Here is a 57,180-nt window from a genome sequence, read left to right on the forward strand (position 1 = left end):
GACCCACCCAGCCCAGCCACATCAAGCCCCGCCGGCGATTGAGGCGCGGGGTCCGGGGCGGAGCCCCGGCAACCCGCCTGTGACGAAGGCCGCTTCACCTTCCCCTTGCCGTCATGTACGTTGTGCGGGCAACGCACCAACGCACCACCGCCCCGTGCCCGGCCTCCCCAGGCCCCCCGCACGGCCCGCCCCGCCCGCGCAAGACCGGCTGGTTCCCCGTCAAGCGCCGCGATGGCCCCCGCTCCGGGACGTACGTATCACCGGATGCCCGCGGGTCCCGTCACTCCGTACGCCTCACCCCGCCCCCGTCCCGTACCCCGGGCCGGAGGCCAAGGGCCACGGACCCGGCGCCGCTCCCACGCCCACCCCGGCGAAAGGAAGACGGGCCTTGACCGTCCACGCCATATCCGACCCCGCCGCGCAGCCCTCCGCGCAGCCCGCCGTACCCCCGCCGGGCTGCCCGATGCACGCGGCCGCCACCGGCGACACCGCCACCCTCGACCTCGTCGACCCCGGCCTGTACAGCGACGGCGACCCGCACCCCGTCTGGCGCCGCATGCGGTCCCTGGACACCCTCACCCGCCACCACGTGGACGACGACCGCTGGTTCTGGAACGTCGTCCGCTTCGACGACTCCGACCAGGTCCTGCGCGACACCGCCACCTTCACCTCCGAGCGCGGGACCATGCTCGACCTGCTCGGCCTGGACGACCCCGCCAGCGGCAAGCAGCTCGCGGCCACCGACCCGCCCCGCCACACCGCCATGCAGGGCCGCCTGAAGAAGGCCCTGGCCATCAAGTCGGTCGACCAGCAGCGCGAGATGATCCGCGACCTCGTGGTCCCGCTCATCGAACCGCTCGGCGACGGCGGCACCTTCGACTTCGCCCAGGCCATGCTGGCGATGCCGATGTCCGTCACCGGCACCATGATGGGCCTGCCCACCGCGGACTGGGCCTGGCTCAACCGGCTCACGACCGTGTGCATCGCGGCCGACGACCCCGAGTACCAGGACCCGGGCGGCCGCGAGGCCACCCTGGAGAACGCCCACCGCGAGCTGTTCGCCTACTTCCAGGACCTGGTCCGCTTCCGCCGGGGCAACCTCGGCGACGACCTGCTGAGCGTGCTGATCTCCACCGAGTTCGAGGGCCGCCACATGGCGGCCGACGAGATCGTCGCGAACTGCTACAGCCTTCTGCTCGGCGCCAACGTCACCACCCCGCACGCCCCCAACTTCGTGATGGCCGAGTTCATCGACAGCGGCGTGCTCCAGGACTGGGCCGCCCACCCGGAGCTCGACGCCACCGGCCTGGAGGAGGCCCTGCGCTGGGCCTCCCCCGTCAACCACTTCCTGCGCTACGCGACCCGCGACATCGAGATCCGCAACACTCTGATCAAGGCGGGCGACGCGGTCGTGGTCTGGCTGGGCTCCGCCAACCGCGACGACCGCGTCTTCGCGCGCGGCTCCGAGTTCGACATCCGCCGCAAGCCCAACAAGCACCTCGCCTTCGGCATCGGCCCGCACTACTGCATCGGGCACAGCGTCGCCCGCGTCAGCCTGAAGACCCTCTTCCACGAACTGTTCACCCGCTTCGAGGACTTCCGGCCCGCCGGCCGCCCCGAGCGGCTGCGCTCCAACTTCGTCTCCGGCTACAAGCACATCCCGATCACCGCCCGCCCCGCGCGCGGCGGCAACGGGCGCGTCCGGCGGGCCGGATGAGCCGCGGGAACCAGGCGAACGCGGTGGCGCCCACCGGCACCCCGTGGCTGCGCCGCTTCCACACCGCCCCGCCCGACGCCCCGCGCGTGCTGGTCTTCCCGCACGCCGGCGGCAACGCCTCGTACTTCTTCCCGTTCTCGGCGGCCCTCGCGGCCCACGCCGAGGTCCTGGTGGTCCAGTACCCGGGCCGTCAGGAGCGCTTCGGCGAGCCGTGCGTCGAGTCCCTGCACGAGCTCGCCGACCTCGTCACCGCCGAGCTCCTCCAAGGCGCCTTCCTCGACCGCCCGTTCACGGTCTTCGGGCACAGCATGGGCTCCTCGCTGGCCTTCGAGGTGGCCTGCCGGCTGCGCGACGCGGGCCACCCGCCCGCCGCGCTCGCCGTCTCCGGCCGCCGCGCCCCCTCGGTGCCCGCGCCCGGCTCCGTACACCTCGCCGACGACGAGACGCTCATCGCCGACATGAAGCTGCTGGGCGGCACCGACACCCGGATGCTCGACCACCCGGAGCTGCTGGCCGCGATCCTGCCCGCCGTGCGCAGCGACTACGTGGCCACCGAGACCTACCGGTTCACCGGCGCCGAGCCCCTCGACTGCCCCGTCACGGCCCTGATCGGCGACATCGACCCCCGCGTGGACACCCCCCAGGCCCGGGCCTGGCGCAACCACACCACGGGCGCCTTCCGGCTGCGCTCGTTCACGGGCGGCCACTTCTACCTCGTACCCCACCTGGACGCCGTGGTAGCGGAGCTGCTGGCAGACCTCCCGCAGCCCACCCAGCGGCACGACCTCGTTTCCCACCCCTGAATCGAAAGGCACCACAGTGAAATTCCGCGTCATCGGCACCGCCCCCGAAACGCGCCGCGAGGTAAGCGTGCTGAGCCTCGGCACGATGACCTTCGGCACCACCGTCGACGAGGCCACCTCGTACGCCATCCTCGACCGCTTCGTGGAGGCGGGCGGCAACTTCATCGACACCTCCAACAACTACGCCTTCTGGGTGAACGGCACCCAGGGCGGCGAGAGCGAGGAACTCGTCGGCCGCTGGCTGCGCAGCCGCGGCATCGGCGACGAGGTCACCGTCGCCACCAAGCTCGGCGCCCGCCCCAACCAGCCCACCAGCGGCTTCAGCCTCGACGTGGAGGGCCTCTCCCCCAAGGTCATCCGCGAGTCGGCGGAGCGCAGCCGCGAGCGCCTCGGCATCGAGCGCATCCACCTGCTGTACGCGCACATCATGGACGAGCACACCCCGCTGGAGGAGACCGTACGGGGCTTCGCCGAGGTCGTCGCCGACGGCACCGCCGGCCTGCTCGGCGCCAGCAACCACTGGGCGTGGCGCGTGGAGAAGGCCCGCACCCTGGCCGCCGCGGCCGGCGTTCCGGGCTACGAGGTGCTCCAGCACCACCACAGCTACCTTCGCCAGCGCACCGACATCCCCAGCCTCCGCTCGCCCGACGGCAACCAGGGCCTGGTCAGCGGCGACCTGCTGAGCTACCTCCGCGCCAACCCGGAGCTCACCCAGGTCTCGTACTCCCCCCTGATCTCCGGCGCCTACGTCCGCGACGACAAGCCGCTCGGCCCGGGCTTCGAGCACGCGGGCACCGAGCCGCGCCTGAAGGCGGTCCGCGAGGTCGCGGCCGAGACGGGCGCCACCGTCAACCAGGTGGTGCTGTCCTGGCTGATGGGCGGCGACATCCCGGTCCTCCCCCTGGTCGGCGCCTCCTCGGTGGCCCAGCTGGAGGAGAACCTCGGCGCGGTGGAACTCGACCTGACCCCGGAGCAGCGCGCGAAGCTCGACTCGGTGCACTGACCTGAGCCGGAGGATCCCGCCCGCTCGGCGGACCGGGCGGGATCCGCGGCCCCGAAAACGGCTTCCGGCCAGGGAACTTGCCGCCCTAGGCTTCGCCGCATGTCACACGCCATACAACTCGTCATCCTGATCAGCACTCTTCCGGGCCGCGGCCGGGAGCAGGTCGAGGCCTACGAGCGCCTCGCCCCGCTCGTCCGCGCCGAAGAGGGCTGCCTGCAGTACGACCTCCACCGGGTCACCGGCGACCCCGACCGCTTCGTCCTCATCGAACGCTGGTCGTCCCGCGAGGCCCTCGCCGCCCACGACGTCACCCCGCACATGATCGAGTCCGACGCCGCCTGCAAGGCGTTCCGGGCCGGCCCCGCGGAGGTCGTCGAACTCTCCCCCGCGCCCCTGGCCTGACAAGTCCCGGGCGGGGGACCGCAAAACGCTGAGATCCCGCCCGGTCTTGCGACCGGACGGGATCTCATGACGTTTCCGAGAGCTACTCGGAAACTGTCGTTTGTGGACCTGTGGGGATTTGAACCCCAGACCCCCTCGATGCGAACGAGGTGCGCTACCAGACTGCGCCACAGGCCCTTGCGACGTGTGAAACATTAGCATCCCCGCGCGGGTGCTCCAAAACGGGTTCCCGGGAGCGTCCGCGCAGGTCACCGATCACTCGTTCGCGGCGCGCGGGCGGTCGTCGCTCTCGTACTGGTCGAAGAGCGGCGTGCGGCCGAGGTCGCGGCCCCGCGGGCGGGGGGTGGCCGGGGTCTTCGGGTCCGGCTTGGGGGGTGCGGGCTGGGCGCGCAGGCGCGGTTCCGTCGGCTCGGCCGTACTCGACCGGGTGGCGCTCCAGGCGTCCGGGGCCGCCGGGCCGGTGGCGCGCGGGGCGACCGGGGCCGTCACGTACGTCGGCAGCGGGACCGGGACCGGCTCCCAGCTGTCACCGCGGGCCGGGCCGCGGTCGCGCTCGCGCTGCTGGTCCACCCACTCGGCGTGGTCGGTCTGCTCCACGAGCGCGCGCCGGCCGGCCTCCTGCGGGGAGACCGGTGGCGCGGGGTCCGGTTCGGCGCCCGCGGCGGCCTCGGACTCGCGGCGGCGCGGGCGGTTCTCCCGCAGCTGCCGCGCCGCGGCCTCGGCGCGCCGCCGGTCCATCGTGAACTCGTAGCGGCGCCGCTCCTGGACCCGCAGGTGCACGATGTAGGCGCTCAGCAGGAGGGCGGGCACCGCGGGGGCCCACAGGAAACGCAGCCCGCCGACGGCGGCGACGACCGCGCCCAGGGTGAAGAGGAGGAAGAGGATGGCGGTGGTGCGCCGGCGGCGTGCGAGCACCTGGAGGCGCTGCTCCCGCCGGACCCGTTCGGCCGCGACCGATCTGTGCTCCGCCCTGGTCGGGGGCACGGCGACGGCCCGGGCGTCGGCGTCCACGGAATTGACCGTTTCCGTCGCGGCGTCCGGGTCCGCGTGGGGCTGGGGCTCCGCCTCTTCACCACCGCGCTCACGGAGTCCCTTGGCGTAACGGCGCTCCATTCCCGCCCGGCCGGAAAGCAGCCGAATGGCAGTGGAGAAGCGTTCCGTCGGACGGGCTTCGTTCAGCTCGTCCTGCCTCCGGAGCCACATGGGCACCAAGTAGGCGGCCCAGGCCCCGACGATGACTGCGTAGATGAGGCCGCTGCTGCTCACACCTCACACCGTAGAGGGGCGCGGCCGAGGGGATCGGCCAATTGGGCCGGTGTGTCGCGCGATCTCGCTGATATCACGGACTTTTTTTGTGATTCTTCGGATCAGGTTATGGACGAATCGGTTGCCCGCGGGCATCAATTCGAACGAATATTCGCTTTATTGTTTCGGGTGGGACTGCGAGTGCCGCGCCCGGTGCCAGCGCCGCAGCAGCCCCTCCGGCACCTCTTCCACCGTGACCGCGTAGACGAGGTGGTCGCGCCAGGCCCCGTCGATGTGCAGGTAGCGCGGCCGCAGCCCCTCCTCGCGCAGGCCCAGCTTCTCCACGACCCGCCGGCTCGGCCCGTTCTCCGGGCGGATGCACACCTCGATGCGGTGCAGCCCGACCTTCCCGAAGCAGTGGTCCACCGCGAGCGCGACCGCCGTCGGCATCACGCCGCGGCCCGCCACCTCCCGGTCCACCCAGTAGCCGATGTGGCCCGCGCACATGGATCCCCAGGTGATCCCGGCGACGGTCAGCTGGCCCACCAGCCTGCCCTGGTACTCGATGACGAAGGGCAGCATCCGGCCCGCGTTCGCCTCCGCCCGCAGATGGCGCACCATCTGGCGGTACGTCGGCCGCTGGATCACCGGCCCCCACGGCGCGGGCGGCGGAATCGTCGCCTCCCACGGCCGGAGCCATTCGCGGTTGCGCCGGTTGACCTCGCGCCAGGCCTTCTGGTCCCGCAGTTTTATCGGCCGGAGCGTGACGTCGCCGTCCGTCAGGACCGCCGGCCAGGAGGGGCCGTTCAGGTCGCGCTCCCGGGTGCCTGCGCCGGTCTGGGGTGGTCTCCGCCCCGGATCTGGTCCACGGCGTGCAGCAGGAGGCGGGACAGGACGGCGAGGCCGTCGCTCACCCCGCCCGTGGAACCCGGCAGGTTGACGATCAGGGTGTGCCCGGCCACGCCCGCCAGGCCCCGGGACAGGGCCGCGGTCGGCACCTTCGCCAGGCCCTCGGCGCGGATGGCCTGCGGGATGCCCGGGATCTCGTAGTCGAGCACCTTCGCGGTGGCGTCCGGGGTGCGGTCGGTCGGCGAGATGCCGGTGCCGCCGGTGGTCAGGATGACGTCGTACCCGGCGGCCACGCCCTCGCGCAGCGCCTGCTCGACGGGATCCCCGTCCGGGACGACCCGCGGGCCGTCCACCGCGAAGCCGAGCTTCTCCAGGCCGTCCGCCAGCAGCGGGCCGCCCTTGTCGGCGTACACGCCCTGCGAGGCCCGGTTCGAGGCCGTGACGACCAGTCCGCGCAGCGAGGGCGCCGCGGGGGCCGCGGCCGGCGCCGCCTGCGGTGCGTGGCTGTGGCTGTGGACCTCGCCGCCGCGCGGGGCGTTCACGAGCGCGCCCAGTCGCCGGACTTGCCGCCGGTCTTCTCCTCCACCCGCACGTCCGTGATGACCGCGCCCTTGTCGACGGCCTTGACCATGTCGATCACGGTCAGCCCGGCGACCGCGACGGCGGTCAGCGCCTCCATCTCGACGCCCGTGCGGTCGGTCGTCTTCACGGTGGCGAGGATCTCCACGGCGTCGTCGGCGACCGACAGGTCCACCTTCACGCCGGAGACGGCCAGCGGGTGGCACAGCGGGATCAGATCGGGCGTCTTCTTCGCGCCCATGATCCCGGCGATCCGCGCGGTGGCGAGGGCGTCGCCCTTGGGAACGCCCTCGCCGCGCAGCAGCTCGATCACCCGGGGGGAGACGAGGACCCGCCCGCTGGCCCGCGCCGTGCGGGTGGTGACGTCCTTCTCGGAGACGTCGACCATCCGGGCCGCGCCGGCCTCGTCGATGTGCGTCAGCCTGCTCTGGGTACTCATTGCTGTGCCGCTCCGCTCTGGGCCCGCGGGGGGCCTGTGTGGTGCGACACACGCTACCCGCACCGGCCGGGTGTCAGCCGAGCAGGACCACTTCCAGCTCGGTCCCGGGCTCCACCGAGGTGACGTCCTCCGGTACGACCATCAGCGAGTCGGCGTGCGCCAGTGCGGCGATCAGGTGGGAGCCCGATCCGCCGACCGGGCTGACCGTGCCGGTCGCGGCGTCGTACTTGCCGCGCAGGAACTGGCGGCGGCCGGCCGGGGAACCCAGCGCCTTGTCGGCCTCCAGCACCGCCCGTACGGTCGGCCGGCCCACCTCGGACTCCGGCAGGCCCATGAGAGCGCGGATCGCGGGGCGCACGAACAGCTCGAAGGAGACGTACGAGGACACCGGGTTGCCGGGCAGCGCCAGCAGCGGGGTGTGGTCCGGGCCGATCGTGCCGAAGCCCTGCGGCTTGCCGGGCTGCATGGCGAGCTTGCGGAAGTCGATCCCGCTGCCCTCCACGTCGTCCTCGCCCGCGGCCACGGAGGTCAGCGCCTCCTTGACCACGTCGTACGCGCCGACGCTGACCCCGCCCGTGGTGACCAGCAGGTCGGCCCGGATCAGCTGGTCCTCGATGGTGGCGCGCAGGGTGTCGGCGTCGTCCGCGACGGCGCCGACCCGGTAGGCGAGGGCCCCGGCGTCCCGCGCGGCCGCGGCCAGCGCGAAGCTGTTGGAGTCGTAGATCGTCCCGGAGGTCAGCGCCTCGCCCGGCTGGACCAGCTCGCTGCCGGTGGACAGCACGACCACGCGCGGCCGCGGCCGCACCCGGACGGTGCCGCGCCCGATGGCGGCCAGCAGGGCGATCTGCGGCGGACCCAGGACGGTGCCGGCCGCCAGGGCCAGGTCGCCGGCCTGGACGTCGCTGCCGCGCGCGCGGACGTGCGCCCGCGCCTCGGCGGCCCGGTGCACGCGCACCTCGCCGGCCGCACCCTCGGGGGCGGCACTGGCCGGGGTCATCCCGGAGGCCGCGCCCCCGCCCGTACCGCCGTCGGTCCACTCCACCGGGACGACGGCTTCCGCGCCGGGCGGCAGCGGGGCGCCGGTCATGATCCGGGCGGCCTGCCCGGGGCCGACGGTGGGCAGCTCACCGCTGCCCGCCGCGACGTCCCCGATGACCGTCAGCACCGCGGGGAACTCCTCGCTCGCGCCCTGGACGTCCGCCGTACGGACGGCGTACCCGTCCATCGAGCTGTTGTCGAAGGGCGGGAGGGCGACGGGCACGGTGACGTCCTCGACCAGGACACAGCCCTGGGCGTCCAGCAGCTGGAGCTCGATGGGCTCCAGCGGCCGGACGGTGGCGAGGACGTCCGCGAGGTGCTCGTCCACCGACCACAGACGGTGGTGGCCCGTGTCCTGCGGCGCGGAACTGCTCAAGGTCCTACATCTCCTCCGTGACGTAACGGTGAAGCCAGGTGCGGAACTCCGGGCCCAGGTCCTCACGCTCGCACGCGAGGCGGACGATGGCCCGCAGGTAGTCGCCGCGGTCCCCGGTGTCGTAGCGGCGACCCCGGAAGACCACGCCGTGCACCGGACCGCCGACGGTCTCGTCGGCGGCCAGCTTCTGCAGGGCGTCGGTGAGCTGGATCTCCCCACCGCGGCCCGGCTCGGTCTCCCGCAGTATGTCGAAGATCGCGGGGTTGAGGACGTAGCGTCCGATAACCGCGAAGTTGCTGGGGGCATCGGCCGGGTCCGGCTTCTCGACGAGTCCGGTGATCCGGACCACGTCCTCCTCGTCCGTGGCCTCGACGGCGGCGCAGCCGTAGAGGTGCACGTTGGCCGGATCCACCTCCATGAGCGCGATCACGGTGCCGCCGGTGCGCGCGTGGATCTCGGACATCTGGCGCAGCAGCGGGTCGCGGGGGTCGATGAGGTCGTCGCCGAGGAGGACGGCGAAGGGCTCGCGGCCGACGTGCGGCTCGGCGCACAGCACGGCGTGGCCCAGGCCCCGCGGGTCGCCCTGGCGGACGTAGTGCATGGTGGCGAGGTCGCTGGATTCCTGGACCTTCTTCAGCCGGTCGTCGTCGCCCTTGGCGGCGAGCGCCGACTCCAGCTCGTAGTTCCGGTCGAAGTGGTCTTCCAGGGCACGCTTGTTACGCCCAGTGATCATGAGCACGTCGTCGAGCCCGGCCGCCACGGCCTCCTCGACCACGTATTGGATGGCCGGCTTGTCCACAACCGGGAGCATTTCCTTCGGCGTCGCCTTGGTCGCGGGAAGGAACCGAGTGCCGAGGCCCGCGGCCGGAATCACGGCCTTCTTGATCACGGGGTGCAACATAGTCATGCCCCGAACGATAGTGGGTCCCGCCGAATGCCAGGCCAGATCGCGGTAGGTAGATCCATTTATGTAACCAATTCGCAAGGAGATTCTCACCTCCCGTGTCCGAGACCCAGCACCCCTCCTCCGCCGCCAAGGCCGCCCTGCGCCGGGAACTCCTCGCCGCCCGCCGCGCCTTGTCCCCCGACACCTGCCGTACGGCGGCCGACGCCCTCGCGGTCAGGGCCCTCGAACTGCCCGAACTGGCCGGTGCGCGGACGGTCGCGGCCTACGTCTCCGTCGGCACCGAACCCGGCACCCGCGCCCTGCTCGACGCCCTGCGCGCGGCCGGCAAGCGGGTGCTGCTGCCCCTGCTGCTGCCGGACAACGACCTCGACTGGGCGGCGTACGAAGGCCCGGGCAGCCTCGCCGAGGCCGCGCACCCGGGGAAGATGCGGCTGCTGGAGCCGACCGGCCCGGCGCTCGGCCCGGAGGCGGTGACGGGGGCGGAGGCCGTGCTGCTGCCGGGGCTGGCGGTGGACGCCCGCGGGATGCGGCTCGGCCGGGGCGGGGGCTCCTACGACCGGGTCCTGGAGCGGCTGGAGCGCGCCGGGGCCCATCCGGCGCTGGTCGTGCTCCTCTACGACGACGAGGTGGTCGCGCGGGTCCCGGAGGAGCCGCACGACCACCCCGTCCAGGCGGTGGCCACCCCGTCCGGGGTGGTGCGCTTCTGAGGCTTCGGCCGGCTAGGGCTTCAGCGTCAGGGTGTCGACCGCGGCCTTGTCCACGGCCTCCTTGCCGAAGGGCCAGTCGAGCAGCTCGCCCTTGGCCCACATCGTGGTCTGGTCCGTGTAGTGCGAGTTGTACGCGTGCCCCGAGGCGCCGGTGAGGTTGATCCAGCGGGACTTGTCGAGGTCGTTGAGGTTGACGACCATCCGCATCGACGGCACCCAGGTGACCCCGTAGCCGCTGGAGGCGTTCCAGCCCGTCGCGTTGACGGTGGCCTCGCCGCCGCCCAGGTTCCACGGGCCGCGGTTCAGGACCCACTGCATGAAGCCGGGGCCCTCGGTGCCGATCGTCTGGTTCTTCAGCGTGAGCTGGTGCAGGCGGCCCCAGCTCCAGGTGGACTGGTCCTTGCCGAGCTTGGCGGTCAGCTCCCAGCGGGCGTCCTTCATGGCCCGCGCGAACAGCTCGTCGCGGGTGGCGGTCTCCGGCTGGTTGCGGGCGGCGGCCGACTTCCACCAGGGCGACTTCTCGTCCTTGACCAGGCGGCGGACCACCTCGAACCAGCGGTCGCCGCCGTCGGGCTGCGCCGAGTCGGAGCCGCGGGTACCGCACTCGCGGACCACCTCGGCGAGGTCGTCGGCGGGGCCGTTGCCGGTGCCGCGCACGTTCATGCAGCTGCCCTCGATCCGCAGCTCCTTCGGCATCTTGTCGCCGAAGGCCAGCTTGAGGATGTTGCGCCAGACCGCGTTGAAGTAGGCGGCGGCCGCGGAGTCGGGCTCCTGGGTGTAGTTCCAGCCGTCGAGGAGCTTCTGCGCGGAGCGGACGTCCGGGTCCGAGACCTCGATCTTGGCCAGCATCGGGGTCAGCAGCGCGGCGATCTCGCTGCTGTTGTCCATCTGCATGGTGCGCATGTCGTCGGTCGAGATCCTGCCGCTGTCCTTGATCTTCGCCTCGATGAGGTCGTTGATCCGCTGGCTGCGGGCGCCGTAGCCCCAGTCAGTGGTCAGCAGGTTCGGGTACTTGCCCGCGCCGGTGCCGCCCTCGGCGACCGCCTGGTTGGCGGTGACGATGTAGCCGCGGGAGGGGTTGTAGTCCCAGGGCAGCTCGTTCTGCTGGAGGTAGCCGGCGTTGCCGTCCCTGCCGCCCTTCCAGGCGTACTTGGAGTCCCAGCCGGGGGCGGGCATGCGGCCGTCGCCCTGGTTGCGGACGGGGATGCGGCCCGGGGCCTGGTAGCCGATGTTGCCGTTGGGGCCCTTGTTGTCGGCGTAGATCAGGTTCTGCGAGGGGACCTCGAAGTCGGCGGCCGCCTTGCGGAAGTCGTCGAAGGTCTTGGCCTTGTCGAGCTTGAAGACCGCGTCCATGGACTTGCCCGGGTCCAGGGCGGTCCAGCGCAGGGCGATCGCGTAGCCGTCGCCGCGGTCGGGGGCCGAGCTGGCGACGGGGGCGCGGTCGCCGACGGTGCCGAGTTCGTCGCTGCGGTCGGAGATCAGCGGGCCGTTGTTGGTGGTGCGGACGGTGATCTTCTTGCTCTTGGCGCCCGCGATCTTGATCTCCTCCTCACGGATGGTGAAGGGGAGCACCTTGTTGTCGTAGACGTAGCCCTCGGGCTTGACCTGCTCCAGGTAGAGGTCGGTGACGTCGGCGCCGAGGTTGGTCATGCCCCAGGCGATGTCGGCGTTGTGGCCGATGACCACGCCGGGCATGCCGGAGAAGGTGAAGCCGGCCACGTCGTACTGGCACTGGGCCGAGGCGGTGCGGCAGTGCAGGCCCATCTGGTACCAGACCGAGGGCAGCTGCGGGGAGAGGTGCGGGTCGTTCGCGAGGAGCGGCTTGCCGGTCGTCGTGTACTTGCCCGAGACGACCCAGCTGTTCGAGCCGATGCCGCTGCCGTTGGGGCCGAGGATCGCGGGGATCTCGTCCAGGCTCTTGGCGAGGGAGGTCAGCTGGGTGCGCAGGCCCACGGTCGCGCCCTGGGCGCCGGCGTTGTCGGCGAGGCCGGTGACGGTGGGGGTGCCGGGTCCGGTGTTCACGGAGGCCTGGGACCCCACGGCGCTGCCGCTGCCGGAGCCGCTGCCCGTGGAGGGGGAGCCCGCGCCCTGGGGCGCGTACTTGCCGCCCTCGGTCTTGCCGCCCTCGACGATCGGCTTGTTCCGGTCGAATGGGTACGGCGGGTAGAGCTCGTCGATCTGCGCCTGCGAGAGCTTGCTCGACATCAGCGCGCGGTCGATCTCGTCCTGCATGTTGCCGCGCAGGTCCCACGCCATCGCCTTGAGCCAGGCCACCGAGTCCACCGGCGACCACTGCTCGGGCTTGTAGTCGGCGCTGAGCGCCAGCGCGGCGTGCTCGACGGAGAGGTCCTTGCCGGCCTTCCCCTTCAGGTACGCGTTGACCCCGTCGGCGTAGGCCTGGAGGTTCTTCTTCGTCTCCGGCGAGAGCTTCTTGTCGAACTCCTCCTGCGCGACCTGGCGCCAGCCGAGGGTGCGCAGGAAGGCGTCGGTCTCGACCTGGCCGGCGCCGAACATCTCCGAGAGCCGCCCGGAGGTCATGTGGCGGCGTACGTCCATCTCCCAGAACCGGTCCTGCGCGTGGACGAAGCCCTGCGCGCGGAAGAGGTCCTCGTCGTTGTCGGCGTAGAGCTGGGGGATGCCGTGGGCATCGCGTTTGACGTCGACGGTCCCGGTCAGGCCGGGCACCTTGAGGGAGCCGGTCGTCTGGGGGAAGGAGGCGCGCACGCTGTCCACGCCCCAGTACGCCCCGTAGCCGAGGCCCGCGAAGAGCGCCAGGACCAGAACGAGCACGATCAGACGGGCGCGTCGTCCCTTCTTCTTGACGGGAGGAGCGGTTTCGTTGGCGGGCATCGCTGTCCTTAGAGGGGCAGGGTGGTCCTGGGAGTGCTGGGAGCAACCATAGGCGCAGGACCGCCTTCGTTGATCCGCCAGGGGTCGAGGTCCGAAGGACAGGGGCGAACAGCCGTTTCACAATGTGGTTATCACGTAAAGGGAGCGTCAAATATTAGGTAAGGTAACGAAGTACTTGCCGAACTTGTCGCCGGGAGGAACGATCCGCCAGGCGCGTTGAGGAGGGCCGCCCGCTGACCGTCCACACGCTCAATGAGCTCCTGCTGGTCTGCTCGCTCGTGCTGCTCGTCGCCGTCGCGGCGGTACGCATCTCTTCACGCAGCGGCCTCCCCAGCCTGCTCATCTACCTCGGCATAGGCATCGCGATAGGCCAGGACGGCATCGGCAACGTCGTATTCGACAACGCCGAGCTGACGCAGGTCATCGGTTATGCCGCGCTCGTCGTGATCCTCGCCGAGGGTGGTCTGGGCACCAAGTGGAAAGAGATCAAGCCGGCCCTGCCGGCGGCGATCGTGCTGTCGCTCGTGGGCGTCGCGGTCAGCGTGGGCGTGACGGCGGCCGGGGCGCACTACCTGGTCGGGCTGGAATGGCGCCAGGCCCTGCTGATCGGCGCGGTCGTCTCCTCGACCGACGCCGCGGCCGTCTTCTCCGTCCTGCGCAAGGTCCCGCTCCCCGCCCGGATCACGGGCGTGCTGGAGGCGGAGTCCGGTTTCAACGACGCACCCGTCGTCATCCTCGTCGTGGCCTTCGCGACCGTCGGCCCGGTGGACGACTGGTACGTCCTGCTCGGCAAGATCGCCCTGGAGCTGGCCATCGGCGCCGCGATCGGCCTCACGGTGGGCTTCCTCGGGGCGTACGGCCTGCGGCACGTGGCGCTGCCCGCCTCGGGCCTCTACCCGATCGCCGTGATGGCGATCGCCGTGGTGGCGTACGCGGCCGGTGCGCTCGCGCACGGCTCGGGCTTCCTCGCCGTGTACCTGGCGGCGATGGTGCTCGGGAACGCGAAGCTCCCGCACTGGCCGGCCACCCGGGGCTTCGCCGACGGGCTCGGCTGGATCGCCCAGATCGGCATGTTCGTGCTGCTGGGCCTGCTGGTCACCCCGCACGAGCTGGCCCAGGACTTCTGGCCGGCCGTGGTGATCGGGCTGGTCCTGACGATGCTGGCGCGGCCGCTGGAGGTCTTCGTCAGCCTGCTGCCCTTCCGGATCGCCTGGCGCGAGCAGGTCCTGATGTCGTGGGCCGGCCTGCGCGGAGCGGTGCCCATCATCCTGGCGACCATCCCGATGGTGTCCGGGATCGAGGGCAGCGACCGCGTCTTCAACATCGTCTTCGTGCTGGTCGTCGTCTACACCCTGGTGCAGGGGCCGACCCTGCCCTGGCTCGCGCGCAAGCTGCGGCTCGGCACCTCGGACGAGACCGCCTCCGACCTCGGCATCGAGTCGGCGCCGCTGGAGAAGCTGCGCGGACACCTGCTCTCCTTCTCCATCCCGCCGGCCTCGCGCATGCACGGCGTCGAGGTGAGCGAGCTGCGGCTGCCGCCGGGGGCCTCGGTGACGCTGGTGGTCCGGGACGCGAAGAGCTTCGTACCGGCGCCTTCGACCGTGCTGCGGCACGGGGACGACCTGCTGGTGGTGGCCACCGATCCGGTACGGGACGCGGCCGAGGCGCGGCTGCGGGCGGTGGCCCGGGGCGGAAAGCTGGCGGGGTGGCTGGGGACCGGCGGGAACGGGTCCACGCGGCTCCACAGGTGACGGATTCACGGAGATTCAAGGGGTCGAAAATCGGACACGCGATGGCCGAAATCGGTTAGAGCGGCGTTCTAATTCGCTCATCTTCGGTGGCGTCCGTCCGGTTTTGCCCCGAATTATGGGGGTTACCTTTGCGAAGCTCCCGTTAATCGCAGGTGAAGACATCCCTTGTCACCGTAATCACAGGGCGTGCTAGCACACCTCCCTGTATGATGAAGGCACACCAGATCGAACCAACTCTGCCTGACGCAGAGCTGGCGCGACCGCAAAGCGGCCGTGGCTCCCTCCCGCAGTGGGCGCCCAGGTATCACTCGGTTCTGCGCAAGAGGACAGCTCTCGGGGCTCCCACATGTACGGGTGCGGTCGCTCACAAGGCGAAGCACCGCCCGCAGACGGGGACGCTCTACCAGGCAGCGGAAAGGCCAGGCCGTGACATCCGCGGTCACGACCGACAAGTCCGCCCGCCCCGGCTACGGGCAGCTCCTGCGCACGCCCGGCGCCCTCAGTTTCCTGCTCCCCGGCTTCGCCGCCCGGCAGCCCTTCGCGATGCTGACGGTCAGCATCGTCCTGCTCGTCCAGCACACCACCGGATCCTTCGGCAGCGCCGGCATCGTCGCCGCCGTCACCGGCGTCTCCATGGCGCTCTTCGCCCCGCAGATGGGCAAGCTCGTCGACCGGCTCGGCCAGAGCCGCGTCCTGGTGCCGGTCGTCCTCGCGCACGCCGCCGCCGTCAGCGCGCTGACCGCGCTCGCCCTGCTCGGCGCACCGCTGTGGGCGCTCGCGCTCGCCGCGGTCCCCGCCGGCGCCTCCGTGCCGCAGGTCGGCCCCATGGTCCGGTCCCGCTGGGCCGCCAAGCTGGAGGGCTCCCCGCTGCTCCAGACCGCGGCGGCGTTCGAGTCCGTCACCGACGAGTTCACCTTCGTGGTGGGCCCCGTGCTGGCGACCTTCCTGTGCACCGCGATCCACCCGTCGGCCGGCCTCGTCACCGAGGCGACGCTGACGGTCGTCGGCGGCCTGCTGTTCGCCGCCCAGCGCGGCACCCAGCCGAAGCCCGTCGCCCGCGCGGCGAACGGCGAGAAGCACGCCTCCGCCCTGTCCTTCGCGGGCCTGCGCGTCCTGATCGTCGCCTTCGTCGGCATCGGCGCCGTCTTCGGCGGCATGCTGGTCTCGGTCGCCGCCTTCTCCGAGGAGATCGGCAACCCGGGCGCCAACGGCCTGCTCTACGGCGTCTTCGCGGGCGGCAACATGATCGCCGGCATCGCCATGGGCGCCATCGCCTGGAAGATCGGCCCGCGCCGCCGCCTGATCCTCGGATACGTCGGCCTCACCGCCGCGGCCTCGGTCCTGTGGGCCGTGCACTCCGCGGTCCTGCTGGGCGCGCTCGGCCTCGTCGTCGGCCTGTGCATCGCCCCGGCGCTGATCACCGGCTACACGATGATCGAGCAGCTGGTCCCCGCCGCCTCCCGGACCGAGGCCTTCACCTGGCTCACCGGAGCGGTCGCCTTCGGGCAGGCCGGCGCCGTGACCCTGGCCGGCCGTCTGACGGACGCGCACGGGTCCTCGTACGGCTTCCTGGTGCCCATGGCGGCCACCGCGCTCGCGCTGGTCACCCTGCTGGCGCTGCGTGCGAAGCTGGCGCCGAAGGCCCCGAGCCGGATCGTGAACTCGTCCGCTCCGGCCGTCTCCAAGGCCGTCCGGAACACGGTGAACGAGCGTGGGATGGGTCACCGCGTGCCGGTGACGGTGGACTGATCCGCCGGAATACGTCACCATGGAGCGTCGTTAGCACTCATCGAGTCAGAGTGCCAGGAGGAAATTCGTGCCGACCTACCAGTACCAGTGCACCGAGTGCGGTGAGGGCCTTGAGGCCGTGCAGAAGTTCACCGATGACGCACTGACCGTGTGCCCGAGCTGTGACGGACGCCTGAAGAAGGTGTTCTCCGCGGTCGGCATCGTCTTCAAGGGCTCCGGTTTCTACCGGAACGACAGCCGTGGCGCTTCGTCGAGCAGCACGCCCGCCTCGAAGCCGGCCTCGACCTCGTCGTCCTCGTCCACGACGTCCACCGCCGCCCCTGCCGCCTCGTCCTCCTCGACGTCGTCGAGCGCGGGCAGCAGCTCCACGTCGGCCGCCTGACCGCTCCTTCCCGAGGCCCCGCCCGCCCTGACCGGGCAGCGGGGCCTTTGGCATGCCCGGTTAGGGTGGGCGGCATGGTGAACGCAGAGATCGGTGTCATCGGCGGCTCGGGCTTCTACTCCTTCCTGGAGGACGTCTCCGAGATCCAGGTGGAGACCCCGTACGGTCCCCCGAGCGACTCCCTGTACATAGGTGACCTGGCCGGCCGCCAGGTGGCCTTCCTGCCGCGGCACGGGCGCAGCCACACCGTCCCGCCGCACAAGATCAACTACCGGGCCAACCTGTGGGCGCTGCGCTCGGTCGGCGTCCGCCAGGTGCTGGGCCCGTGCGCGGTCGGCGGCCTGCGGGCCGAGTACGGGCCGGGCACGCTGCTCGTTCCCGACCAGCTGGTCGACCGTACGAAGTCCCGCGCGCAGACCTACTTCGACGGGGAGCCGCTGCCGGACGGCTCGGTCCCGAACGTCGTGCACACCACCTTCGCGGACCCGTACTGCCCGGTGGGGCGGTCCGTGGCGCTGGCCGCGGCGCGGGGGCGGGACTGGGAGCCGGTGGACGGCGGCACCATGGTCGTCATCGAGGGGCCGCGGTTCTCGACGCGCGCCGAATCGCGGTGGCACGCGGCGGCGGGCTGGTCGGTGGTCGGCATGACGGGTCACCCGGAGGCGGTCCTCGCGCGGGAGCTCGGGCTCTGCTACACGTCGATGGCGCTGGTCACGGACCTGGACGCGGGCGCCGAGACGGGCGACGGCGTGTCCCACACGGAGGTCCTGAAGGTGTTCGGCGAGAACGTCGGCCGGCTGCGCGAGGTGCTCTTCGACGCGGTGGCCGCCCTTCCGGCGACCGAATCCCGCGACTGCCTGTGCACGCACGCGCACGACGGCTGGGACCTGGGCATCGAACTGCCGTAGCCGGTGTGGCCGTTGTCGGTGGCACCCCCTAGCCTGCGGCCATGGGAAATCTCGGGGGTATGGCCGTGGCACGCTCCACGGTGGCGGAGCTGCGGGAGTTCGGCGCGGAGGTCCGCTTCGAGGTCGACGGTGATGCGGAACTGGGCGGGGGCTGGGCCGCGTTGTACTGCGCGGACCGGCCGAACCGCGGTGCCGCCCACCTCGCCCGGCGGACCGGGGCACCGGTGTTCACGGTGTCGTATCTCGACAGCGATGTCGGCTTCGTCGAGGCCGTCACCCCGGCCGGGGCGGGCTGGAAGGCCCTGCTGAACCGGGACACGGCCGTGGGCTACGAGATCCCGCTCGACCGGTACCCGGTCGAGCCGGCCCTGGCCGGGGCCCTCGCGTGGGCGGCCGCCGCCGGGCTGACCGCCGACGCCCAGGAGGTCCGGGCCGCCCTCACCGGCTCCGAGCCCTTCGCGGAGGACCTCGCCGACCGGCTGCTGACGGCCCTCGGGCTGCCTTCGGCCTGACCGGTCAGGGCTGCGGGTCCAGGCCGCCCGGTAACTCCTGGGGGTGACGGGGTTGTCCACAGGGCGGCGGGTGTCCACAGGGCTGAGCGGGATTCCGCGGGAGGCCGGATCGTGAGAGGTGTCCGGGCGCTGGGTCCGGGCATCGCGACTCACCCGGTTTGGTGGTGGACCCCATGTCCCGTACGTCCGCGTCCCCTTCGGCGCTCTCCTCTACGTGTCCTCCTGCGCGCCACGTGCCCTCCTTTCCCCCGCTGCGCGTCGGGCGGGGCGGGGGCCGGCTGCGCAGGGCCCTGAGGCGCAGGCGGCGGGCCGCCTCGGCCGGGCTGGCCGTCGTGGCGGCGGCACTGGCCGTGAGCGGGACGGAGGCGCAGGCCTCGCGGGGCGCCGCGCCGCCGGAGGTGAAACCGCCACCGCCGCCCGCGGTGGTGCGGATGGTGTCGGCGCCGGTGCGCATCGCGGACGCGGCGACCGTGCGGCTGCTGCGGCCCGGGGACCGGGTCGACGTGGTGGCGGCGGAGCGGGACGGGCCGCCGGAGGTGGTGGCCGCGGGGGCCCGGGTGGCCGAAGTACCCGCCCCGGAGCAGGGTGTGGGCGACGGTGGGGCGCTGGTGGTCCTGTCCGTGCCCCGGGACACGGCACGGGCTCTCGTGGGAGCGGGCGTGACGACCCGACTGGCGGTGACGTTGTGTTGATTCGTACGCACGCGCAGTCAAGTCCCCTCGGGATGGGCGTCGATTGGACACGCCGGGCCCGGACTGCCGTAGCTTTCGGAACCGTTGGCTCCGTGTTCTGCACTTGCGAAGAAAGGCTCAGTGGTGAGCGAGAAGAAGAAGGAGAGCGTCCTGGCGGGCTTCAAGGCCTTCCTGATGCGCGGCAACGTGGTCGACCTCGCGGTCGCCGTCGTCATCGGCGCCGCGTTCACGAACATCGTGAACTCGATCGTCAAGGGCATCATCAGCCCGGTGATCGGCGCCATCGGCACGAAGAACCTGGACGTCTACAAGACCTGCATCAAGGAGCCCTGCGGGACCGGCACCGACGGCCAGCCGACGGGCGTGGAGATCCTCTGGGGCTCGGTCCTGAACGCGACGCTGACCTTCCTGATCACCGCCGCCGTCGTGTACTTCCTCATGGTGCTGCCGATGGCGAAGTACCTCGCCAAGGTGGAGCAGCGCCGCAAGGCCCGGGAAGGTGTCCAGGAGACCATGGAGATCACCGAGCTGGAGGTGCTCAAGGAGATCCGCGACAACCTGGTCGCCCAGCGCACCAGCGGCGAGGGGGTCGGGCGGCACGCGGGCAGCGGACCGGCCTGACCCGGCTCGCCCGCCGGGCTCAGATGTGGTGCGGGGGCTTCTCGTCGAGGAAGCGGGCCAGGTCGGCCGCGCTTCCCCCGGCGGGAGGCCGCTCGCCCCAGCCGCGGTCGGTGTCGTCCGAGGACTGCTGGTCCAGCGGGTCGTCGAAGACCAGCCGCGGCTTGGACTTGGGCTGGGGCTTCGCGGCAGGCTCGGGCTGCGGGTCGGAGGCGGTGCTCATTCCCCCAGGGTACGGCCGCGGCCGGCACGGGCCCCGCTCAGCTGGGAGCCTCGGCGCCCGGGCGGGCGTAGAACCACCAGCACACGGCCAGACAGGTGGCGTAGAACCCGATGAACATCCACAGGGCACTGGTGACCGCCATGGCCGCGAACATCGCGGGGATGAAGAAGAAGCCGTAGGCGGCGATGGCGGAGGAGAAGCCGGTGACGGCGCCCGCCTCCATCTCGGACTGCTTCAGCGCGGCGGCCTGCGCTTCCGGGCCCAGGCCCCGGGCCTCCCGCATGTGCTGGTCCCGGAAGATCACCGGGATCTGGCGGAAGGTCGAACCGTTGCCGAGGCCGGAGAAGGCGAAGGCCACCAGGAAGCCGATGAAGAAGGACCAGAAGCTGCCCTGGTCGCCCCCGGAGGGCAGCGCGAAGATCACCACGACCAGCGCCCCGGCCATCCCGACGAACGACAGCAGGGTGACCCTCGCGCCGCCGATCCTGTCGGCGAGCCAGCCGCCGGCCCAGCGCATGAGCGCGCCGACGAAGGGGCCGATCCAGGCATAGGTGGTGGCCTGGTAGCCCTGCGCTTCGAAGTTGTTCTTGATCAGCAGGGGCAGGCCCGCGGCGAAGCCGATGAAGGACCCGAAGGTGCCGACGTAGAGCCAGGTCATCAGCCAGTTGTGCTTGCGCTTGAAGATGATCTTCTGCTGGCTGAAGGGGGCCGCGGCCACCTTGAGGTCGTTCATCAGGAACCAGGCGAGCAGCGCCATGATCACCAGCAGCGGCACCCAGAGGAAGGCTCCGTTCTGGAGCCAGATGTCGGTGTTCTCCTTGGCGTCGTGCTGCGGGCCGCCCGCCGGAGCGCCCAGGACGGCCGCGGTGACCACCAGCGGGGCGACCAGCTGGACCACGCTCACGCCGAGGTTGCCGAGCCCGCCGTTGAGCCCGTTGGCACTGCCCTTCTCCCGCTTGGGGAAGAAGAAGCCGATGTTCGCCATCGAGGAGGCGAAGTTCGCGCCGCCGATCCCGCAGACGGCCGCGATCAGCGCCAGCTCCCAGTAGGGGGTGCCGGTGTCCTGGAGCGCGAAGCCCAGCCACAGCATCGGCACGACCAGGATGATCGTGCTGAAGGCGGTGAACTTCCGCTCGCCGAAGATCGGCCCGATGAAGGTGTACAGGATCCGGAAGGTGCCGCCGGTGATGCCGGGGATGGCGGTCAGCCAGAACAGCTGCGACTTGGAGAAGCCGAAGCCGACGTCGTTCAGCTTGACCACGGTGACCGACCAGACCTGCCAGACCACGAAGCCGAGCATCAGCGCGGGGATCGAGATCCAGAGGTTGCGCTGGGCGACCTTGCGTCCGGTGGACCGCCAGAAGCCGTCGTCCTCGGGCCGCCATTCGCCGATGGTGGCGCCGGGCTTGTAGGTCTCCGCCCGGTGCGAGCGCACCGCGGAGCCGCTGTTCGTGCGTACGGACATGGTCACCGGTCCTTCGGGTCGAGGAGCCACAGCGCGATCACGACGAGGAAGGACAGGATCAGGAATCCCGCACCCCACCAGGCCGTGCCGGTGTTGCCCTTCATCCACTCGTTCACGGTCACGGTCAGCGCCCAGAGCTGCCCGATGACCACGGTGAGGGCCAGGGCCAGACGGGCATTGAGCTTCGAGGACCGCTCCGGCTCCTGCTCGGTGCCGGCGCCCGGGCCGGGGCCCGTGTGCCGGATCCGGGGGTCTCCGTAGCCGCTGGTGGAGCGGATCTGCGGATACCGCTCGTGCACCGGCCGGTTCAGCCGGGGCTGGGCGCTCCCCGGGCGGTAGTCGGGGCGCGGGGGCAGGGGTGCGTCGCTCACGTCCGCCCGCCTTCGTTCGCGGCGGCGCGATTCGCTCCGGGGCAGCCCAGCTGGCGGGTCGTCTCGGGGCGGGAATCGCCGAACTGCCGGCACAGGGCGTCCTTGGCCGGCTCTCCCGACCGGGCGGTGGCGATGGCCCAGACACTGCCGTCGGCCTGCTCGGTCAGGAAGACCATGGGGAGGGGGCGGGGTGGCGGTCCCGCGGCCACTTCGCCGGTGCGGACGTCGAAGACGCCCTCGTGGCAGGGGCAGTACAACTCCCCGTCCAGGCCCCGGTCCTGGCGCCAGAGCACGCCGCAGGCCAGGTGGGTGCAGACGGCGGAGTAGCCGACGAGGGTGCCGTCGGCGAGCCGTACGGCGAGGGCGCGGTCCTCGTCGCCGGGGAAGCGGAAGGCCACGGATTCGCCCGGCGCCAGCTGATCGGTGACCTTCTTGGGCCGGGGCAGGGTCTCGCTGTCGCCGTGCCGGTGCAGAATGCCGGCGGCGACGCCGACACCGCCGATGGCCAGGCCGCCGGAGACGGTGGCGACGATCCGCAGGTAGTCGCGGCGGGTGGTGAGGGAGTCGGCGCTGATCCGGTCGCGCAGCTGGTCGGCGGCCTCGTCCTCACCCGGTGCGGGAGGGGGCTGTTCGGTGACGCTCATCGCACGTCGACTCCGTTCACCTCGACGATGGGAAGGCCGCCCGGAACGGGCCACTGCACCTTGTCGGCGGGGACGACCATGGCCACGCCGGTGGAGACGACGACGTCGCCGAAGACGAAGGAGTCGGCGACCTGGACGCCGGGGCGCTCGGCCTGGAGCTCCTCGAGGGTTCCGTAGAAGAGGGCCCCCGTCGGGCAGACGGTGGCGCACATGGGGGCCAGGCCGTAGGCGGTGCGGTCGTAGCAGAGGTTGCACTTCATCTGCAGCTTCGCCTGGAGGTCGATCTTCGGGACGCCGAAGGGGCAGGCGTTGACGCAGTTGGCGCAGCCGATGCAGCGGGTGGTGTCGGCCTGTTGGACCACGCCGTCGGCGGTCACCAGGATCGCGTCGGCGGGGCACACCTCGGCGCAAGGCGCGACGGGGTCCTCGCAGTGCATGCAGACGGTCGGAAGGGAGGCGACGGACATGCCGGGGTCGGTGTAGTCCAGGTGGATCATCGACTTGCCGCGGTGGGAGTCGCATTCGCGGCAGGCGGAGACACAGGCCTGGCAGCCGATGCAGCGACCCGGGTCGATGAAGATCGTGCGGCCCATCATGGCGGGTCAGCTCCTCTCCGCCGTGCCACGGCCCTGCGGGGACGTGGGCGGCAGGGGGTCGGTGCGGGAGACCTGGGTCTCCGGATAGGCCTCGCGGCCCGGGCCCGTGGGCGGCGCGGGGACCTCGTCGATCCGCTCGGCGGCCTCGATCCGGGCGGCGCAGACCTTGTACTCGGGGATCTTGGAGCGGGGGTCGAGGGCATCGATGGTCAGGGCGTTCGCGGCCGTCGGGACGGGCCAGTGGTAGGGGATGAAGACGGTGTCGGGGCGGATCGCCTCGGTGACCAGGGCCGGGAAGACCTCGCTGCCGCGGCGGGTGACGACCCGGACCGGGTCCCCATTGCGGAAGCCGTGCGAGGGGTGGACCTCCACCCAGGGGCGGGGGGTCTGTTCGACGAGGGCGCCCAGGCGGCGGGTCTGGTTGCCGGAGAGGAAGTGGGCGACGGTGCGGCCGGTGGTGAGGGAGAGGGGGTATTCCTCGGTGTAGGCGTCCATGGGCGGATGCCATTCCACGACCTGCATGTGGATCTTCCGGTCGGGGTGGTAGGTCCGGCCGTCCTCGAACAGCCGGGGGGTGCCCGGGTGCTCGGTGGAGGGGCAGGGCCAGGAGATCCCGCCGGTCTCCTCCAGCCGGTCGTAGGTGATGCCGTAGTAGTCGTTGACGGTGCCGGCGGAGGCGACGCGCAGCTCCTCGAACACCTCGCGGGAGCCGGGGAAGTCGAAGTGCTGCCCGGCGCCGAGGCGCTTGGCCAGCTCGCAGATGACCCAGGTGTCGGTGCGCACCCCGGCGGGGGGCTCCTGGGCCTTGTTGTGCTTGACCACCCGGGCCTCGGCGTTGGCCATCACGCCCTCGTCCTCGGCCCAGGTGGTGACGGGGAAGACGACGTGGGCGTTGGCGGCGGTCTCGGAGAGGAAGAAGTCGAACTGGGCGTGGAACTCGGCGGTGTCGTAGCCGCTCTTGGTCACGCCGTAGTTGGGCAGGGAGACGAAGGGGTTGTTGCAGATGCCGATGAGGCCGCGGATCTCCCCGCGCTGCATCTGCCAGACCATCTCCATCATGGAGGTGCCGGCGCCGGGGAGTTCGGACTCCTCGATGCCCCAGATGCGGCAGATCTGGGCCCGGTGCTCCGGGTTGGTGATGGAGCGGCCCCCGGGGAGGAGGTCGGATTTCTGGCCGTGTTCGCGGCCGCCCTGGCCGTTGCCCTGGCCGGTGATCGTCCCGTAGCCGGCACCGGGCTTGCCGATGTTGCCCGTGGCCACGCACAGGTTGATGACGGAGAGGCAGTTCTCGACGCCCTGGGAGTGGTGTTCGATGCCGCGGGCGTGCCAGGCCATGGCCTTGCCGGCGCCGGCGAATGCCCGGGCGACCTGGACGATCTGCTCGGCGGGAACCCCGCAGATCTCGGCGGCGCGGGCGGGCGCGTAGGCGGCGACGGTCTGCTTGACCTCCTCCCAGCCGGTGGTGTGGGCGGCGAGGTAGGCCTCGTCGGTGAGGCCCTCGGCGACGATCACGTGCAGGACGGCGTTGAAGAAGGCCGAGTCGGTGCCGGGCTTGAGGGCGACGTGGATGTCGGCGGTGCGCGCGATGGCCGTCTCGCGCGGGTCGACGACGATCAGTGAGGCGCCCCGGTCCCGGGCGCCCCACAGGTACTGGGTCATGACGGGGAAGCACTCCCCCACGTTCGACCCGGCGATGAGCAGGCAGTCGGTGAGGAGGATGTCGGAGAAGGGGTTGCCGGCGCGGTCGATGCCGAAGGCGAGCTTGTTGGCGCCCGCGGCGCTGACCATGCACAGGCGGCCGTTGTAGTCGACGTGCTTGGTCTTCAGGGCGACCCGGCCGAACTTGCCGACCAGGTAGGTCTTCTCGGAGAACAGGCTGGCGCCGCCGAGCAGCCCGAAGGCGTCGTTCCCGTACCGGCCCTGAATGCGCCGGATCTCGGAGACGGTGAAGTCGAGGGCCTCCTCCCAGGAGGCCTCCTTGAACTCCTCGTCCCGCGAGCGGCGCATCAGCGGGGCGGTCAGCCGGTCGGGGTGGTTGACCTGCTGGTAGGCGTTGATGCCCTTGGGGCACAGCCGCATCCGGTTGATGTCGTGGTTGCGGGGCTCGACGCCGAAGACCTTGCCGCCCTTGTCCACCCGCAGGTACATCCCGCACTGCACGCCGCAGAAGCAGCAGTGGGTGGGGACGAGGGTCTCGCCGTTCTGGTCGGCGTGCCACTGGTCCGCGGGAATGCCGCCCGCGTCGCGGAAGTTGCGGGTGCCGGGCGGGGCGATGGACGGGTCGAGGGGCAGGTGCACGGGCCGGGACGCGGCCTTGGCGGGGTCGGTCGCGGTCACTTGAAGCCCTTCTTGACGTGGGTCAGGTAGGCGTTGCCGCGCAGCACCCGCTTGCAGCGCGGGCAGTATTCGACGAAGGCGTTGAAGTCGAGCTTCAGGTCCTGCATGGTGCCGCGCAGGTTCTCGACGTACGGGGTGGTGTCGATGGGCTCGGCGCAGCGCTTGCAGACGAAGACCTGCTCGTCCTGGCGGGCCGTGTACTTGAAGAGCTGCATGCCGACGGCGGCCGGGCGCTGCACGATGTGGAAGAACTTCCCGAACGGGATGTAGATGAGGGTGAAGACCACCGAGACCATGTGCAGGATCGCGAGGAACTCGTAGCCGCCGCCGTGCAGGAAGATCGACGAGAAGGTGAGCAGCAGCCCGGTCACGGAGATCACGATCAGGCAGATCAGCGGCAGCAGGTCGTAGGCGAAGCGCTGGCCGGTGATGGCGCCGCGGTCCTTCATCCGGCGCCACAGGAAGTACGAGGCGCCGGGGATGACCAGCACCGCGGCGATGTCCAGGCCGTGGAACATCAGCCAGCCCACGATGTTCAGCGAGTTGAAGCCGAGGATCTTGAAGCCCCAGATCCGCATCTCGTAGCCGGGGCCGGAGCCGCTGTCCGAGGTGAAGGTGAACCAGCCCCAGGTGAGCGGGAAGGTGATCGCGGCGGCCAGCAGGCAGCCCCAGAAGATCAGCTGGTGGGCGGCCCAGCGGGAGCGCGAGCGGGCGCCGAGGAACTTCTGGAAGCCGAGGTAGGTGGCGATCATCTTCGGCAGGGCGGTGGGCGCCTTCTTGAAGTTCTCGGCGGAGAAGAAGCTGCCGAAGCCCTTCTTGAACAGGCGGCGGGCGCCGGGCGCGGAGACCCAGACGGTGTACCGGTAGGCCACGCCGAAGGCCAGGAAGACGGTGGCCACGGCATAGGGCAGGAGGGCGGAGTCGAAGTCGCGCAGGAGCCTGCTGCCCAGCACGATCGCGGCGATGAGCAGCAGCGATACGAGGGCGCCGGCCAGGGTGGCCCGGGCGGTGACGGATCTGCGCCTGCCCTGCTCGGGCAGCGGGACCGGCGGGATGTCGGCCGCCTCGGCGGTGGCGCCGGGCGCACCGGAGGGCGGAGGCGGGGCGGCAAGGGCTTCTGATGGCTCGGGCACAGCACCACGCTAGGTGGTTTGTACCGATTCAGCCCGTTATGCCGTACACGGTGTTACGCCGAACGGGTGGGGTCGTCAGACGGCGGTCAGCCCCTGGGCCGCGAAGATCGCCCTGGCCTCCGCCACCTGCTCCGCGGTGGGCGAGGGGGTGTCGTGCAGGGTGAAGTTCATGTCCAGCGCCTGCCACTTCCCCTCCCCCAGCTTGTGGAAGGGCAGGACGTCGACGCGTGAGACGTTGCCGAGGCGGCCGGCGAAGGCGGCGACGCCCTCGATGTTCCCGGGCTCGTCGGTCAGGCCGGGCACGAGCACGAACCGCAGGTGCACCTCCTTGCCGAGGTCCGCGAGGCGCTGGGCGAAGTCCAGGGTGGGCCGCAGCGGGCGGCCGGTGACCTTCTTGTAGGTGTCCCGGTCCCAGGACTTGATGTCGAGCAGGACCAGGTCCACATCGCGCAGGAGCGCGTCGGTGGCCCGTACGCCGAGGAAGCCCGAGGTGTCCAGAGCGGTGTGCAGGCCCAGCTCGTGCTTCATCCGGTGCAGCAGCTCGCCCGCGAAGACGGGCTGGAGCAGCGGCTCCCCGCCGGAGACGGTGGCCCCGCCGCCGGACGCGGCGATGAACCTGCGGTACTTGGCGGCCTCGGCGATCACGTCGTCCGCGGAGGTCCGCTTGCCGGCCCGCATCCTCCACGTGTCGGGGTTGTGGCAGTACAGGCAGGTCAGCGGGCATCCGGAGAGGAACGTGACGAAGCGCGTCCCCGGGCCGTCGACACCGGTGGACAGGTCCCAGGAGTGCACCGAGCCCTCGCTCGGCCGCCGGGTCGCCGCGGCCGCGAGCGTGGTGGCGGCGGCGGGCGCGGCGGGAACGGCGGCGCGGGCGGTGTTCGAGCCGAGAAGGACGGTCATGGCGGGCACCCCTGGGCTGTCTGTTCGAAGGCGGCGAGTCGCGCGGTCTGACGGGCTCTAGAGCGAGCCGTGGAAGGTGCGGTTCAGCACGTCGAGCTGCTGGTCCCGCGTGAGCCGGACGAAGTTCACCGCGTAGCCGCTGACGCGGATGGTCAGCTGCGGGTAGTTCTCCGGGTGCTCCATGGCGTCCATGAGCGTGTCGCGGTTCAGCACGTTCACGTTCATGTGGAAGCCGTCGCTGGCCATGTAGCCGTCGAGCACGCCCGCCAGGTTCCTGATCCGCTCCTCGGGGGTGCGGCCCAGGCCGTCCGGCGTGACGGTGTTGGTCAGCGAGATGCCGTCCTCGGCGTCCTCGTACGGGAGCTTCGCGACCGACAGCGCCGAGGTGATGTAGCCGTGCGTGTCGCGGCCGTTCATCGGGTTGGCGCCCGGGGAGAACGGCTCGCCGGCGCGGCGCCCGTCCGGGGTGTTGCCGGTCTTCTTCCCGTAGACGACGTTCGAGGTGATCGTCAGCACGGACTGGGTGTGTTCGGCACCCCGGTACGTCTCGTGCCGCCGCACCTTCCTCATGAACTCCTCGACCAGCCAGACGGCGATGTCGTCGACGCGGTCGTCGTTGTTGCCGTAGGCCGGGTAGTCGCCCTCGACGACGTAGTCGGTGGCGAGCCCGGTCTCGTCGCGCACCGCGGTGACCTTGGCGTACTTGATGGCGGACAGCGAGTCGGCGGCCACCGACAGGCCGGCGATGCCGCAGGCCATGGTGCGGCGCACGTCGCGGTCGTGCAGCGCCATCTCGATGCGCTCGTAGGCGTAGCGGTCGTGCATGTAGTGGATGACGTTCAGGGCGTGGACGTAGGTCTCGGCGAGCCATTCCATCTGCTCGTCGAACTTCGCCACGACCGTGTCGTAGTCCAGTACCTCGCAGGTCAGGGCGCCGGTCTCGGGGCCCACCTGGGCGCCGGACTTCTCGTCCCGGCCGCCGTTGATCGCGTAGAGGAGGGTCTTGGCGAGGTTCACGCGGGCACCGAAGAACTGCATCTGCCTGCCGACCGGCATCGCCGAGACGCAGCACGCGATGGCGGTGTCGTCGCCGAAGCGCGGGCGCATCAGCTCGTCGGACTCGTACTGCACCGAGGAGGTGTCGATCGAGACGCGGGCGCAGAACTCCTTGAAGCCCTGCGGCAGCCGCGGCGACCAGAAGACCGTCATGTTCGGCTCGGGGGCCGGGCCGAGGTTGTAGAGGGTCTGGAGGTAGCGGAAGGAGGTCCTGGTGACCAGCGGACGGCCGTCCTCGCCCATGCCGGCGATGGACTCGGTGACCCAGGTCGGGTCGCCGGAGAACAACTCGTCGTACTCCGGGGTGCGCAGGAAGCGAACGATGCGCAGCTTGATGATGAAGTCGTCGACCAGCTCCTGCGCCTGCTCCTCCGTCAGGACGCCCGCGTCGATGTCGCGCTGGAGGTAGACGTCGACGAAGGTGGAGGTGCGGCCCAGCGACATGGCCGCGCCGTTCTGCTCCTTCACGGCGGCCAGGTAGGCGAAGTACAGCCACTGGATGGCCTCGCGGCCGGTGGCGGCCGGGCCGGAGATGTCGTAGCCGTAGGAGGCTGCCATGGCCTTGAGCTCGGCGAGCGCGCGGATCTGCTCGGAGAGCTCCTCGCGCAGCCGGATCGTCTCCTCCAGCGAACGCGGGCCGGCGGGGAGGGAGTTGATCTCCTCCTTCTCCTCCTTCTTGAAGGCGATGAGGCGGTCGACGCCGTAGAGGGCCACGCGGCGGTAGTCGCCGATGATGCGGCCGCGGCCGTACGCGTCCGGCAGGCCGGTCACGACGCCGGCCTTGCGGGCGGCGCGGATCTCGGGGGTGTAGGCGTCGAAGACACCGGCGTTGTGGGTCTTGCGGTACTCGGTGAAGACCTTCTCCAGCTCCTCGGAGACCGGGTAGCCGTAGGTCTCCAGCGCGCCGGCGACCATGCGCCAGCCGCCGTACGGCATGATCGCGCGCTTGAGCGGGGCGTCCGTCTGGAGGCCGACGATGAGGTCCTTGTCCCGGTCGATCCAGCCGGGGGCGTGCGCGGTGATCGACGACGGGATGTCGTACGCGACGTCGTAGACGCCCTTCTCGCGCTCCTCCGGGAACTTGTCGGTGATCGCCTTCCAGACGGCGGTGGTGCGTGCGGTGGGGCCGGCGAGGAAGGAGTCGTCGCCTTCGTAGGGCGTGTAGTTCTGCTGGATGAAGTCGCGGACGTCGACGGCGTCGCGCCAGAGCCCGCCCTTGAAGCCCTCCCAGGCTGCGCCGGCCTCGTCGTTCCTCGTGGTCTCCGCAGGGGTGACTGTCATCGCCCACACCTTCTTCCATCGCCTCATTGCTTGTCTCCATTGCACGCCTTTTGATCGATCATTTGGCGCCGCGTTGGTCCCGAGCTGGGGCCCGAAGGTCCTGCGGCCTTCCCCGCCGACACCCTCCACATCCGTCTGACCTGGGCTTTCGGGAAGGCCGAAGGTCCATCGTGAGCTTGTGAATGCATTCACAAGAATCTGTCCGGGGCGGACGTGCGCCAACGCCGGCGGGGCCGGACGGCCCGGGGGCACATCCAGCCCCGCCGGCGTGCGGGGTCCGGGGCGGAGCCCCGGGAACGGCGGGCGGCTAGCTCGGGGCTTCGGCTCCCCGGCGCGCGTAGAACCACCAGGCCACCACCACGCACGAGGCGTAGAAGCCTACGAACCCCCACATCGCACTCGTCACGGCGAAGTTGGCGAACATCGCCGGAATGAAGAAGAACCCGTAGGCGGCGATCCCGGCGGTGAAACCGGTGACCGCACCCGACTCGATCTCCGCCTGCTTCAGCGCGGCCGCGTACTGCGGGGTGCCCTCCGTCAGGCCCTTCAGGTGCTGCCCCCGGAAGATGACCGGGATCTGCCGGAAGGTCGACCCGTTGCCGATGCCCGAGAAGAAGAACGCCGACAGGAAGCAGAAGAAGAAGCCGTAGAAGGAGCCCTGGTCGGAACCCGCGGGGAGGAACGTGATCACGCCGATGATCGAGGCGGCCATGCCCGCGAAGGACAGGATCGTCACGCGCGCGCCGCCCAGCTTGTCCGCGATCCAGCCGCCCGCCCAGCGCGCCAGCGCGCCCAGCGCCGGGCCCATCCAGGCGTAGGTGGCCACCGAGTACGCGGGGAAGGTGGTCTTGATGAGGAGGGGCAGGGCCGCGGCGAAGCCGATGAAGGAACCGAAGGTGCCGACGTACAGCCAGGTCATCAGCCAGTTGTGCTTGCGCTTGAAGATGATCTTCTGCTGGCGGAAGGGGGTGGAGGCCACCTTCAGGTCGTTCTGGCCGAACCAGGCCACCGCGGCGAGGACCACGAGCACGGGGACCCATACGAAGGCGGCGTTCTGGAGGTAGATCTCCGAGCCGTCGGCCTTCTCCTGACCCGCCCCGATGGCGAGGACCGAGGACGTGATCAGGATCGGCGTGAGGAGCTGGACCACCGAGACGCCCAGGTTGCCCAGGCCGCCGTTGATGCCGGTCGCGTTGCCCTTCTCCTGCTTCGGGTAGAAGAAGCCGATGTTGGCCAGCGAGGAGGAGAAGTTCGCGCCGCCGATGCCGCAGAGGGCGGCGATCGCGACCATCGTCGTGTACGGGGTGTTCGGGTTCTGCACCGCGAAGCCCAGCCACAGCAGCGGCACGATCAGCACGACGGTGGAGACGGCCGTGAAGCGGCGCTGGCCGATCATCGGGCCGAGGAAGGTGTAGAAGATCCGGGCCGTGCCGCCGGTGAGGCCGGGGACCGCCGTCAGCCAGAAGAGCTGGGACTGGCTGTATCCGAAGCCGACGTCCTTCAGGTTGGTCGCGGTGATGCTCCACACCTGCCAGACCACGAAGGCCACCAGCAGGGCCGGCACCGCGATCCACAGGTTGCGGGTCGCGACCTTCTTCCCGGTGGACCGCCAGAAGGACGGGTCCTCCGGCGTCCAGTCCGTGATGGTGCGGCCCGGGCCGTACTGCGCCGGATCGGCGAGCACCCCCGGCGACACTTGCTGCGTGGCGGAACTCATGGCGTGGTCCTGAACGTTGAGAAGGGTCCTGACCTATCCAGAGTCCGGCTCCGGGGGCGGCCCGCGGCAGGGGCCAACGTCGTGCGCCGGCGGGACCTTGTCCTGTCGCCCGCAGTCCTTTCGGCGATCGGGGCACCGGTGGACCGCGGGCCGCGCGTCCGGCCCGCCGGGGAGGGCATCCTCTGGTCTGCTTTCCGCTATGGCCTACTCCCCCATGACCGCCCGCAGCCGCGAAGAGCACCACCGTGCGGCCACCCCGCTCGAGCTGTTCTTCGACCTCTGCTTCGTCGTCGCGGTCGCGCAGGCCGGCGCCCGGCTGGTGCACGCGCTGGCCGAGGGCCATCCCGGCACCGGGGTGGTCGGCTACTTCTTCGTCTTCTTCGGCGTGTGGTGGGCGTGGATGAACTTCACGTGGTTCGCCTCCGCCTACGACGTCGACGACGTGCTGTACCGGATCGCGACCCTCGTCCAGATCGCCGGCGTGCTCGTCTACGCGGCGGGCGTGAGCCGGGCCTTCGACGAGAACGACTGGACGGTCGCCGTCATCGGCTACATCATCATGCGCGTCGCCCTGACGGCGCAGTGGCTGCGGGCCGCCGCCGGGGAGAGCGGACCGGCCCGCACGGCGGCACTGACGTACGCGGCCGGGCTGGTGATCTGCCAGGCCGGCTGGGTGGGGCTGCTGTTCGCCCCGGGTGACTCCAAGCGCTGGCTTTTCCTGGCGCTGGTGGCGGCCGAGCTGCTGGTGCCGCTGGTGGCCGAGCGCGGGCACCAGACGCCGTGGCACGCGCACCACATCGTGGAACGGTACGGACTGTTCACCATCATCGTCCTCGGCGAGACCATCGCCGCGAGCACGGTGGCGGTGAAGTCGGCGCTCGACGAGCACGAGGCGCTGGGCGAGCTGCTGCCCCTCGCCGGCGGCGGGCTGCTGATCGTGTTCGCGGCCTGGTGGATCTACTTCGCGGTGCCGATGCACGAGCGGCTGAACACCAACCGGGAGGCCATCCCGTGGGGCTACGGCCACCTGGTGGTCTTCGCCTCCGGCGCGGCGATCGGGGCGGGCATCGAGGTCGCCGTCGAGCACGCGGTCGGGCAGGCGCACATCTCGCAGCTCGCCGCCAACGCCGCCGTCACCGTGCCGTCCGCGCTGTTCCTCATGACGGTGTGGCTCCTGCACTCCCGCCACTTCAAGCGCGGCCCGGCCCAGCAGCTGACGCTCCCGCTGTCCGCCCTTGCGATCCTCGCGTGCACGTGGGCCGGTACGTACGCGGTCCTCTACGCGGGGCTCGTCGCGGCGGCAACGGTGGCGATCGGCCTCACCCTCTCGACCCGGATGGCCCGTTGACACCTGCGGCGCCGTTGCCGGGCTCTGCCCGGACCCGCGCCTCAAACGCCGGCGGGGCTGGATGTGCCCCCGTGGTCCCGCACGCGTGGCGCCGTTGCCGGGGGCCAGCCCCCGGACCCCCGCTCCTCAAACGCCGGAGGGGCTGAATTTGCCCTGCGGGCAATCCAGCCCCGCCGGAGGCAAAGCCAGCCCCTCCGGTATTTGAGGCCCCGCCGGAGGCAAAGCCAGCCTCGCCGGCGTTTGAGGCGCCGCCGGAGGCAAAGCCAGCCCCTCCGGCGATTGAGGAGCGGGGTGCGGGGCGGAGCCCCGGAGGCGGCGGCGGTCAGGCGAAGAGGCGCTCCAGGACCACCGCGATGCCGTCCTGCTCGTTGGAGAGGGTCAGCTCGTCGGCGACGGCAACCAGCTCGCGGTGGGCGTTGGCCATGGCCACCCCGTGGGCCGACCACGCGAACATCGGGATGTCGTTCGGCATGTCGCCGAAGGCGATCGTCTCCGAACCGGACAGCCCCAGGACCTCCGCAGCCCGCCGCAGGCCACTGGCCTTGTCGATGCCCGGCGGCTGGAGCTCCACCGTGTGCTCCCCCGCCATCGTCACGTTCACCAGGTCCCCGACCACCGCCCGCGCCACCCGCGTCAGCTCGTCGTCGTCCAGCTCCGGATGCTGCAGCAGCACCTTGTTGATCGGCGCGGCCCACAGGTCCGAGCGCCGCCCCACCCGCACCGTCGGCAGGTGCGGGTGCCACATCCGGTAGCCCGGTCCCATCAGCATCTCCGCGTCGACGCCCTCCTGGTTGACCGCCGCGTAGACCTCGCCGATCTCCGCCTCGATCTTGCCGAGGGCCACCTCGGCCAGCCCCCGGTCCATGGACACGGAGTGCAACAGGCGCCCGCGCGCCGCGTCGTACACCTGCGCGCCCTGCCCGCACACCGCGAGCCCCGAATACCCGAGGCCGTCCAGGACATGCCGGACCTGCGGAACCGGGCGGCCGGTGACGATGATGTGCTGGGCCCCGGCCGCACGGGCGCGCGCGAGCGCCTCGTACGAGCGGGCCGAGACGGTGTCACCGGCGCGCAGCAGAGTCCCGTCCAGGTCAGTGGCGATCAAGGCATAGGGGAGGGCGGAAGTCACGGCGCCAAGGATACGGACCCCCTTGGACAAGTCCTACAATTTGCGTCGTCTCCACCTGAAGGTGGATGATTCCCGCCTGGCCGCCACTGTTGAGTGCCGACCTACGGGTGGTTCCTGCTTCAGCACCCACTGCCCGGCGTGCCGGGTCTTACACGGACTCCACAGGCGTTTTACCTCTCGGCCCGCCCGGCCGCGAGGAGTTGGCGCCCTTCGGCGCGGAGGTTCATCTCGGCGTTGCCGTCCCTGTCGTGCTTGGCGCCGCAGTCGCACACCCAGTGCCGGATGTGGAGCCGTTCAATTCCCTTGGGGCCGGTGAGCGCACCGCACTGCGAGCACAGTTGGGTGGAGGGGAACCACCTGCTCACCTTGGCGAAGCCCCGCCCGTACCGTGCACACTTGACTTCGAGGGTGCGGGCGAACATGCCCAAGGACTGGTCATGCACGGACTTGCCGAACCGGCCCCGGGCCATGCCCTTCACGTTCAGGTCCTCCAGGTAGGCCGCTTGGCTCTCGCGGACAATCCGGGTGGTTTCCTGTTCGATGAAGTCGCGTCGCCGGTCGGCGATGCGGGCATGGATCTTGGCTACGGCCAGCTTTGCCTTGCGCCGGTTGTTCGATCCTTTCCGGCACCTGCTGAGCTTGCGCTGAGCACGACGGAGTTTCTTCTCCTGGCGGCGGAAGAACTTCGGGGAGGCGATCTTCCGGTCCCGCAGTACGGCGTAGGAGGACAAGCCCAGGTCGATCCCGGTGTCGGTCTCTTCCCAGTCCAGCTCAGGGAGTGGCTCGCCCTCCGTCTCGACCACGAAGGAGGCGAAGAACCGCCCGGTCGCGTCCTTGACGATCGTGACCGACGACGGGCCGGAGGGAAGCTTGCGAGACCAGCGGACCGGCACATCACCGATCTTCGGAAGCCGAAGCGCGCCATCCTCGGTGATGGAGAAATGAGCCGCCTTCGTGAACCTCACAGCCTGGCGACCGGCCTTCCTCTTGAAGCGGGGCGGTCCGATCTTCGGGCCCTTACGCGTTCCCCGCTTCGATGCGAAGAAGTTGCCGTACGCGGTTCCCAGGTCCCGCAGGGACGATTGGAGCAGGACTGCCGAGACCTCGCCCAGCCAGGCACGCCCCTCTGTCTTCTTTGCCTCCGTGATCACCAGCCTGGCCAGCTCGACCATCGAGGGGACAGGCCTGCCCTGCTTGTATGCGTCCTGGCGGATGTTCAGCGCGTCGTTCCACACCACACGCGCACACCCGAACGCCTGCACCAGCGCCTGTCGCTGGACGGCATTCGGGTAGACCCGGTAGTTGTAACGCAACCGCATGGGCGGAGCGTACGACCCGTAACTCGCCAATCCGTGCGAAGTGGCGTGATGTGACCAGAAGCAACAACATCTGCCCGTTTTCTTCCTCCCAGGTGTGTTTCATCTCCGCTCTGAGCACCCGAGCTTTCAGTCGTAATCCTGGGTAGCGTGTCCCGCACCGTGTCTACCGGGACACCCCCGGACCGCGTCGAAAGCGAGGCAGTACCCCATGCCCCAGCAGAGCCCCCTCGATGTTCCCGAGGGCGACCCGTTCGGGCCGCACAACCTCCCCTACGGCGTCTTCTCCGCCGCCGGTGAGGAGCGCCGCCGGATCGGTGTGCGGATCGGCGGGTACGTGCTCGACGCGGGGGCCGTCGCCGTCGCGCTCGGGTCCCCGTACGCCGGTCTCCTGACCCACGGCTCGCTCAATCCGCTGCTCGCCGCCGGCCGCACCGCCTGGCGCGACGTGCGCCGCGCGCTGACCGCCTGGGTGACGGACCCCGGCCACCGCCCCACCGTGGAGCCGCACCTCACGCCGCTCGACGCCGTGACCCTGCACCTGCCGTACGAGGTCGCCGACTACGTCGACTTCTACGCGAGCGAGCACCACGCCACCAACGTCGGCCGGATCTTCCGGCCCGACGGGGACGCGCTGACGCCCAACTGGAAGCACCTGCCCATCGGTTACCACGGCCGGTCGGGGACCATCGTGGTCTCGGGGACGGACGTCGTGCGGCCTTCCGGGCAGCGCAAGGCGCCGACCGACCCGGCGCCGGTCTTCGGCCCGTCCGTCAAGCTCGACATCGAGGCCGAGGTCGGCTTCGTCGTCGGCACCCCCTCCGAGCTGGGCCGCCCGGTGGCCGTCGGCGACTTCGAGGAGCACGTCTTCGGGCTGTTCCTCCTCAACGACTGGTCGGCGCGCGACATCCAGGCCTGGGAGTACGTGCCGCTCGGCCCCTTCCTCGGCAAGTCCTTCGCCACCTCCGTCTCGGCGTGGGTGACCCCGCTGGAGGCCCTGGACGCCGCCCGGGTCGCCCCGCCCGCCCGGGACTTCCCCCTCCTGCCCTACCTCGACGACGCGGCGGCCGAGCGCCCCGGCGGCTTCGACCTGCACATCACCGTCTCCATCAACGGGCAGGAGGTGGCGCAGCCGCCGTTCGCCTCGATGTACTGGACGGCCGCGCAGCAGCTCGCGCACATGACCGTCAACGGCGCCTCGCTGCGCACCGGTGACGTGTACGGCTCCGGCACCGTCAGCGGCCCCGAGGTCGGCCAGCGCGGTTCGCTGCTGGAGCTCACCTGGAACGGCCGCGACGCCATCGAGCTCGCCGACGGCAAGCGCACCTTCCTGGAGGACGGGGACACCGTCACCCTCACCGCGTGGGCCCCCGGGGCCGACGGCACGCGCGTGGGCCTGGGCGAGGTCACCGGCCGCATCGTGGGATCGCGGTAGTCCACCCCTTGGTCGGCGGGGTGGCGGATCTTTTCGCCTCCCCGCCGAAACCGCAGGTCACAGCTTTGATCACCTGACGTCCGGTGGCGCAATACTGTGGCAACACCACACCCCGGGCCCCGTCGGTATGTTCCGTGGCATGCCAGCCGAACGCACCGCCTCGCACACCGTCCCGGTCGCCGCCGCGCGCCGGCGGCGGCTGCGCGCGGACCAGGCGCGCCAGCTCGCCGACCTGCTCCGCCACCAGATCCTGGCGGGCGGGTTCCCCGGCGGGGTCCTCCCGCTGGAGGACACCCTCGCCACCGACTACGCCGCCGGCCGCAACACCGTCCGCCAGGCCCTCGACCTGCTGCGCGGCGAGCAGCTGGTGGAGCGCCGCCCGGGCGTCGGCACCGTCGTCGTCTGCGAGAAGTACCCGCACGGCCTGGACCGCCTGCAGGGCCTGGCGGAAACCCTGCACGAGCACGGCAAGGTCACCAACGAGGTCCGCACCGTCGGCCCCGTCCGCGCCCCCGCCCCGGTCGCCGGCCGCCTCGGCCTGCCCGAGCACGCCGACGTGCTCTACATCGAACGGCTGCGCCGCCTCGGCGGGCTGCCGCTCTCCCTGGACCTCACCTACGTCCCGATGGACATCGGGACCGGACTGCTCGGCTGCGACCTGGAGAACACGGACGTCTTCCGCCTCCTGGAACAGCTCACCGGCCAGCCGCTCGGCCACGCCGAGATCACCCTGGAAGCCGTCAACGCCGACGCGCACTCCGCCGCCGTCCTCCAGGCACCCCGCGGGGCCGCCGTCCTGATGCTGGAGCGGCTCACCCACCTCGCCGACGGCCGGCCCGTGGACCTGGAGTTCATCCGCTTCCGCGGTGACCGGATCACCATGAGCGGCCTGCTGCGCCGCTCGCTCTGACCCCTCGCACACCCCTTTCCTGGAGACAGCCATGCCTCTGGTCCCCCAGCGCGGCGACGTGCCCGTGACCATCGACGAGTCCCTGTGCATCGACGGCTGCACCCTCTGCGTCGACATGTGTCCGCTCGACTCGCTCGCGATCCGCGAGGACAACGGCAAGGCGTACATGCACGTGGACGAGTGCTGGTACTGCGGCCCCTGCGCCGCCCGCTGTCCCACCGGCGCGGTCACCGTCAACATGCCCTACCTGCTCCGGTGAAAGGTCCCACCTCCATGCGTACCAAGGCAGTACTCGCCCCGGCCCTCGTCGTGCTCCTCGCCCCGCTGGCCACCGCCTGCGGCGGCGACGCGTCCGGGGCCTCGGGCCCCAAGACGGTCACCGTGACCGTCGGCTACCAGTCCAAGACCATCAACACCGTCACCGCCGGCACCCTGCTGCGCTCCCTCGGCTACTTCGAGCAGGAGCTGGCCGCCCGCGGCAAGCAGGACGGGGTCACCTACAAGGTGGACTGGCAGGACTACGCGACCGGCGCCCCCATCACCGCCCAGATGACCGCCGGGAAGATCGACATCGGTTCGATGGGTGACTTCCCGCTGCTCATCAACGCGGCGCGCGGCAAGGAGCTCAAGCAGCCCACCCACCTGGTGTCGGTCACCGGCTACAACCTTCGCGGCGGCCTCAACACCGTGGTCACCGCCCCGGATTCGAAGCTGGAGTCCCTCGCCGACCTGCGCGGCAAGAAGGTGTCGACCAGCGTCGGCTCCGCGGCGGACGGCACCCTCGTACGGGCTCTGCAGCGAGCCGGGATCGACCCGAACACCGGCGTGGAGAAGCTCAACCAGCAGCCCAGCGTCGGCGCTTCGGCGCTCCAGGCGGGCAGCGCGGACGCCCTCTCGCAGTTCGTGGCGTGGCCGGGACAGCTGGCGTTCGAGGGGCGTGCGAAGGCCCTGTACGACGGAGCCGAGCTGAACCTGCCGACCTTCCACGGGGTCACCGTGCGCGAGAAGTTCGCGCACGAACGGGCCGGCGTACTGGACGACTTCCTGCGGGCCCAGCGCAAGGCCACCGAGTACCTGCGGACGGAGCCGGTCGCCGCGGCCGAGTCGGTGGCGAAGGAGACCGGTCTGCCGGCCGAGGTGGTGTACCTCTACAACGGGGCGAACGGCATCGCGACCTTCGACCCGGCCCTGCGCCCGGAGCTGATCGACGCCCTGAAGCAGGACGTGCCGGTGCTGAAGGACGCCAAGCTGGTCGCCGACGTGGACGTGGACGCGTTCGTGGACCCGGAGCCCCTGAAGCGGGCCGCGGCCGGGGCGCAGGAGTACCCGAAGGCGGCGGCCGCCCGCTCCGAGCTGTGGCTGAAGGGCCAGGCCAAGACGCAGTCCTTCGACTCCCCGCGGGAGCTGCTCAAGGCGGCGCGCGGAGCGGACGTCCGGGCGGCGTACGTACCGGACGCGGTGACGGGGACCCTGTGGTTCGCGGACAAGGCGGTGTGGGTGGCCGAGGGGTCGGACCTGCGGGCCTTCGTCACCCCGGCGGGCGCGAAGGCGTACGTGGACCGGCACCAGGCCTCCGGCGCGCGGATCGTCGGCTACGCCGAGGCCGGAGCCCTGGCGTCATGAAGGCAGGGCGTTGGGCGCTGCGGGCGGCCTCGCTCGGCGCGGCCCTGCTCGCATGGCAGGCGCTGACCTCCCTCGACGTGAACCTGTGGCTGCGCTTCGAGCAGTTCCCGACGGTCGGCGAGGTGGCGTCGAAGTTCGCGGAGCGGGCCGGGACCGGGCCCTACTGGCAGGACCTGGGGTTCAGCCTGCGCCGGATCGTGGCGGGCTTCGCGCTCGCCGCGGTCCTCGGCGTGGCGGCGGGCACGGCCATCGCCCGGTCCCGGATCGCCGCCGATCTGCTGGACCCCCTGCTGGAGGTGACGCGGCCGGTCCCGGCCATCGCCCTGGTCCCGGTGGCGATCCTCCTGTTCCCCTCCAACGAGCAGGGGATCGTCTTCATCACCTTCGCGGCGGCCTTCTTCCCGGTGCTGGTCTCGACGCGGCACGCCGTGCGGGCCCTGTCGCCGGTGTGGGAGGAGGCGGTGCTGACGATGGGCGGGGGCCGGGCGCGGATCCTGTTCTCGGTGGTCCTGCCGGGGGCGCTGCCGGGCATCTTCGGGGGGCTGTCGGTCGGCATCGGGGTGTCCTGGATCTGCGTGATCTCCGCGGAGATGATCTCGGGCGAGTACGGGGTCGGCTACCGGACCTGGCAGGACTACACGGTGGTCGACTACCCCGGCGTCTTCGTCGGCATGGTCACCATCGGCGCGCTGGGCTGGCTGACCTCCACGGCCGTGGAGCGCGCCGGCCGCCGCCTGACCCGCTGGCTCCCCTCCCGCGACACCGGGGCCCCGCCCCGGCGGCGCCCCGCGCCCCGGTCCGCCGCTCCCGGAAGCCCCGCCCGGCCCGCAGCGGCCGAGGCGCCGAAGCCCCGTACCCGAGAGGTGGCCCCGTCATGAGCCTGACCGATGTCGCCGCCGCCCCGGTCGGTGCCGCGCTCCAGGGGGCGCGGCTCGCGCTGCGCGGGGTACGGCTCGGGCACCGCGGGAACGTGGTGCTCGACGGGGTCGACCTGACCGTCGAGGCCGGCGAGGTGCTGGCCGTCGTGGGCCCCTCCGGATGCGGGAAGTCCACGCTGCTGCGCACGCTGGCCGGGCTGCTGCCCCCGCTGGGCGGGACGGTCGAACAGGACGGGCGGGCCCTGGCCGGCCCGGCCGCCGACCGGGCCCTGGTCTTCCAGGACGACGCCCTCCTCCCCTGGCGCACGGTCCGCGGCAACGTCGAACTCCCCCTGGCCATCGGCGGGACGGCCCGCGCCGAGCGGCGGCGGGTCGCCGCGGAGTGGCTGGAGCGGGTCGGGCTCGCCGGGCACGCGCTCAAGCACCCGCACCAGCTCTCCGGCGGGCAGCGCCAGCGCGTGCAGCTGGCCCGCGCCCTCGCCGCGCGCCCCCGCGCCGTCCTCATGGACGAGCCCTTCGGCGCGCTCGACGCGCAGACCCGCGCCGAGATGCAGGACCTCCTCGTGGACGTGCTCGCCGGCACCGGCGCGAGCGTCGTCTTCGTCACCCACGACGTGGACGAGGCCCTCTTCCTCGGCGACCGCGTCGCCCTGCTCGGCACGGGCCGGGTGGTCCCCGTACCGCACCCCCGCGACCGCGCCCGCGCGGCATCGCACGCCGCGCTGCGGCAGCAGATCATCGATTCCCTCTGAAAGGCAGCACCGTGGACATCCCCGCGATCGGCGACGCCGAGGAACTCTCCTGCGACGTCCTCGTCATCGGCGGCGGCACCGCCGGCACGATGGCGGCGCTGACCGCCGCCGAGCGCGGGGCCCGCGTCCTGCTGCTGGAGAAGGCGCACGTCCGCCACTCGGGCGCCCTCGCCATGGGCATGGACGGGGTCAACAACGCCGTCGTCCCGGGCCGCGCCGAGCCCGACGACTACGTCGCCGAGATCACCCGCGCCAACGACGGGATCGTCGACCAGTCCACGGTCCGCCAGACCGCCACCCGCGGCTTCGGCATGGTCAAGCGCCTGGAGTCGTACGGGGTGAAGTTCGAGAAGGACGAGCACGGCGAGTACGCGGTGCGCCAGGTGCACCGCTCGGGCTCCTACGTCCTGCCCATGCCGGAGGGCAAGGACGTCAAGAAGGTCCTCTACCGGCAGCTGCGGCGCCGCGAGATGCGCGAGCGGATCCGGATCGAGAACCGGGTGATGCCGGTGCGGGTCCTGACGTCGCCGCAGGACGGCCGGGCGATCGGCGCGGCCGCCTTCAACACCCGCACCGGCGCGTTCGTGACCGTGCGCGCGGGCGCGGTGATCCTCGCGACGGGCCCGTGCGGACGGCTCGGACTGCCCGCCTCCGGCTACCTCTACGGGACGTACGAGAACCCGACCAACGCGGGCGACGGCTACGCCATGGCCTACCACGCGGGCGCCGCGCTGACCGGGATCGAGTGCTTCCAGATCAACCCGCTGATCAAGGACTACAACGGGCCGGCGTGCGCGTACGTCGCGAACCCGTTCGGCGGCTACCAGGTCAACCGGCACGGCGAGCGGTTCGTGGACTCCGACTACTGGTCGGGGCAGATGATGGCGGAGTTCGCGGAGGAACTGGCCTCGGACCGGGGGCCGGTGTACCTGAAGCTCAGCCACCTCCCGGAGGAGTCGGTGGCCTCCCTGGAATCGATCCTGCACACCACCGAACGGCCCACGCGCGGCACCTTCCACGAGGGCCGCGGCCACGACTACCGCACGCACGACGTCGAGATGCACATCTCGGAGATCGGACTGTGCGGCGGCCACTCCGCCTCGGGCGTCCGCGTCGACGACCACGCCCGCACCACCGTGCCCCGGCTGTACGCCGCCGGGGACCTGGCGTCCGTACCGCACAACTACATGATCGGGGCGTTCGTCTTCGGCGATCTGGCGGGAGCGGACGCCGCGCAGTACCCGGCGTACGAGGGGGAGTTGCCGGCCGATCAGGTGGCGGCGGCGCACGAGCTGATCTACCGCCCCCTGCGGCATCCGGAGGGGCCGCCCCAGCCGCAGGTGGAGTACAAGCTGCGGCGGTTCGTCAACGACTACGTGGCGCCGCCGAAGACGGGCGCGAAGCTGTCCCTCGCCGTGGAGGCCTTCGACCGTATGGGGTCGGAGATCGCGGGGATGGGTGCGCGGACGGCCCACGAGCTGATGCGGTGTGCGGAGGTGTCCTTCATCCGGGACTGCGCGGAGATGGCGGCCCGGTCCTCGCTGGCCCGCACGGAGTCCCGCTGGGGCCTCTACCACGAGCGGCTCGACCACCCGGAGCGGGACGACGCGGGCTGGCTGCACCACCTCGACCTGCGCAAGTCGGCTTCGGGGGCGATGGAGTTCACGGCCCGGCCGGTGGAGCCGTACGTGGTGCCGGTCGACGGGTTCGCGCCGGGCGGCGGCCCCGAACGCCACCTCGGCGAGGTCGACCTGGTCCCGGTGGCCACCGCGGGGCCCCGGCACGCGCCTCCGGCGGGGGGCGGCGCCGGGCACCTCCCCGGCCCGGCGGCGGACACGGCTGCGGCCGAACCGGGCCGGGCGCCGGGCGCGGGCTCGGGCTCGGGCTCGCCGCGGATCCTGGAACTCCTCGCGCTGGCCGAGGAGTCACCGGACCTCGACGACCTGCGGCCCTACCTGACCGACCCCGACCCGGCGGTGCGCGCCGCCGCCGTGGCCGCGCTCGGGGAGACCGTCCCGGCGGGGGCCGGTCCGGCGCTGGCCGAGCGGCTCGCGGACACGGACCCCGCCGTACGGGCGGCCGCCGCGGCCGCCCTGCGGGAGCTGCTGGAGGTCCTGCCCGGCGATCCGGAGCTGGCGGCCGGCCTGCGGGCCGCGCTCGCGGTACCCGACGCGGCGGTGCGTTCGGCCTCGCTGGAGGCCCTGCGGGCGCTGGGGCTCGGCGACGCCGGCCTGTACGCCGCCGCGCTCGCGGACGCGGTGGTCGACGTCCGGATCCACGCCGTGCGGGGGCTGGTGTCCGTGGACGCGGTGGCGGCGCTGGCCGCGGCCGCCGGGGATCCGGCCCGCGAGGTGCGGGTGGCCGTCGCCAAGGGCCTGGCCGCGGTGCGCGAACCGGCTCCGGAGCCGCTGGACCCGCTGCTGGCGGACCCGGACCCGCTGGTGCGGGGCGCCGCGCTGGCGGCGCTGGCCCCGGTCGGCTGCCCGGCCCCGTACGTCTCTGCCGCGGTGGCCGCTCTGGCCGATGCGGCCTGGCAGGTCCGGGCGGGGGCGGCGGCCGGGCTGGCGGCCGCCGCCGCGGAGGCTGCCGTACCGGCCCTGGCCAAGGCCCTGGCGGACGGCAACGCGGACGTCCGCAAGGCGGCGGTGCTGTCCCTGCTGGCCCACCGTGACTCGGCGCAGGCCCGGGCCGCGCTGGCCGGCGCGGTCGGCGACCCGGACGCGGACGTCCGCGCCTACGCCAGCCGGGCGTAGCCCGCGTGCGCCGGGCGGGGCGGGCCGGGATGGTGGACGGACGGACCGGGAGGCCCGTACGTCCGTACCACCCGCCCCCACCGCCGAGGAGCCCCCATGCCCGCCCTCCGTCTGAAGACCGCCCTGACCTGCGCCGCGATCGCCTCCCTCGCCTTGGCGGTGGTGCCTCCGGCCCACGGGGTCGAGGGGCCGGCCCCCGATCCGCGCAACCCCCGGGCCATGAAGGACATGGCGACGGCGATCGCGGTGACGGCCAAGTACGTGGACGAGCAGGAGGCCCTCAAGGACGGGTACGTCCCGCACGGCGAGGAGTGCATGACCAACCCGTTCGGGGTGGGCTCCATGGGCTACCACTACGTCAAGGAGGCCAACTGGGGCTCGATGGACCCCAGCAGGCCGACCGCGCTCCTCTACAGCACGGAGAAGGACCGCCACGGCCGCCGCACGCTCCAGACCGTGGAGTGGATGTACACCGACCGGGACCAGGACCTGAAGACCACCGACGACCGGCCGAGCATGTTCGGGCTGCCCTTCGACGGCCCCATGCCGGGCCACTGGAAGGGCATGCCCAAGCACTACGACCTCCACATGTGGGCGTACAAGGACAACCCGGCCGGCCGCTTCCACAACTGGAACCCCGCCCTCAAGTGCCCCGCGCATATGACTCACCCGTAAGGGCGGCTTCTCGCGAGAACTCGGCGATACGCTGAAAGCACTCGCGAGACTGCGGCTCATGGGAGCACTGATGAACCCGCAACACAGCTGGCCGATCCCGCCCCCGGGCGGCTGGACGGCCGACGACCTGGACACGCTTCCCGATCTGCCTCCGCACACGGAGCTGATCGACGGGAGCCTGGTCTTCGTGAGTCCGCAGACTCGTTTCCACATGCGCGCGGTCAACTTCTTCACCTGGCAGCTCATGGATCAGCAGCCGCCTGGCTTGGAGGTCTTCCGCGAGTTCACGATCGACATCGACCGTCACAACCGCCCCGAACCCGATGTCATCGTCGTGGACGAGAGTGCCGTGGGTGATCTGGACCAGACCCGGCTCCCTGCGGAGTCCGTCTGCTTGGCCATTGAAGTGGTCTCCCCCGAGTCGGTCGGTCGCGACCGCGGCGTCAAGCCGGTCAAGTACGCGGAGGCGGGCATCCATCACTTCTGGCGCGTGGAGAACAAGGATGGTCGTGCCGTGGTCTACGTCTACGAATTGGACCCGTCGACCGGGAGCTACGGGACGGCCGGCATCTTCCACGACCGCCTCAAAGTCTCGGCTCCCTTCTCCATCGACCTCGACCTGACCGCCATCACTCCGCAACGGCGCACCGCCGAGTAGCACCACGCACGCGACAGGGCCCGGATCCCCCGAAGGGGCCGGGCCCTGTAGCACTCGGACCGTAAGGTCAGCGGACGAAGGTGCTCGCCTGGCCCGCCAGGTCCAGGAAGTACTGCGGGGCCAGACCCAGGACCAGGGTGACCGCGACGCCCACCGCGATGGTGGTCGTCGTCAGCGGCGAGGGGACCGCCACCGTCGGGCCGTCGGCCTTCGGCTCGCTGAAGAACATCAGGACGATGACCCGGATGTAGAAGAACGCGGCGATCGCGGACGAGATGACACCGACCACGACCAGCGCCCCCGCACCGCCCTCCGCGGCCGCCTTGAACACGGCGAACTTGCCCGCGAAGCCGGAGGTCAGCGGAATGCCGGCGAAGGCCAGCAGGAAGACCGCGAAGACCGCCGCCGTCAGTGGTGAACGACGGCCCAGCCCCGCCCACTTGGACAGGTGCGTGGCCTCGCCGCCGGCGTCCCGCACCAGCGTGACCACCGCGAACGCGCCGATCGTCACGAAGGAGTACGCGCCCAGGTAGAACAGGACGGACTTGACGCCCTCCGCCGAGGTCGCGATCACACCGGCCAGGATGAAGCCCGCGTGCGCGATCGAGGAGTAGGCGAGGAGACGCTTGACGTCGGTCTGGGTCACGGCGATCACCGCGCCCGCCAGCATCGTGACGATGGCCACCGCCCACATCACCGGCCGCCAGTCCCACCGCAGACCCGGCAGGACCACGTACAGCAGCCGCAGCAGCGCGCCGAAGGCCGCCACCTTGGTCGCCGCCGCCATGAAGCCGGTGACCGGGGTCGGGGCGCCCTGGTAGACGTCCGGGGTCCACATGTGGAAGGGGACCGCACCGACCTTGAAGAGCAGGCCCATCAGGATCAGCGCGCCGCCGATCAGCAGCAGCGCGTCGTTGCCCATGGTGGAGGCCAGCGCCGGGTCGATCTTCGAGACCGTGCCGTCGACCACGTCGGCGATCACCGCGTACGAGACCGAGCCCGCGTACCCGTAGAGCAGCGCGATGCCGAAGAGGAGGAAGGCGGAGGAGAAGGCCCCCAGCAGGAAGTACTTGACCGCGGCCTCCTGCGACATCAGCCGCTGGCGGCGGGCGAGGGCGCAGAGCAGGTACAGCGGGAGGGAGAAGACCTCCAGGGCGACGAACAGCGTCAGCAGGTCGTTGGCCGCCGGGAAGATCAGCATCCCGGAGATCGCGAACAGGGCCAGCGGGAAGACCTCGGTGGTGGTGAAGCCCGCCTTGACGGCCGCCTTCTCGCTCTCGCTGCCCGGTACGGACGCCGCCTGGGCGGCGAAGGAGTCCACCCGGTTGCCGTGCGCGGCCGGGTCGAGGCGCCGCTCGGCGAAGGTGAAGACCGCGACGATCGAGGCCAGCAGGATGGTGCCCTGCAGGAACAGCGCCGGGCCGTCGACGGCGATGGCGCCCATCGCGGCGACGTGCGCCTTGCCCGAGCCGTACCCGCCGGCGGCGAGGCCGACGACCGCCGCGAAGGCCGAGGCCAGCGCCGCGACGGCCAGGAACACCTGGACGTAGTAGCGGGACTTGCGCGGGACGAAGGCCTCGACGAGGACTCCGAGGACCGCCGCGCCCACCACGATCAGCGTGGGCGCGAGCTGCGCGTACTCGATGACCGGCGCCGGGATCCGGTCGACCGGCCCCTCGGCCGCCAGTGTCCACAGGCTGTGGGCAGCAGTCACGGTGCTCACTTCGCCCCCTCCCCGTTCTTGGCCTCGACGGCTACCTCAGGCTTGGGGTCCGTCTGCTGGACATCCGACATGGTGTGCTCCACCGCCGGGTTGACGATGTCGGTGAGCACCTTCGGGTACACGCCCAGCCCGATCAGCAGGGCGATCAGCGGGGCGACCACCAGCAGCTCCCGCAGGCGCAGGTCCGGCATGGTGCGGACCTCCTCCTTCACGGGGCCGGTCATCGTGCGCTGGTAGAGCACCAGCGTGTAGAGCGCGGCGAGCACGATGCCGATGGTGGCGATGATGCCGACGACCGGGTACCGGGCGAACGTGCCGACCAGGACCAGGAATTCACTGACGAAGGGGGCGAGCCCCGGCAGTGACAGGGTGGCGAGGCCGCCGATGAGGAAGGTGCCGGCGAGGACCGGGGCCACCTTCTGGACGCCGCCGTAGTCGGCGATGAGCCGCGAGCCGCGCCGCGAGATCAGGAAGCCGGCCACCAGCATCAGCGCGGCCGTCGAGATCCCGTGGTTGACCATGTAGAGCGTCGCCCCGGACTGTCCCTGGGAGGTCATCGCGAAGATGCCCAGGATGATGAACCCGAAGTGCGAGATCGAGGCGTAGGCGACCAGCCGCTTGATGTCCCGCTGGCCGACCGCGAGCAGCGCCCCGTAGACGATGCTGATCAGCGCCAGGACGAGGATCACCGGCGTGGCCCACTTGCTGGCCTCGGGGAAGAGACCCAGGCAGAAGCGGAGCATCGCGAAGGTGCCGACCTTGTCGACGACCGCGGTGATCAGGACGGCGACCGGGGCGGTGGCCTCGCCCATCGCGTTCGGCAGCCAGGTGTGCAGCGGCCACAGCGGCGCCTTCACCGCGAAGGCGAAGAAGAAGCCGAGGAAGAGCAGCCGCTCGGTGTTGGTCGCCATGTCGAGCGTGCCCGCGGCGCGGGCCTCGGCGATCTCCTGGAGCGAGAAGTTCCCGGCGACCACGTAGAGGCCGATGACGGCGGCCAGCATGATCAGGCCGCCGACCAGGTTGTAGAGGAGGAACTTGACCGCCGCGTACGAGCGCTGCGCGGCCGCGTTCTCATCGGATCCGGAGTGGGCCCGGTCCCCGAAGCCGCCGATGAGGAAGTACATCGGGATGAGCATGGCTTCGAAGAAGATGTAGAAGAGGAAGACGTCGGTGGCCTCGAAGGAGATGATCACCATCGCCTCGACCAGCAGGATCAGGGCGAAGAAGCCCTGGGTCGGCCGCCAGCGCGAGGAATGCGTCTCCAGGGGGTCGGCGTCGTGCCAGCCGGCCCCGATCACGAAGGGGATCAGCAGCGCGGTGAGCGCGATGAGCGCCACCCCGATGCCGTCCACGCCGAGCTCGTAGCGGACGCCGAAGTCGGCGATCCAGGGCCGGGATTCGGTGAGCTGGTAGCGGTCGCCGTCCGGCTCGAAGCGGACCGCGACGAGCACGGCCAGGGCCAGGGTCGCCAGCGAGAAGAGCAGCGCGAGCCACTTGGCGGCGGTCCTGCGGGCGGCCGGGACGGCCGCCGTCAGGACCGCACCGACCGCGGGGACCGCGGCCGTCACCGTCAGAAGCGGGAAACTCATTTCACACCGCCCTCATCAGCAGGGTCGCGGCGACCAGGATCGCCGTGCCCCCGAACATCGAGACCGCGTAGCTGCGGGCGTAGCCGTTCTGGAGCTTGCGCAGCCGGCCCGACAGCCCGCCGACCGAGGCGGCCGTCCCGTTGACCACTCCGTCCACCAGGCTGTGGTCGACGTACACGAGCGAGCGGGTCAGGTGCTCCCCGCCGCGCACCAGCACGACGTGGTTGAAGTCGTCCTGGAACAGGTCCCGCCGGGCCGCCCGGGTGAGGAACGAGCCGCGCGGGGCGACGACCGGGACGGGCCTGCGGCCGTACATGGCCCAGGCGATGCCGACGCCGATGACCAGGACCACCATGGTCGAGAGCGTCACCGTCATGGCGCTGACGGGCGGGTGCCCGTGCTCGTGCCCGGTGACGGGCTCCAGCCACTTCAGGAACCGGTCGCCGATCCCGAAGAACCCGCCCGCGAAGACCGACCCGAAGGCCAGCACGATCATCGGGATGGTCATGGACTTCGGGGACTCGTGGGGGTGCGGCAGCTCCCCGGGGTGCGCCTCGACGCCGGGCTCGACGCCGGGGGTCGTGGCCGGGTCGGGGGCCGGCTGCCAGCGCTTCTCGCCGAAGAAGGTGAGGAGCATGACGCGGGTCATGTAGAAGGCGGTGATGGCCGCGCCCAGCAGGGCCGCCCCACCCAGGATCCAGCCCTCGGTGCCGCCCTTCGCGAAGGCCGCCTCGATGATCCTGTCCTTGGAGAAGAAGCCCGACAGGCCCGGGAAGCCGATGATGGCCAGGTACCCGAGACCGAAGGTCGCGAAGGTGACCGGCATGTACGTCCGCAGCCCGCCGTACTTGCGCATGTCGACCTCGTCGTTCATCCCGTGCATCACGGAACCGGCGCCGAGGAAGAGGCCCGCCTTGAAGAAGCCGTGCGTGACCAGGTGCATGATCGCGAAGACGTAGCCGACGGGGCCGAGGCCCGCCGCGAGGACCATGTAGCCGATCTGCGACATCGTCGACCCGGCGAGGGCCTTCTTGATGTCGTCCTTCGCGCAACCGACGATCGCACCGAAGAGCAGCGTGACCGCGCCCACGATGGTGACCACCAGCTGGGCGTCCGGCGCCCCGTTGAAGATGGCGCCCGAGCGGACGATCAGGTACACGCCCGCCGTCACCATCGTCGCCGCGTGGATCAGGGCCGAGACCGGGGTCGGGCCCTCCATCGCGTCACCGAGCCAGGACTGCAGCGGCACCTGGGCCGACTTTCCGCAGGCGGCCAGCAGCAGCATCAGGCCGATCGCCGTCAGCGTGCCCTCCGACGTCTTGCCCGCCGAGGCGAGCACCGGCTCGAAGGCGAAGGTCCCGAAGGTGGTGAACATCAGCATGATCGCGATCGACAGACCCATGTCGCCGACGCGGTTGACCAGGAAGGCCTTCTTCGCGGCCGTGGCCGCGCTGGGCTTGTGCTGCCAGAAGCCGATCAGGAGGTAGGAGGCGAGGCCCACGCCCTCCCAGCCGAAGTACAGCAGCAGGTAGTTGTCGGCGACGACCAGCAGGAGCATCGCCGCGACGAACAGGTTGAGGTAGCCGAAGAAGCGGCGGCGGCGCTCGTCGTGCTCCATGTACCCGATCGAGTACACGTGGATGAGCGTGCCCACCCCGGAGATCAGCAGGACGAAGGTCATCGACAGCTGGTCGAGCTGGAAGGCGATGTCCGCCTGGAAGCCCTCGACCGGCACCCAGCTGAACAGGCGCTGGTGCAGCGCCCGGTCTTCGGCGCCGCGCCCCAGCATGTCGGCGAACAGGGCCGCGCCGATGCCGAAGGAGACGGCCGCGAGCAGGGTGCCGATCCAGTGGCCGGACTTGTCGAGGCGCCGGCCGCCGCACAGCAGCACCGCCGCTCCGAGCAGGGGCGCCGCCACCAGCAGCGCAATCAGATTCTCCACTGTGAACGCCCCTTACAGCTTCATCAGGCTGGCGTCGTCGACCGAGGCCGAGTGGCGGGTACGGAACAGCGACACGATGATCGCGAGGCCCACCACGACCTCCGCGGCGGCGACGACCATCGTGAAGAACGCGATGATCTGGCCGTCGAGGTTGCCGTGCATCCGGGAGAAGGCGACGAAGGCGAGGTTGCAGGCGTTGAGCATCAGCTCGACGCACATGAACAGCACGATCGCGTTCTTCCGGATGAGCACTCCGGCCGCGCCGATGGTGAACAGCAGGGCCGCCAGGTACAGGTAGTTGACCGGATTCACTTCGAGGCCTCCTCACGGGAGTCGCGGCCGAGGCGCTCCGCGGAGCGCTGCTCCAGTGCCTTGAGGTCGGACAGCGCCTCGCTGGAGACGTCCCGGATCTGACCGCGGGCGCGCAGCGTCTTGTTGACCGTGAGCTCGGACGGGGTGCCGTCCGGCAGCAGGCCGGCCACGTCGACCGCGTTGTGCCGGGCGTAGACGCCGGGGGCGGGCAGCGGCGGGAGCTGCACGCCCTCCCGTACGCGCCGCTCCGCCAGCTCGCGCTGGGTGGCGGCCCGCTCGGTGCGCTCGCGGTGGGTGAGCACCATCGCGCCGACGGCCGCGGTGATCAGCAGCGCGCCGGTGATCTCGAAGGCGAAGACGTACTTGGTGAAGATCAGCTGGGCCAGGCCCTCGACGTGTCCGGCGGAGTTGATCCGGCCGAGCCCGTTGAAGTGGGTGAGCCCGGCGTTGCCGATGCCGGCGATGAGCAGGATGCCGAAGCCGAGCCCGCACAGGACGGCGAGCCAGCGCTGGCCCTTGATGGTCTCCTTCAGGGAGTCGGCGGCGGTGACGCCGACGAGCATGACCACGAAGAGGAAGAGCATCATGATCGCGCCGGTGTAGACGACGACCTGGACGACGCCCAGGAAGTACGCCCCGTTGGCGAGGTAGAAGACCGCCAGGACGATCATGGTCCCGGCGAGGCTGAGGGCGCTGTGGACGGCCTTCTTCATCAGGATCGTGGACAGCGCGCCGATGACGGCGACCGTGCCGAGGACCCAGAACTGGACGGCCTCGCCCGTGGAGGTCAGGGTGGCGGCGGCTGCGAGGGTGCTCATGCCTCCACCTCCTCGGAGGCTTCCGCGACCTCGCCCTTGGAGACGGCGACCTGCCGGACCGTGCCGGGGGCGGCCCCCGTCACCAGTCCGCGGTAGTAGTCCTGTTCGTCGGTGCCGGGGAAGATCGAGTGCGGTGCCTCGACCATGCCCTCGGTGAGGCCGGCGAGCAGCTGCTCCTTGGTGTAGATGAGCGATTCGCGGCTGGCGTCGGCCAGTTCGAACTCGTTCGTCATGGTCAGCGCCCGCGTCGGGCACGCCTCGACGCACAGCCCGCACAGGATGCAGCGGGCGTAGTTGATCTGGTAGACGCGGCCGTACCGCTCGCCCGGGGAGTAGCGCTCCTCCTCGGTGTTGTCCGCGCCCTCCACGTAGATGGCGTCGGCGGGACAGGCCCAGGCGCACAGTTCGCACCCGATGCACTTCTCCAGACCGTCCGGGTGCCGGTTGAGCTGGTGGCGTCCGTGGAAGCGCGGGGCGGTCGTCTTCTGCTGCTCCGGGTACTGCTCGGTGAGGCGCTTCTTGAACATGGCCTTGAAGGTCACGCCGAAGCCGGCCACCGGGTTCTGCCACTTCTCGTTCTTCTCGTTCTGGTCCGCGTCAGACATTCTCAGCACCCTCCTCTCGGTCACTGTCAGTATTCGTCCCGCCACTGACAATCAGCTCCCGCTCGTGGCGGGGCCGCCTGCGCGGTACGGGTGCCAGGTGCTGGCCGGGCTTGGGCGGTACGGGGAATCCGCCGGCGAGGGGGTCGAAGGTCTCGGCGTCCTTCGCGGCCCCGGCGGCCGCCTTCTCGCGCTTGTCGCGGAAGAGGTCCGCGACGAAGGAGAGGAGCAGGATCGCCACGACGGCGCCGCCGACGTAGAGGACGATCTCGCTGAAGTCGTACCGCTCGTTGCGCAGCGCGCGGACGGTGGCGACCAGCATCAGCCAGACCACGGAGACCGGGATCAGGACCTTCCAGCCGAGCTTCATCAGCTGGTCGTAGCGCACGCGCGGCAGCGTGCCGCGCAGCCAGATGAAGAAGAAGAGCAGCAGCTGGACCTTGATGACGAACCACAGCATCGGCCACCAGCCGTGGTTCGCGCCCTCCCAGTAGGTGGAGATCGGCGCCGGGGCCCGCCAGCCGCCCAGGAAGAGGGTGACCGAGACCGCCGAGACGGTGACCATGTTGACGTACTCGGCGAGCATGAACAGCGCGAACTTGATGGAGGAGTACTCGGTGTTGAAGCCGCCGACGAGGTCGCCCTCGGACTCCGGCATGTCGAAGGGGGCGCGGTTCGTCTCGCCGACCATCGTGACGACGTAGATGATGAAGGAGACCGGCAGCAGGATGATGTACCAGCGGTCCGCCTGGGCTTCGACGATCGCCGAGGTCGACATCGACCCGGAGTAGAGGAAGACCGAGGCGAAGGCCGCGCCCATCGCGATCTCGTAGGAGATCATCTGCGCGCAGGAGCGCAGGCCGCCGAGGAGCGGGTAGGTCGAGCCGGAGGACCAGCCCGCCAGGACGATGCCGTAGATGCCGACCGAGGCCACCGCGAGGATGTAGAGCATCGCGATGGGCAGGTCGGTGAGCTGCATGGTGGTGCGCTGGCCGAAGATCGAGACCTCGTTGCCGGAGGGCCCGAAGGGGATCACCGCGATGGCCATGAAGGCCGGGATCGCCGCGATGATCGGGGCCAGGACGTACACCACCTTGTCGGCCCGCTTGACGATGACGTCTTCCTTCAGCATCAGCTTCACGCCGTCGGCGAGCGACTGGAGCATGCCCCAGGGGCCGTGCCGGTTGGGGCCGATGCGCAGCTGCATCCAGGCGACGACCTTGCGCTCCCACACGATGGAGAACAGCACGGTCACCATCAGGAAGGCGAAGCAGAAGACCGCCTTCAGCAGGACCAGCCACCACACGTCACGGCCGAACAAGGTGAGGTCCTCGGCCGCGAGGACGTGCGGCTGGGCCGCGAACTGGGCGAGGTGGTTCGTCACGCTCGCACCTCCCGTGCGGGGGCCGGAGCTTCGCCCGGCCGAAGGACGTGGGTCAGTGGCGCGGGTTGCGGCAGGGCGGTGGCGTTCACGGCCGCACCTCCGTGGCCTCGTCGGCCGCCAGGCCGACCCCGGCCGGGCCGATCCGGACGAGAGTGCCGGGCCGGGCGCCGGTGTCGGCGAGGACGCCGGAGCCGGTGGAGTTCAGCGGGAGCCAGACCACGCGGTCGGGCATCTCGGTGATCCGGAGCGGGAGTTCCACGGAGCCGGCCGGGCCGGTGACCGCGAGGACGTCCCCGTTCTTGACGCCCGTTTCGGCGGCCGTGGCGGCCGACAGGCGCGCACTGGCCTCGTGCCGGGTGCCGGCCAGGGCCTCGTCGCCCTCCTGGAGCCTGCCCTGGTCGAGGAGGAGCCTGTGGCCCGCGAGGACGGCCTCGCCGGCGCCCGGGCGGGGTACCGGCGCGGTGTCCGCGGACTGTTCGGCGGCCCGCTCCCCGGCCCACGGGCCGAGCGCGTCGAGCTCCCGGCGTACGGCGTGTACGTCGGGCAGCGCGATCGGCCGGTCGGCCGCGTCGGCCAGCATGTGCAGGACGCGGGCGTCGGCCGGGGCGAGCCGGCGGGTCATCTGGTCGGGCTTGAGGGCGGGCTCGAACGGCCGGACCCTGCCCTCCCAGTTGATGAAGGCGCCGGCCTTCTCGGCCACGGCGGCGACGGGGAAGACCACGTCCGCGTGGGCGGTGACCGCGCTGGGCCGCAGTTCAAGGGAGACCACGAAGGCCTCCTTGAGGGCGGCCCCGGCGCGCGCCGGGTCGGGCAGGTCGGTGACCTCGACGCCCGCCACCAGCAGGGCGGACAGTTCGCCCGTGGCGGCTGCCTCGACGATCTGGCCGGTGTCGCGTCCGTAGCGGTGCGGGAGTTCCTCCAGGCCCCAGGCGGTGGCGACCTCGTCGCGGGCCCGCGGATCGGTGGCCGGACGGCCGCCGGGCAGCAGGGACGGCAGCGCGCCCGCCTCGACGGCGGCCCGCTCCCCGGCACGGCGCGGGATCCACACCAGCTTGGCGCCGGTCGCGGCGGCGGCCCGTACGGCGGCGGTCAGCGCGCCGGGCACGGCGGCGAGCCGCTCCCCGACGACGATGACCGCACCCTTCTCGCGCAGCGCCTCCGCGGCGACGGCCCCGCCGGCCTCCAATCCGCTGCGGGAGGCGAGCGCGTCGAGCCACTCGGGCTCGGTGCCGGGCGCGGCGGCGAGCAGGGTGCCGCCCGCCTTCTCCAGGCCGCGGGTCGCGAACGGGGCGAGGGCGAAGGTCCGCTGCCCCCGCCTGCGGTGGGCCTTGCGCAGCCGCAGGAAGACCCCGGGGGCCTCCTCCTCCGCCTCGATGCCGGCGAGCAGCACCGCCGGCGCCGCCTCCAGGGAGGTGTAGGTGACGCCCCTGCCGTCGAGGTCCTTGCCGGTGCCGGCCACGGTGGCGGCCAGGAACTCGGCCTCCTCCGCGCTGTGCACGCGGGCCCGGAAGTCGATGTCGTTGGTGTCGAGCACCACCCGGGCGAACTTGGCGTACGCGTACGCGTCCTCGACGGTGAGCCGGCCGCCGGTCAGCACGCCGGCGCGGCCCCGCGCGGCGGCCAGCCCGTTCGCGGCGGCCTCCAGGGCCTCGGGCCAGCTCGCGGGCTCCAGGACCCCGGCGGCGTTGCGGACCAGCGGGGTGTCCAGGCGGTCGCGCTGCTGGGCGTAGCGGAAGCCGAAGCGGCCCTTGTCGCACACCCACTCCTCGTTGACCTCCGGGTCCTCGGCGGCCAGCCGGCGCAGCACCTTGCCGCGGCGGTGGTCGGTCCGGGTCGCGCAGCCGCCCGCGCAGTGCTCGCACACGCTCGGGGAGGAGACGAGGTCGAAGGGGCGGGAGCGGAACCGGTAGGCGGCCGAGGTCAGGGCGCCGACGGGGCAGATCTGGATGGTGTTGCCGGAGAAGTACGACTCGAAGGGATCGCCCTCGCCGGTGCCCACCTGCTGGAGCGCGCCGCGCTCCAGCAGCTCGATCATCGGGTCGCCGGCGATCTCGTTGGAGAAGCGGGTGCAGCGCGCGCACAGCACGCACCGCTCGCGGTCCAGCAGCACCTGGGTGGAGATCGGGACCGGCTTCTCGTAGGTGCGCTTCTTGCCCTCGAAACGCGATTCGGCGTTGCCGTGGGACATCGCCTGGTTCTGCAGCGGGCACTCGCCGCCCTTGTCGCAGACCGGGCAGTCCAGCGGGTGGTTGATGAGCAGCAGCTCCATCACCCCGCGCTGGGCCTTGTCGGCGGCCTCGGAGGTCAGCTGCGTCTTGACGACCATGCCGTCGGTGCAGGTGATGGTGCAGGAGGCCATCGGCTTGCGCTGGCCCTCGACCTCGACGATGCACTGGCGGCAGGCACCGGCCGGGGGCAGGAGGGGGTGGTCGCAGAACCGGGGGATCTCGATCCCGAGCTGCTCGGCGGCCCGGATGACGAGGGTGCCCTTGGGCACCGACAGCTCGATGCCGTCGATGGTCAGGGACACCGTGTCCTGGGCGTTCGCCCGCGATCCGGCCGCTTCGCCGCCACCGGCGGGAGCGTTCGTGGCGACGGTCATGCGGTCACCTCCGTGTCAGCCCAGAGGGTCGACTTCTTGGGGTCGAAGGGGCAGCCCTTCCCGGTGATGTGCTGCTCGTACTCCTCGCGGAAGTACTTGAGCGAGGAGAAGATCGGGCTGGCCGCGCCGTCGCCGAGCGCGCAGAAGGACTTGCCGTTGATGTTGTCGGCGATGTCGTTCAGCTTGTCGAGGTCGGACATGACGCCCTTGCCGGCCTCGATGTCGCGGAGCAGCTGGACCAGCCAGTACGTGCCTTCGCGGCAGGGCGTGCACTTGCCGCAGGACTCGTGGGCGTAGAACTCGGTCCACCGGGTCACGGCGCGCACCACGCAGGTGGTCTCGTCGAAGCACTGGAGGGCCTTGGTGCCGAGCATCGAGCCGGCGGCGCCCACGCCCTCGTAGTCGAGCGGGACGTCGAGGTGCTCGTCGGTGAACATCGGGGTGGAGGAGCCGCCCGGGGTCCAGAACTTGAGCCGGTGCCCGGGGCGCATCCCGCCGCTCATGTCGAGGAGCTGGCGCAGGGTGATGCCGAGCGGGGCCTCGTACTGGCCGGGGCCGGCGACGTGCCCGGAGAGCGAATACAGCGTGAAGCCGGGGGACTTCTCGGTGCCCATCGCCTTGAACCAGTCCTTGCCCTTGTTCAGGATCGCGGGAACCGAGGCGATGGACTCGACGTTGTTGACGACAGTGGGGCACGCGTAGAGCCCCTCGACGGCAGGGAAGGGGGGACGCAGCCGGGGCTGACCGCGCCGGCCTTCGAGGGAGTCGAGCAGTGCCGTCTCCTCGCCGCAGATGTACGCGCCCGCTCCCGCGTGCACCGTGATGTCGAGGTTGCGGCCGGTGCCGTCGATGTCCTTGCCGAGGTAGCCCGCCGCGTAGGCCTCGCGCACGGCCTCGTGCAGGCGCCGCAGGACGGGGACCGTCTCGCCCCGCAGGTAGATGAAGGCGTGCTCCGAACGGATCGCGTAGCAGGCGATGATCATTCCCTCGATGAGGGAGTGCGGGTTGGCGAAGAGGAGGGGGATGTCCTTGCAGGTTCCCGGTTCCGACTCGTCCGCGTTCACCACGAGGTAGTGCGGCTTGCCGTCGCCCTGCGGGATGAACTGCCACTTCATTCCGGTGGGGAAGCCCGCGCCGCCGCGTCCGCGCAGGCCCGAGTCCTTCACGTAGGCGATGAGGTCGTCCGGGGTCATCGCGAGGGCCTTGCGCAGCCCCTCGTAGCCCTCGTGGCGCCGGTAGGTCTCCAGCGTCCACGACTCCGGTTCGTCCCAGAACGCCGACAGGACGGGTGCGAGGAGCTTCTCCGGGCTCGTGCCGTTCTTGCTCAGTTCCGTTGACACGGACATCACTCCCCTCCCTCGGTGGTGGTGCCGCCGCCGCGCGCCTCGCCGCGCGGGTGCACGATCGGCGCGTGCGGGGATTCGCCCCGGGCGATGCGCAGGCCGATCAGGGAGGCGGGACCGGCGCCGCCGGTGGCCTCG

General features: G+C 71.2%; 51 protein-coding genes and 1 tRNA gene (1 of these 52 only partly in view). 22 read left to right on the plus strand and 30 right to left on the minus strand.

The window, feature by feature from the left end; genetic code table 11:
* The first annotated feature begins 388 nt into the window (after positions 1–388).
* From ACFTXQ_RS18155 to ACFTXQ_RS18170, 4 genes are all read left to right on the plus strand, one after another.
* On the plus strand, positions 389–1,717 hold the full coding sequence (locus ACFTXQ_RS18155) for a cytochrome P450 (RefSeq protein ID WP_382641863.1): 1,329 nt from the start codon (positions 389–391) through the stop codon (positions 1,715–1,717).
* Entirely contained in the window at positions 1,714–2,520 is an 807-nt protein-coding gene (locus ACFTXQ_RS18160; protein ID WP_382641865.1) for a thioesterase II family protein, read from the plus strand. The genes ACFTXQ_RS18155 and ACFTXQ_RS18160 overlap by 4 nt, the downstream gene beginning before the upstream one ends.
* Before the next feature lie 16 nt (positions 2,521–2,536).
* On the plus strand, positions 2,537–3,523 hold the full coding sequence (locus ACFTXQ_RS18165) for an aldo/keto reductase (protein WP_382641867.1): 987 nt from the start codon (positions 2,537–2,539) through the stop codon (positions 3,521–3,523).
* Positions 3,524–3,622: 99 nt separating this feature from the next.
* Complete coding sequence (locus ACFTXQ_RS18170; RefSeq protein ID WP_382641869.1) at positions 3,623–3,925, plus strand: putative quinol monooxygenase; 303 nt, start codon at positions 3,623–3,625, stop codon at positions 3,923–3,925.
* A 103-nt stretch (positions 3,926–4,028) separates the two neighbouring features.
* Here ACFTXQ_RS18170 and ACFTXQ_RS18175 read toward each other — a convergent pair.
* The 7 genes from ACFTXQ_RS18175 to galU all read right to left on the minus strand — a co-directional run bounded on the left by ACFTXQ_RS18175 (position 4,029) and on the right by galU (position 9,358).
* Positions 4,029–4,102, minus strand: a tRNA-Ala gene (locus tag ACFTXQ_RS18175).
* 78 nt (positions 4,103–4,180) lie between these two features.
* Positions 4,181–5,191: a hypothetical protein gene (locus tag ACFTXQ_RS18180; RefSeq protein ID WP_382641871.1), complete on the minus strand. Its 1,011-nt coding sequence runs from the start codon at positions 5,189–5,191 to the stop codon at positions 4,181–4,183.
* 156 nt (positions 5,192–5,347) lie between these two features.
* Positions 5,348–5,980, minus strand: a complete 633-nt coding sequence (locus ACFTXQ_RS18185; protein ID WP_382641990.1) for a GNAT family N-acetyltransferase — start codon at positions 5,978–5,980, stop codon at positions 5,348–5,350.
* On the minus strand, positions 5,977–6,477 hold the full coding sequence (locus ACFTXQ_RS18190; RefSeq protein ID WP_382641992.1) for a molybdenum cofactor biosynthesis protein B: 501 nt from the start codon (positions 6,475–6,477) through the stop codon (positions 5,977–5,979). The genes ACFTXQ_RS18185 and ACFTXQ_RS18190 overlap by 4 nt, the downstream gene beginning before the upstream one ends.
* 80 nt (positions 6,478–6,557) lie before the next feature.
* Positions 6,558–7,037 carry a cyclic pyranopterin monophosphate synthase MoaC gene (gene moaC / locus ACFTXQ_RS18195; RefSeq protein WP_215015680.1) on the minus strand — a complete coding sequence of 160 codons (480 nt, stop codon included), beginning with the start codon at positions 7,035–7,037 and terminating at the stop codon, positions 6,558–6,560.
* Between the two features lie 73 nt (positions 7,038–7,110).
* Positions 7,111–8,451, minus strand: coding sequence for a gephyrin-like molybdotransferase Glp (gene glp, locus ACFTXQ_RS18200; protein ID WP_382641873.1), 1,341 nt, complete (start codon positions 8,449–8,451; stop codon positions 7,111–7,113).
* A gap of 4 nt (positions 8,452–8,455) precedes the next feature.
* A complete protein-coding gene (gene galU / locus ACFTXQ_RS18205) occupies positions 8,456–9,358 on the minus strand; it encodes a UTP--glucose-1-phosphate uridylyltransferase GalU (RefSeq protein ID WP_382641875.1) in 903 nt (300 codons plus the stop codon).
* Positions 9,359–9,453: 95 nt separating this feature from the next.
* Here galU and ACFTXQ_RS18210 point away from each other — a divergent pair, with 95 nt between their 5' ends.
* A complete protein-coding gene (locus ACFTXQ_RS18210) occupies positions 9,454–10,065 on the plus strand; it encodes a 5-formyltetrahydrofolate cyclo-ligase (RefSeq protein ID WP_382641877.1) in 612 nt (203 codons plus the stop codon).
* 12 nt (positions 10,066–10,077) lie between these two features.
* On the opposite strand, the gene ACFTXQ_RS18215 is transcribed toward ACFTXQ_RS18210, so the two are convergent.
* Positions 10,078–12,915: a penicillin acylase family protein gene (locus ACFTXQ_RS18215; protein ID WP_382641879.1), complete on the minus strand. Its 2,838-nt coding sequence runs from the start codon at positions 12,913–12,915 to the stop codon at positions 10,078–10,080.
* Positions 12,916–13,175: 260 nt separating this feature from the next.
* Here ACFTXQ_RS18215 and ACFTXQ_RS18220 point away from each other — a divergent pair, with 260 nt between their 5' ends.
* The 7 genes from ACFTXQ_RS18220 to mscL all read left to right on the plus strand — a co-directional run bounded on the left by ACFTXQ_RS18220 (position 13,176) and on the right by mscL (position 19,530).
* Positions 13,176–14,666 carry a potassium/proton antiporter gene (locus ACFTXQ_RS18220; RefSeq protein WP_382641994.1) on the plus strand — a complete coding sequence of 497 codons (1,491 nt, stop codon included), beginning with the start codon at positions 13,176–13,178 and terminating at the stop codon, positions 14,664–14,666.
* Positions 14,667–15,092: 426 nt separating this feature from the next.
* The gene (locus ACFTXQ_RS18225; protein ID WP_382641881.1) at positions 15,093–16,415 is read left to right on the plus strand and encodes an MFS transporter; all 1,323 of its coding nucleotides are present in this window, start codon (positions 15,093–15,095) and stop codon (positions 16,413–16,415) included.
* 67 nt (positions 16,416–16,482) lie between these two features.
* Positions 16,483–16,797 (plus strand): FmdB family zinc ribbon protein, encoded by a 315-nt coding sequence (locus ACFTXQ_RS18230; protein ID WP_382641882.1) that lies wholly within the window; start codon positions 16,483–16,485, stop codon positions 16,795–16,797.
* 74 nt (positions 16,798–16,871) lie between these two features.
* The gene (locus tag ACFTXQ_RS18235) at positions 16,872–17,705 is read left to right on the plus strand and encodes an S-methyl-5'-thioadenosine phosphorylase (RefSeq protein ID WP_382641884.1); all 834 of its coding nucleotides are present in this window, start codon (positions 16,872–16,874) and stop codon (positions 17,703–17,705) included.
* A gap of 41 nt (positions 17,706–17,746) precedes the next feature.
* The gene (locus ACFTXQ_RS18240) at positions 17,747–18,217 is read left to right on the plus strand and encodes a hypothetical protein (RefSeq protein ID WP_382641886.1); all 471 of its coding nucleotides are present in this window, start codon (positions 17,747–17,749) and stop codon (positions 18,215–18,217) included.
* A 233-nt stretch (positions 18,218–18,450) separates the two neighbouring features.
* Entirely contained in the window at positions 18,451–18,909 is a 459-nt protein-coding gene (locus ACFTXQ_RS18245; protein ID WP_382641888.1) for a hypothetical protein, read from the plus strand.
* Positions 18,910–19,032: 123 nt separating this feature from the next.
* Entirely contained in the window at positions 19,033–19,530 is a 498-nt protein-coding gene (gene mscL / locus ACFTXQ_RS18250; protein ID WP_382641890.1) for a large conductance mechanosensitive channel protein MscL, read from the plus strand.
* Positions 19,531–19,549: 19 nt separating this feature from the next.
* Here the strand turns inward: mscL and ACFTXQ_RS18255 are convergent, their stop codons facing one another.
* The 10 genes from ACFTXQ_RS18255 to ACFTXQ_RS18300 all read right to left on the minus strand — a co-directional run bounded on the left by ACFTXQ_RS18255 (position 19,550) and on the right by ACFTXQ_RS18300 (position 31,250).
* Positions 19,550–19,750 carry a hypothetical protein gene (locus tag ACFTXQ_RS18255; RefSeq protein ID WP_382641892.1) on the minus strand — a complete coding sequence of 67 codons (201 nt, stop codon included), beginning with the start codon at positions 19,748–19,750 and terminating at the stop codon, positions 19,550–19,552.
* A gap of 37 nt (positions 19,751–19,787) precedes the next feature.
* Positions 19,788–21,215, minus strand: a complete 1,428-nt coding sequence (locus tag ACFTXQ_RS18260) for a NarK family nitrate/nitrite MFS transporter (protein ID WP_382641894.1) — start codon at positions 21,213–21,215, stop codon at positions 19,788–19,790.
* A 2-nt stretch (positions 21,216–21,217) separates the two neighbouring features.
* The gene (locus ACFTXQ_RS18265; RefSeq protein ID WP_382641896.1) at positions 21,218–21,586 is read right to left on the minus strand and encodes a hypothetical protein; all 369 of its coding nucleotides are present in this window, start codon (positions 21,584–21,586) and stop codon (positions 21,218–21,220) included.
* On the minus strand, positions 21,583–22,230 hold the full coding sequence (locus tag ACFTXQ_RS18270; protein ID WP_382641898.1) for a ubiquinol-cytochrome c reductase iron-sulfur subunit: 648 nt from the start codon (positions 22,228–22,230) through the stop codon (positions 21,583–21,585). Before ACFTXQ_RS18270 ends, ACFTXQ_RS18265 begins: the two co-directional genes overlap by 4 nt.
* Complete coding sequence (locus ACFTXQ_RS18275) at positions 22,227–22,826, minus strand: 4Fe-4S dicluster domain-containing protein (protein ID WP_382641900.1); 600 nt, start codon at positions 22,824–22,826, stop codon at positions 22,227–22,229. The genes ACFTXQ_RS18270 and ACFTXQ_RS18275 overlap by 4 nt, the downstream gene beginning before the upstream one ends.
* A 6-nt stretch (positions 22,827–22,832) precedes the next feature.
* Complete coding sequence (locus tag ACFTXQ_RS18280) at positions 22,833–25,163, minus strand: molybdopterin oxidoreductase family protein (RefSeq protein WP_382641902.1); 2,331 nt, start codon at positions 25,161–25,163, stop codon at positions 22,833–22,835.
* Positions 25,160–26,296: an MFS transporter gene (locus ACFTXQ_RS18285; RefSeq protein ID WP_382641904.1), complete on the minus strand. Its 1,137-nt coding sequence runs from the start codon at positions 26,294–26,296 to the stop codon at positions 25,160–25,162. The genes ACFTXQ_RS18280 and ACFTXQ_RS18285 overlap by 4 nt, the downstream gene beginning before the upstream one ends.
* Positions 26,297–26,371: 75 nt before the next feature.
* Entirely contained in the window at positions 26,372–27,196 is an 825-nt protein-coding gene (gene pflA, locus ACFTXQ_RS18290) for a pyruvate formate-lyase-activating protein (RefSeq protein ID WP_382641906.1), read from the minus strand.
* Positions 27,197–27,253: 57 nt separating this feature from the next.
* Positions 27,254–29,533 (minus strand): formate C-acetyltransferase, encoded by a 2,280-nt coding sequence (pflB, locus tag ACFTXQ_RS18295; RefSeq protein WP_382641908.1) that lies wholly within the window; start codon positions 29,531–29,533, stop codon positions 27,254–27,256.
* A gap of 307 nt (positions 29,534–29,840) precedes the next feature.
* Positions 29,841–31,250 (minus strand): MFS transporter, encoded by a 1,410-nt coding sequence (locus ACFTXQ_RS18300; protein ID WP_382641910.1) that lies wholly within the window; start codon positions 31,248–31,250, stop codon positions 29,841–29,843.
* Between the two features lie 199 nt (positions 31,251–31,449).
* Here ACFTXQ_RS18300 and ACFTXQ_RS18305 point away from each other — a divergent pair, with 199 nt between their 5' ends.
* A complete protein-coding gene (locus ACFTXQ_RS18305) occupies positions 31,450–32,598 on the plus strand; it encodes a low temperature requirement protein A (RefSeq protein WP_382641912.1) in 1,149 nt (382 codons plus the stop codon).
* A gap of 322 nt (positions 32,599–32,920) precedes the next feature.
* On the opposite strand, the gene ACFTXQ_RS18310 is transcribed toward ACFTXQ_RS18305, so the two are convergent.
* Together ACFTXQ_RS18310 and ACFTXQ_RS18315 are read right to left on the minus strand one after the other, a co-directional pair.
* On the minus strand, positions 32,921–33,727 hold the full coding sequence (locus tag ACFTXQ_RS18310; protein WP_382641914.1) for a Cof-type HAD-IIB family hydrolase: 807 nt from the start codon (positions 33,725–33,727) through the stop codon (positions 32,921–32,923).
* Between the two features lie 170 nt (positions 33,728–33,897).
* On the minus strand, positions 33,898–35,046 hold the full coding sequence (locus ACFTXQ_RS18315; RefSeq protein ID WP_382641916.1) for an RNA-guided endonuclease InsQ/TnpB family protein: 1,149 nt from the start codon (positions 35,044–35,046) through the stop codon (positions 33,898–33,900).
* A gap of 208 nt (positions 35,047–35,254) precedes the next feature.
* On the opposite strand from ACFTXQ_RS18315, the gene fahA reads away from it, so the two are divergent.
* The 9 genes from fahA to ACFTXQ_RS18360 all read left to right on the plus strand — a co-directional run bounded on the left by fahA (position 35,255) and on the right by ACFTXQ_RS18360 (position 44,727).
* A complete protein-coding gene (fahA, locus tag ACFTXQ_RS18320; RefSeq protein WP_382641918.1) occupies positions 35,255–36,478 on the plus strand; it encodes a fumarylacetoacetase in 1,224 nt (407 codons plus the stop codon).
* A gap of 139 nt (positions 36,479–36,617) precedes the next feature.
* Positions 36,618–37,388, plus strand: a complete 771-nt coding sequence (locus ACFTXQ_RS18325) for a GntR family transcriptional regulator (RefSeq protein ID WP_382641920.1) — start codon at positions 36,618–36,620, stop codon at positions 37,386–37,388.
* A gap of 31 nt (positions 37,389–37,419) precedes the next feature.
* A complete protein-coding gene (locus ACFTXQ_RS18330; protein WP_030710222.1) occupies positions 37,420–37,647 on the plus strand; it encodes a ferredoxin family protein in 228 nt (75 codons plus the stop codon).
* A gap of 14 nt (positions 37,648–37,661) precedes the next feature.
* Positions 37,662–39,011: an ABC transporter substrate-binding protein gene (locus ACFTXQ_RS18335; protein ID WP_382641922.1), complete on the plus strand. Its 1,350-nt coding sequence runs from the start codon at positions 37,662–37,664 to the stop codon at positions 39,009–39,011.
* On the plus strand, positions 39,008–39,889 hold the full coding sequence (locus ACFTXQ_RS18340; RefSeq protein WP_382641924.1) for an ABC transporter permease: 882 nt from the start codon (positions 39,008–39,010) through the stop codon (positions 39,887–39,889). The genes ACFTXQ_RS18335 and ACFTXQ_RS18340 overlap by 4 nt, the downstream gene beginning before the upstream one ends.
* Positions 39,886–40,641 carry an ABC transporter ATP-binding protein gene (locus tag ACFTXQ_RS18345; protein ID WP_382641926.1) on the plus strand — a complete coding sequence of 252 codons (756 nt, stop codon included), beginning with the start codon at positions 39,886–39,888 and terminating at the stop codon, positions 40,639–40,641. Before ACFTXQ_RS18340 ends, ACFTXQ_RS18345 begins: the two co-directional genes overlap by 4 nt.
* Before the next feature lie 11 nt (positions 40,642–40,652).
* A complete protein-coding gene (locus ACFTXQ_RS18350; RefSeq protein ID WP_382641928.1) occupies positions 40,653–43,394 on the plus strand; it encodes a fumarate reductase/succinate dehydrogenase flavoprotein subunit in 2,742 nt (913 codons plus the stop codon).
* Between the two features lie 96 nt (positions 43,395–43,490).
* Positions 43,491–44,069 (plus strand): hypothetical protein, encoded by a 579-nt coding sequence (locus tag ACFTXQ_RS18355; protein ID WP_382641930.1) that lies wholly within the window; start codon positions 43,491–43,493, stop codon positions 44,067–44,069.
* A 58-nt stretch (positions 44,070–44,127) separates the two neighbouring features.
* Complete coding sequence (locus ACFTXQ_RS18360) at positions 44,128–44,727, plus strand: Uma2 family endonuclease (RefSeq protein ID WP_382641932.1); 600 nt, start codon at positions 44,128–44,130, stop codon at positions 44,725–44,727.
* A 67-nt stretch (positions 44,728–44,794) separates the two neighbouring features.
* Here ACFTXQ_RS18360 and nuoN read toward each other — a convergent pair whose 3' ends face one another.
* From nuoN to nuoE, 10 genes are all read right to left on the minus strand, one after another.
* Entirely contained in the window at positions 44,795–46,450 is a 1,656-nt protein-coding gene (gene nuoN, locus ACFTXQ_RS18365; protein WP_382641934.1) for an NADH-quinone oxidoreductase subunit NuoN, read from the minus strand.
* Positions 46,447–48,039: an NADH-quinone oxidoreductase subunit M gene (locus ACFTXQ_RS18370; protein ID WP_382641936.1), complete on the minus strand. Its 1,593-nt coding sequence runs from the start codon at positions 48,037–48,039 to the stop codon at positions 46,447–46,449. Before ACFTXQ_RS18370 ends, nuoN begins: the two co-directional genes overlap by 4 nt.
* Position 48,040: 1 nt before the next feature.
* Positions 48,041–49,981 carry an NADH-quinone oxidoreductase subunit L gene (gene nuoL, locus ACFTXQ_RS18375; RefSeq protein WP_382641938.1) on the minus strand — a complete coding sequence of 647 codons (1,941 nt, stop codon included), beginning with the start codon at positions 49,979–49,981 and terminating at the stop codon, positions 48,041–48,043.
* 12 nt (positions 49,982–49,993) lie between these two features.
* Positions 49,994–50,293, minus strand: a complete 300-nt coding sequence (gene nuoK, locus ACFTXQ_RS18380) for an NADH-quinone oxidoreductase subunit NuoK (RefSeq protein ID WP_030864698.1) — start codon at positions 50,291–50,293, stop codon at positions 49,994–49,996.
* Positions 50,290–51,111, minus strand: coding sequence for an NADH-quinone oxidoreductase subunit J (locus ACFTXQ_RS18385; RefSeq protein WP_382641940.1), 822 nt, complete (start codon positions 51,109–51,111; stop codon positions 50,290–50,292). The genes nuoK and ACFTXQ_RS18385 overlap by 4 nt, the downstream gene beginning before the upstream one ends.
* Positions 51,108–51,716 (minus strand): NADH-quinone oxidoreductase subunit NuoI, encoded by a 609-nt coding sequence (gene nuoI / locus ACFTXQ_RS18390; protein ID WP_382641942.1) that lies wholly within the window; start codon positions 51,714–51,716, stop codon positions 51,108–51,110. The genes ACFTXQ_RS18385 and nuoI overlap by 4 nt, the downstream gene beginning before the upstream one ends.
* On the minus strand, positions 51,709–53,097 hold the full coding sequence (gene nuoH, locus ACFTXQ_RS18395; RefSeq protein WP_382641944.1) for an NADH-quinone oxidoreductase subunit NuoH: 1,389 nt from the start codon (positions 53,095–53,097) through the stop codon (positions 51,709–51,711). Before nuoH ends, nuoI begins: the two co-directional genes overlap by 8 nt.
* Positions 53,098–53,182: 85 nt before the next feature.
* A complete protein-coding gene (locus ACFTXQ_RS18400; RefSeq protein WP_382641946.1) occupies positions 53,183–55,699 on the minus strand; it encodes an NADH-quinone oxidoreductase subunit G in 2,517 nt (838 codons plus the stop codon).
* Positions 55,696–57,045 (minus strand): NADH-quinone oxidoreductase subunit NuoF, encoded by a 1,350-nt coding sequence (nuoF, locus tag ACFTXQ_RS18405; RefSeq protein ID WP_382641948.1) that lies wholly within the window; start codon positions 57,043–57,045, stop codon positions 55,696–55,698. The genes ACFTXQ_RS18400 and nuoF overlap by 4 nt, the downstream gene beginning before the upstream one ends.
* A protein-coding gene (gene nuoE / locus ACFTXQ_RS18410; protein ID WP_382641950.1) for an NADH-quinone oxidoreductase subunit NuoE crosses the window boundary here: on the minus strand, positions 57,045–57,180 show its 3' end. 617 nt of this gene lie beyond the right edge of the window; only the last 136 of its 753 coding nucleotides appear in the window; its start codon lies beyond the right edge, outside the window; the stop codon is at positions 57,045–57,047. Before nuoE ends, nuoF begins: the two co-directional genes overlap by 1 nt.

It is taken from the genome of Streptomyces sp. NPDC057010 (assembly GCF_042673805.1).
Taxonomy (GTDB): Bacteria; Actinomycetota; Actinomycetes; order Streptomycetales; family Streptomycetaceae; genus Streptomyces.

Excerpts from the sequence above, each read along its gene's own strand:
- ACFTXQ_RS18160 (WP_382641865.1), top strand. The coding sequence starts at position 1,714 with ATGAGCCGCGGGAACCAGGCGAACGCGGTGGCGCCCACCGGCACCCCG.
- ACFTXQ_RS18170 (WP_382641869.1), top strand. The coding sequence starts at position 3,623 with ATGTCACACGCCATACAACTCGTCATCCTGATCAGCACTCTTCCGGGC.
- moaC (WP_215015680.1), bottom strand. The coding sequence starts at position 7,037 with ATGAGTACCCAGAGCAGGCTGACGCACATCGACGAGGCCGGCGCGGCC.
- galU (WP_382641875.1), bottom strand. The coding sequence starts at position 9,358 with ATGACTATGTTGCACCCCGTGATCAAGAAGGCCGTGATTCCGGCCGCG.
- ACFTXQ_RS18215 (WP_382641879.1), bottom strand. The coding sequence starts at position 12,915 with ATGCCCGCCAACGAAACCGCTCCTCCCGTCAAGAAGAAGGGACGACGC.
- ACFTXQ_RS18235 (WP_382641884.1), top strand. The coding sequence starts at position 16,872 with ATGGTGAACGCAGAGATCGGTGTCATCGGCGGCTCGGGCTTCTACTCC.
- ACFTXQ_RS18240 (WP_382641886.1), top strand. The coding sequence starts at position 17,747 with ATGGGAAATCTCGGGGGTATGGCCGTGGCACGCTCCACGGTGGCGGAG.
- ACFTXQ_RS18255 (WP_382641892.1), bottom strand. The coding sequence starts at position 19,750 with ATGAGCACCGCCTCCGACCCGCAGCCCGAGCCTGCCGCGAAGCCCCAG.
- ACFTXQ_RS18260 (WP_382641894.1), bottom strand. The coding sequence starts at position 21,215 with ATGTCCGTACGCACGAACAGCGGCTCCGCGGTGCGCTCGCACCGGGCG.
- ACFTXQ_RS18270 (WP_382641898.1), bottom strand. The coding sequence starts at position 22,230 with ATGAGCGTCACCGAACAGCCCCCTCCCGCACCGGGTGAGGACGAGGCC.
- ACFTXQ_RS18275 (WP_382641900.1), bottom strand. The coding sequence starts at position 22,826 with ATGATGGGCCGCACGATCTTCATCGACCCGGGTCGCTGCATCGGCTGC.
- pflA (WP_382641906.1), bottom strand. The coding sequence starts at position 27,196 with ATGACCGTCCTTCTCGGCTCGAACACCGCCCGCGCCGCCGTTCCCGCC.
- pflB (WP_382641908.1), bottom strand. The coding sequence starts at position 29,533 with ATGACAGTCACCCCTGCGGAGACCACGAGGAACGACGAGGCCGGCGCA.
- ACFTXQ_RS18300 (WP_382641910.1), bottom strand. The coding sequence starts at position 31,250 with ATGAGTTCCGCCACGCAGCAAGTGTCGCCGGGGGTGCTCGCCGATCCG.
- ACFTXQ_RS18305 (WP_382641912.1), top strand. The coding sequence starts at position 31,450 with ATGGCCTACTCCCCCATGACCGCCCGCAGCCGCGAAGAGCACCACCGT.
- ACFTXQ_RS18315 (WP_382641916.1), bottom strand. The coding sequence starts at position 35,046 with ATGCGGTTGCGTTACAACTACCGGGTCTACCCGAATGCCGTCCAGCGA.
- fahA (WP_382641918.1), top strand. The coding sequence starts at position 35,255 with ATGCCCCAGCAGAGCCCCCTCGATGTTCCCGAGGGCGACCCGTTCGGG.
- ACFTXQ_RS18325 (WP_382641920.1), top strand. The coding sequence starts at position 36,618 with ATGCCAGCCGAACGCACCGCCTCGCACACCGTCCCGGTCGCCGCCGCG.
- ACFTXQ_RS18330 (WP_030710222.1), top strand. The coding sequence starts at position 37,420 with ATGCCTCTGGTCCCCCAGCGCGGCGACGTGCCCGTGACCATCGACGAG.
- ACFTXQ_RS18335 (WP_382641922.1), top strand. The coding sequence starts at position 37,662 with ATGCGTACCAAGGCAGTACTCGCCCCGGCCCTCGTCGTGCTCCTCGCC.
- ACFTXQ_RS18340 (WP_382641924.1), top strand. The coding sequence starts at position 39,008 with ATGAAGGCAGGGCGTTGGGCGCTGCGGGCGGCCTCGCTCGGCGCGGCC.
- ACFTXQ_RS18345 (WP_382641926.1), top strand. The coding sequence starts at position 39,886 with ATGAGCCTGACCGATGTCGCCGCCGCCCCGGTCGGTGCCGCGCTCCAG.
- ACFTXQ_RS18355 (WP_382641930.1), top strand. The coding sequence starts at position 43,491 with ATGCCCGCCCTCCGTCTGAAGACCGCCCTGACCTGCGCCGCGATCGCC.
- ACFTXQ_RS18360 (WP_382641932.1), top strand. The coding sequence starts at position 44,128 with ATGGGAGCACTGATGAACCCGCAACACAGCTGGCCGATCCCGCCCCCG.
- ACFTXQ_RS18370 (WP_382641936.1), bottom strand. The coding sequence starts at position 48,039 with ATGAGTTTCCCGCTTCTGACGGTGACGGCCGCGGTCCCCGCGGTCGGT.
- ACFTXQ_RS18385 (WP_382641940.1), bottom strand. The coding sequence starts at position 51,111 with ATGAGCACCCTCGCAGCCGCCGCCACCCTGACCTCCACGGGCGAGGCC.
- nuoI (WP_382641942.1), bottom strand. The coding sequence starts at position 51,716 with ATGTCTGACGCGGACCAGAACGAGAAGAACGAGAAGTGGCAGAACCCG.
- ACFTXQ_RS18400 (WP_382641946.1), bottom strand. The coding sequence starts at position 55,699 with ATGACCGTCGCCACGAACGCTCCCGCCGGTGGCGGCGAAGCGGCCGGA.
- nuoF (WP_382641948.1), bottom strand. The coding sequence starts at position 57,045 with ATGTCCGTGTCAACGGAACTGAGCAAGAACGGCACGAGCCCGGAGAAG.